The sequence below is a fragment of the Methanosarcina sp. genome (assembly GCF_049706645.1).
Lineage (GTDB): Archaea > Halobacteriota > Methanosarcinia > Methanosarcinales > Methanosarcinaceae > Methanosarcina.
In genome coordinates this window covers 1-55,188 of sequence record NZ_JBNAKP010000057.1, presented here as the reverse complement: position 1 = coordinate 55,188, position 55,188 = coordinate 1, and the positions used below count along the sequence as shown (strand labels likewise).

Sequence of the window (55,188 nt, the reverse complement as noted above, 5' to 3'; positions counted from 1 at the left end):
AGTAGTGCTTTTATTTTAGTAGTGCTTTTATTTTAGTAATGCTTTTATTTTAGTAGTGCTTTTATTTTAGTAGTGCTTTTATTTTAGTAGTGCTTTTATTTTAGTAGTGCTTTTATTTTTTAAAGCGAATATCATTAACGTTTTTATTTAAATTTACGGATCAAAACCGGGGTTCGGCTGAAGAATGGGAGAGAGCTTATAAATTTTACAAATAGTTTGTTAACATGCCAGTTATCTAGATCTTCTAAACAAACTTTGAACTCTATAATTTACTAAAGATAATTAAAAAAGTTTAATATAGCAGGTCTCGTATATATTTTTCTACACAATTGGGATAGATCTGCCTTAACAAGAAAACTTGCGCTGGTTATATTTGTTAACCCTGGGTAACTTTTCATCTGAGATTCTTTGACTCATAGCATTGATTTATTCATAGCATTGATTTATGAAGAATACGCAGGCAAGAGGCGAGATTCGGCACAGATAGGAGTAAGGTGTCGGAACATTCCAAAAGATAGGAGTGTGAATATTATCCGATATTGTCGCTTGTTCAAGAACAAAAGAAGGGAAATGCATGGCCAGAGTTATGATCGTGGACGATGCCGAATTTATGCGAATGATAATTAGAGATATTCTTCTGATGCACGGACATGAAGTGGTTGCTGAGGTCGGTGACGGAGAAGAAGCAATTCAGACGTATCTCGAAGTAAAGCCCGATATCGTGTTAATGGATATAATTATGCCGGATATGGATGGAAAAGAGGCATTACAAAAACTTCTTATTATGGACCCGGAGGCAAAGATAGTAATGTGCTCCTCCCTTGGGCAGCAGGCGCTCATAACCGAATCAATGAAAATAGGCGCCATGGGTTTTATAGTAAAGCCTTTTGAACCTAATGGAATGCTGGATGTAATAAGAAAAATTGCTGAGCCAAACTAGACAACAGGTTTAAACTACAATTAAATCAGGCTACTATTAAATCAAACTGTGTTAAGTGAAGCTACATAAATCAAATTACGTCAAATCCTATTACTGTTAAAATTCTATTACTGTTAAATAAATTTTTATTAGATCAGGTTATTAAGAATTAAACTCTACATTTAACGAAAAAGTGCTTGAGATGACTATCCGCGCACTCATAGTAGATGATTCCGCTTTAATTCGCAAGCTCCTTTCCGATATTCTCAGTGAAGACCCAAACCTCAGGGTCGTAGGAACGGCGGTCAATGGAAAGGACGGCCTTGAAAAGGTTGGTAAACTGAGGCCTGATGTCGTTCTTCTAGACAATGTTATGCCCGTCCTTGACGGCCTCAATACTCTTGCTCGGATTATGAGGGAGTGTCCGACTCCTGTAGTCATGGTTTCAGCCCTTGGGGAAAAAGCTGAAGAGATTACGCTTACAGCCTTTGAATATGGCGCAGTAGATGTGATCCAGAAACCAGAAGGAATTCTCAGTCAGAGCATGCCAGAAATGGCAGAGGAAATATGCAGAAAAATCCGGGAAGCTGCAAAAGCCAATCTTGAAAATCTGGAGTGCATGCGAAATCAAGAATCGGAAAAGCCGGAAATAAATGAAAAGAAAGGAAAAATAGAAGAGGGCAGATCCCGAAAACAAATGGCTTCCGTGAGAAATGTGCTTGCAATAGGCGCATCCACTGGAGGCCCAAGAGCCCTGGAGAAACTCATAAGTTCATTTCCTGGTGACATTCCTGCCGCAATCCTGGTAGTACAGCATATGCCTGCAGGTTTTACTTCATCTCTTTCTAAAAGGCTTAATTCTAAAACAGCTCTCAAGGTAAAAGAAGCACAGGAAGGGGACACGGTAGAGGAAGGGACTGTACTTGTAGCTCCCGGAAACTATCACATGGAAATTGTACAGAAGACCGTAAACGGTCGTAAAAAAGAGATTGTCCACCTCTCGTGCGGCCCGAAAGAACTGGGCTCAAGACCGTCAGTAAATGCTCTTTTCAGGTCTATTGCCCCAGTTTACGGCTCCAGAGTGATTTCCCTGGTCCTTACCGGAATGAACTGCGATGGAGCAGACGGAGCTGAAGAAGTAAAGAAAATGGGAGGAAAAGTAATTGCTGAGGCTCAGAGTTCATGTGTAATTTACGGGATGCCAAAAGAAATTGTGAGGCGAAAACTGGCGGATTTTGTGCTCCCTCTGGATATAATGGCTGAAGAAATTATAAAAATAATAAGCTAACTCTCTATAAAAATAAAAGCCTAACTTTTGGAACTAAAAACGGCGTAATCATTAAGATAAAGATTAATTCTTCGTACTGGATCTGCTTATTGACGCAGAAATTGAATTCCGAATTGAAGTGAAAATTAAATTCAAGATCGAATCTGAGATTGAATCCAGAATTGAATCTGAGATTGAGTTTAAGATTGAATTAGATTGAATTTAAGATTGAATTAGACTGAATTTAAGATTGAGTCAGACTGAGTCGGATTGGTTGTATCTATCTTAAAAACTATTAGAAAAAAGAAATCTGAGCTTCTAAAAAGGCAGGGAAAATTATGGATATGTCAAAATATATGGGCATTTTCAGGGCAGAATCTGAAAAATACATTAAGGAACTGAGCGATTCCCTGCTTGCGCTTGAGAAAAACCCTGAAAATCCGGAACAGATGAATACGTTATTTCGTGCAGCTCATACATTCAAAGGCATGGCTGCAACGATGGGCTTCAAACAAATTGTCGAGCTAACACATGAAATGGAAAGTCTGATCGACAGGCTGCGCACACGGCAACTTATACTTGACTCTTCTTTGATTGACGTTCTCTTTGTATGTGTGGATGCCCTTGAGGGGCTTGTGGAAGATGTCTATGAGGGTAAGGGAGACGGGCCCGGAAAAAGAAAAAAAGACACGGTTAGCACATACGAATCCTGTCCTGATATCGGCGAGGTGCTGAGAACTTTAAGAGATGTAAATCAGCCTCCCAAAAAAGCTTCCCTTCAAAGAGCTGACGATAAATCCATGTCCGTAAAGATAACAGGCAGTGGAACAAAAGAAGGCGAAGAAAAAGGCAGTGAAAGAGAAGATAACGAAATAGAAGATAACGAAACCGAAAAGAAGGAAACAAAAAAAGGTAAAGATGCAGAAGGCGAAAAAGAGAGCGATAAAGGTAGGATTGGTGAGAGAGAAAGCGGTGAAGATACAAATGTTGAAAGAAAGAACAGTAAAGACCGGGATAATGAAAGAGAAGATAAAGAAAAAGATGGACAGGGCAGTGAGATAAAAAATAGTGCAGAAAAATACAGTGAAACCGAAGGTAGTAGAGAAAAAGTCAGCGAGATAAAAGGTAGTGGAAGAGAAAACCGTACAGAAAAAAAGGTTTCAGAGATTGAAGTAGATAGCCAAGTTGAAGAAGATAGCCAAAATGAAGAAAATAGCCAAATTGAAGAAGCTAGTCAAATTGAAGAGGCTGGCCAGATTAAAGAAGCTAGCCAGATAAAAAAGATTACAAAGGATATTTATCAGGCCGATATAGAAGGAAAGAAACCTGTTTCTCCAAACTCGGATCTTAAAGCAAAAACTATCCAGAGCTCGAGAATCAGCACCGAACAGCTCGATAAGTTGATGAATCTTGTGGGGGAGCTTGTAATCAACCGGAGCAGGATAAACGAGCTTACAGGCAACCTGAGATCCAAGGAGCTTGAGGTTGCACTTTCAGATTTTTATAAACTGACGAGAGAACTGCAAGATGAAGTGATCGAGGCAAGAATGGTACCTCTGGACCATATAACCTATATCTATCCCAGAATGGTAAGAGATCTTGCACGAGTGCAAAACAAGAAAATTGATTTTATAATCAAAGGGAAAGAAATCAAACTCGATAGAACTATTCTTGAAGAAATCGGAGATTCCCTGGTGCATCTGTTAAGAAATGCAGTTGATCATGGAATTGAAGTTCCGGAAAGGCGTGCAGAACTTGGGAAAAAAGAGACTGGCACGATACTTATTACAGCTTCAAGGCAGGAGAATTTTGCCCTTATCAAAATCGAAGACGATGGACGTGGAATAGATACCGATGAAATCCTGAGAGCTGCATTCAAGAAAGGAATTATCTCAAGAGAAAACGCAGAACAGCTTCAGGAAAGAGAAGCAATGCAGCTGATCTTTACTCCGGGCCTCAGTACCTCTGGCAGCGTTACCGATATCTCCGGAAGGGGAATTGGAATGGATGTTGTGAAAAACAGAATTGAGTGTCTTGGAGGATCTGTGAAGGTTGAGTCGAAGCCTGGCTTTGGTTCCAGATTCGAATTGAAGTTACCTCTAACTATTGCGGTTTATCAGGCCATGCTTATAAGAGTCGGAAAGGAAAGATATGCAATTCCTTTCACAAACATACTAAAAAATGCCGAAGTTAGCTCGCAGGAAATCAAACATATTAAGGGACAGGAAGTCACTCTAATAGATAATAAAATTCTTCCACTTCTGAGATTGAGAAGGCTATTTCAGCTGCCTGTTGAGGACGAGAGCAATCTTCTGGACGAGAAAAATATTTTCGTAGTTCTGGTCGAGAAACACGGGCAAAATATCGGAATAATTGTGGATGAACTGCTTGGAAAACAGGAAGTAATAGTAAAAAGCTTTAAGAGCAAGCTTCTTGAGAATACGAGAGGATTTGCAGGAGCAACAATCCTGGGCGACGGAAATGTTGTTTTAATAGTTGATGTTAACTCCCTGATTTGAAATCCGTAAAATGAATGAAAGCTCTTAAAGTGTGCAAACTGCCGTACACAAATGCCCGAAAAAAGTGCTGCCGGTGAAGAAATGGCTAACGATCCAGTTAGAAAAGCAAGTGATAATAAAACAAACAAAGAGATAGCTAAAGGGATGAGCAGAGGGATAGATAAAGAGATAAAGACAGGTAGAAACCTGGAGGAAGATCCTGGCTTTGAGTTGTTAAAGAAAATTATTACCGGAAACACTGGCTTTAACTGTGAACACTATAAGGAAGCTCATTTCAGGCGTAGAATTAATGTACGCATTCGAGCCACCAATTCCGAGAGTTACGGAGCTTACCTGAAAATTTTGAAGAAAGATCCACAAGAGTATGAATTTCTTGTTGACACCCTTACTGTAAATGTCAGTGAATTTTTTCGAAATCCCGAAACCTTCAGAATAATTGAAAAGGAGGTTATTCCTTCTATTGTTAAATACAGATCAGGGTCACTGATCCGATCGATCCGCATCTGGAGTGCTGGCTGTTCGGCGGGAGAAGAGGCCTATTCCCTCGCTATCCTGCTGCACAGAGTCCTGAAAACCGATTTTAATAAGTATAGAATAAGAATTATAGGTACGGATATTGATGCTCAAAGTCTGGAAAAGGCCAGGAAGGGCGTTTACAGCGAAAACTCATTCAAAAATCTTGATCCAAACACAAAAGAACGCTATTTCTTAAAACAGGGAGATGCATATCAGGTAATAGACGAATTGAAGAATATAACACAATTTAAACGTCACGACCTGATTTCAGGTCCCAGAATCGACCGCTTTGATATTATTGTCTGCCGAAATGTAATGATATATTTCAAAAAGGAGATTCAGGAACAATTGCAGCTTAATTTCTACAACGCTCTCGAAAAAGGAGGTTTTTTTATAATAGGAAAGTCCGAAACCCTGCTTGGGACCGCATCCAGTTTTTTTAAACCTTACAATACAAGAGAGCGCCTGTACATAAAAGAAACCTGAGGGAATAATTATGGAAGAGATCAAGAACCTAAGGAATTTAAGTGAATACGAATATGGGGCTCTGAAAGAGCTCGGAAATATCGGGATAGGAAATTCAGCAACCTCCCTCTATAAGCTGACAAATAGCCTCGTTCAGACAAGGGTTCTGGGCGCAAAATTTGAGCTAATTGAAAATATACCGAAAATAACAGGTGTTTCGGAATTTCCGGTTCTGGGATCATTCATGCATATTAAAAAAGATCTGAACGGATATATTTTGATCTTTTTCCCTGAAAAAAGTGTAAAAAGCCTTTCTCTGATTCTCTCGGGTGAGGAAAAAGGAATCGATCTGGTTGATACCACTAACAGATCTTTAATAGAAGAAGTTAGCCATATACTGGCAGGAACTTATGTAACTGCACTTTCAAAGTTTCTGGACCTCAATATTCTGATCTCTACACCTTATACGGTGTATGATATGTTCGGCTCTATCCTGAATTCCGTGCTCACGGAAATGAGTTGTAAGACGGACTTTGCCCTCCTGCTCGATGCAGAGCTTCTGATAAAAGAAGAGAAAATTTACGGAAATGTCTTAACTTTATTCGATTCTGCTTCCCTGGATTACCTGCTAAAAAGAACTAACGAAATGCTTCACCGGAAGCCTGGTTAAGGAAGACCTGACTAGTAATAAACACTTATAAAAACGAATTTCTTAAATAAATGATTCTGGAGAATCTGGCTTTTGTGCCCGATTCTGATAGAACCAAACAGGCTATGGATAAACTTAAGATAATTTCTAAAATAGTAGATTTCTAAAATAAGAAATTTCAAACCAGAGAGGTTTCTGAAACAGGAGATTTCTAAACAGGAGATTTCTAAACAGGAGGTTTTTTCAAGGTGACCGACTCAGGCATAATTATAGTGGGAATAGGAGCTTGTGCATTAGCCAGAAGTCCGGTGAAAATTAAAACCTTCGGATTGGGCTCTTGTGTAGGTATAACATTGTATGATAAGCGGGAGAGAATAGGAGGGCTCGTCCATGCAATGCTTCCGAGTATAAATCATGCACGAATAAAGGATAACCCTCTGAAATATACGGATTCCGGGATAGAGTATCTCGCAGATGAGATAGTAAAAAAAGGCTCATACAAAAAAAGCCTTGAGGCGAAACTTGTCGGAGGGGCGCATATGTTTGAACACCGGAACATGAACATAGGTGAAAGAAATATAGAATGGGCCAGAAACACTCTGGAAAGGCTTGAAATTCCAATTGTAGCTGAGGATACCGGGAAAAATTACGGACGCACGGTGACCTTTGATACCTCTACTGGCAATCTCCTCATAAGAACTATTTTAAAAGGAGATAAGATAATCTGAAAGATTAACCTGCTTTTACATTTAATCTGTCTTTATGTTTAATCTGTTCTCATTTTTTAGTCAGTTTTTACCTTTAATCAGTTCTTACCTTTAATCAGTTTTTATCTATTGGATTATCACTGAAATTCTATATAGAGATATTTTGAACTTATCACAAGTCATTTTTGTTTCTTCACCTTTTCTTTGAAAAATTATATATTTGATATAAATATTATAATTGACAATATTAGCCCTATTAGTGAAGCAAAAGACAATAGAAGTCGCTAAGAAGAGTCATAAGAGTAACATAAAAGTTTAAACGTATATTAATGCTAAGCCTGAGATTAAGTAGCGCTTCGAATAATACTCTGGGTACAATTTAAGTATACTTCGAGTAATGCTTTGAGTATATACTTTGAGTAATGCCTTGAGTACACTTTAAATATATTTAAAATACCATTTCAGTAACGCTCTGAGTAACGCACTAAAATTGTTTGAGTAAGGCTATGAGTAAATGCTATATTCTATGTTATTCTGTAAGGTATCTGGAAAGTTTTTAAAGCTTATAAAAGACTGAGAAAGCAGGGAAAACAAAACCTGACTATTCGTAAACTGACTTAAAGATGGCAATAATAAGCAAATGAGGGATTATTATAGAAATCAATGGAATAGAAATTGAAGATACATATGCAGAAGCGTTTCCGATCAAAATTGCACGGGTACTCATAACAGCTGCTACGAAGCGCTGGGCCCTTGTGGCAGCTACTGAAGCTACAGGCTTTGCAACATCCGTTATAATGTGTCCCGCAGAAGCAGGAATTGAAAGGTTAGCAAGCCCCAGCGAGACCCCGGATGGCAGGCCTGGAGTTTATATCCAGATCTGCACTTTCAAATATGAAGCTCTGGAAGAGCAGTTGCTTGAAAGGATTGGGCAGTGTGTACTTACAGCCCCTACGACTGCAGTGTTCAACGGGCTTCCTGAAGCTGAAAAACAATTTAATGTAGGCTTTAAACTCAAGTTCTTCGCAGACGGTATGGAATCCGAAACCCAGATTGCAGGCCGCAAGGTGTATAAAATTCCAATTATGGAAGGAGATTTCCTGACCGAAGACAATATAGGGGCTGTAGCTGGAATCGCAGGTGGGAACTTCTTTATCTTCGGGGATTCCCAGATGAGCGCCCTGACCGCAGCCGAAGTTGCTGTTGATGCAATTACAGAGCTTGAAGGCACAATTACCCCCTTCCCTGGCGGCGTTGTAGCCAGCGGATCCAAATCCGGAGCAAACAAATACAAGTTCCTGAAAGCTACTGCTAATGAAAAATTCTGCCCTTCCATAAAGGACAAGGTTGAGAACACTGAAATTCCGGCAGATGTCAATGCTGTTTATGAAATTGTCATCAACGGGCTTGATGAAGAAAGCATAAAAGCTGCCATGAAAGCAGGAATCAAAGCCGCTGTAACTGTTCCAGGCATTAAGAAAATCTCCGCAGGAAACTACGGTGGAAAGCTTGGAAAATATCAGTTTAAGCTTCACGAGCTCTTCTGAGCTCAATAATTCTTTTTTTATTTATTGTTGTATTTTTCTCCACTTATCCTCTTCACTCTCAGACAACCTATCCTTCACTCTCAGCCAACCTATCCTTTTTACATCCCAATTGATATATCCTTTAACATTAAGGCGTATCTTATTCATATTCCAGCAGTTAACTATTCTTTTCGCATAACTTTTTATTTCCCGGAATAAATTACTTTTTAAAAAAACAATTTGTTTTCAAGAGAAATTCTAATTAAAGAAAAATTCTAGTTCAAGAAAAATTCTAGTTCAAGAAAACAAGTTTAAGAAAGCAAGTGGTGGAAAACAGATTTATTTAAATTTGTATCCACAGGATTTTATTTTTTATATGATACAGAAACAAAATGGGAGTGAAAATCTGAACAGAACAGAAACCAATTATTTAATAGATCTGATTCTGACAACCCTTTTTTTGTAGTTGCAGGCACAGGGCTATTCATGTATTTTTTTATACCTTCAGGAATTCCAGGAGGGAGATATGTTGTATATATGGGATTAACGAAAGCTACCTGGCTCTGGATGCATAATAAAGCCGGAATCTTCATAATAATTCTTGTAGCTGCTCATCTTATCATCCACTGGCAGTGGATTGTACACACCACCAGGAGCTTTTTTAGAAAAAAAAAGAAAAATTCCATTTGTAATGAAAAAAGCGGTAACCTGGGAAGCCCGATAAAGAAAATATGAAGGAAAAAGCAATAAAGGGAAAAAAGTAAAGAGATGAGTGATAAAAAGAATTCCCCGATGAGAGGGGTTCTCAAAAACAAACGTTAATCAAAACCGTTCATCTTATAAAACCTTTAAATTCATATAAAACTTTAGAGTCTTAAAACTTTAGAGTCTTACTAAACCTTCAAAGTCCAATTGCATTGAAGCCGGCAAGGAGAATATCTCTCGGGTCAAGGCCAGTTACCTGCATCATTACATAAGCTCCAAGGACAGTCCCTGTCATACTTCCTATATTTGCAAAACTTGCGACGAGGAGGACCCGCATGAACCTGTTTTTGAACATTTCCCTGAAGGTTTCTATCCCTGCCAGGGCTTTTATATCTGCGGTGGTAGGATTTCGTTGTCTTGCTTCTACAAGGCCAGCAAACCAGCCTGCGGCAATTAGAGGGTGCAGAGTAGTTAGCCAGGCAACCGAAAAGGCAGTGAGGACTGAGTAAGGGTGCCCGCCTGCGAGTAGAGTGCCGGCTGCACTCAGAGTTCCGGTAATAATGAACCACCACCCGAAAGCTATCAAAAGAAGCTCCAGCTTAACGCCGGAAAGCAGCAGCAGCAAAAAGAATCCAGCTATAAGGCCGACAAAAGCAAAGCCTACAACTTTACCCAGACTTATGCGTTTCTTCGGAATTTCCATAAGAGCATTCAGGGAAGGGACGGTTTTCGGATTCCTAAGGTACTCAAGTACCCCGGGTTTATGTCCGGCTCCAATTACCACAACAACAGTTTTGTTTCCACCTGCCGCAACCCTGAGGATGCTTCCTGCAAGATATGCGTCCCTTTCATCAATGAGAACCTCAGCTGCAGTCGGGGCAAAACCCCTGAGTTCGTTTACAAGGGCAGTCACAACATCGTTTTCTGTGATTTGATCGATATCAATCTCGGTTCCTTTTCCTATTCCTATCAGGCCGCCTAGCAGGGAACCGATCATCTTGATTTTTTCCAGGAATTTCATTTTTCCCCAGAAGCGTTGAAGGGTTACCTGGATATCCCGGTCAATTAAGGCAACTTTAGCCCCGACAGATTCGGCTTCCTCGATCGCGGAAATCATTTCGGCTCCGGGTTTTACACCCATATCGTCACCGATCTTTTTCTGCACGTAGGCAAGCAGCCAGTGGATAATGTAATAATAGATCTTGCCTTCAGTAAGAATTTCCTTGATAGGGACCTGTCTTTCCTGAACATTACCCTTCAGGGCATCATAACGTCCCCTGCATAGTTCGACAGCTACGATATCCGGTTTCAGATTCCTGATAGCAGCCTTGACTTCGGCTACACTCTTTTCCGAAACGTGGGCTGTTCCTATAAGCACAATTTTTGATGGCTGATATTCGGCCTGGGCCCCATCCAATGACTGGGAAGGTGAAGGAATTGAAACTTCAGAAGCCGAATAGGAAACGGGTTCTGCAATAAGTTCAGAACTTATGTCGAGCTTTGTTTCAAGTTCGCCGGATTCTATTTCGGATGCCGGCGCAGAAATTTTGTCTTCCTGTGGCACATTAATTGAAGAACCAGAAAGTTTAGACTTTCCGACAGAAATGGAATTTTCTGCGGATTGGGTCACACGTTTGTCCATAGAATATATTGACTCCTGAGATGAACTATGAAAACTGTAGTCAGGGTCCTTGTCCTGAGAATCTGTAATTTCAGGTTTGTTCATTGTTAATCTCTCTGCTGCGACAAGTTAAAGCGATACGTGAGAATAATCACTTGAAAGATTGTATTTAATCACATGAATAATTAAGCTCTTCACATAAAATAACCAAGCTATAAATTTTCACATAAAATAACCGAGCTATAAATTTTCACATAAAATAGCCAAGTTATAAAACAACCTAGCTATAAGCAGATAATTAACTGGTGGTAATTATCTGTCAGGGATTTATATTTTGCTGCCTTCAGGTTTTTATCCCTATTTTCTATAATCCTCATTTTATATAATTCTTCATAAGCCTATCTAATATATTTTTATATTTCCGGAAAAGTTTGTTTAGGAAGAACTTAAGAAAGTAGTATCTTTTGATAAAAATATCTTTTGATGAAAACCTGTTTTGATAACTTTTGTTTTCTGTTGATAAATTTCGCTTGAGAATCTCTTTTAATTTAGATATTTGGGATATTACTCGGACCGTAGCCTCAGGATCCGTACAAGGTCCGTTCTTGAGAGAATTCCTACAACAGCTCCGTTATCAATAACCATAACTCTACCGATGTTTTTAGACGAGACCAATCTCAGAACATCGCTGGCCTGCGCATCTGGAGGTACCGAGATAACATCTCTGGTCATGATGTCCGAGACCTGGGCCACAGGGCGTTCAATATATGGAATACGCTGGATATCGGTAAACGTCACAATTCCTTTCAGGCTGTCTCCTTCCATTACAGGGTAACCCATGTGTCTTTTCTCAAACATGAATTTGATCAGATCTTCAACGCTCAGGGAAGGACTGACTGAAACCACATTCCTGGTCATAATATCCTTTACCAGAATATTTTCGAGCGTTACCTCGGCCCGAGTAGAACGTTCCTCTTCAGATGCACCGACATAAATAAAGAGCGCGATCAAAGGAAACCAGAGGTTGCCGACAAGAATTCCGAAAATTGCCATAAGAATGGCAAAAAACTTCCCTACGGCTGCTGCACTCTGGGTAGCTTTTACATAAGACATTCTTCTTGCGTAGAAAGATCGAAGTACTCTGCCTCCATCCATTGGAAAAGCGGGTAGCAAATTGAAGATCCCGAGTACAAGGTTCATAGCTCCAAGAATCCAGATCGTGAGGTATGCCGGGTTTTGAGAAAGCGCAGGGTTAGGGGATATGACATTTCCGTATATAAGCAGGCAGGCAAAGCCTATTACAAGGCTTGTAAGAGGCCCGGCAGAAGCCATTTTTGCTTCCTGCCCGGGTTTCCTGGGCATTTCTTCCATAGCTGATACTCCCCCAAAAAGGAAGAGAGTGATGCTCTCAATTTTAACCCCGTAACGCATTGCCATATATGAATGTGCAAGTTCATGTAGAAGAATTGAAGCAAAAAGCAGGATGGCGGTCAGGACTGAAAGGGAATACCTTGTAATAGGCGGCTCAACTCCCTCAAAACCAAACGGCTGCGGGTTGATCGCAAACACGTAAGCAAATATGGGCAGTATGAGAAGAAAAGTTATGTGCAGCCTGATAGGTATACCCATCACACTTCCGATTTTCACTGACGATTTCATGAAATAAATACCCCCATTCTCATTTTTATAATATTGATCAGATGATTAAATGCTAGATGAACTTCAAGAGCTCCTGGCTTATTATATCTTTATTAAGTTATGAATTTTTAAAATATAAAATCTTAACCTCAAATTTGAACTTAAAATACCAGGCTCAGAGTGCCGCAAGTGACATAACTAATCGGGAATTGGAATTTGTCAATAGTTCTGCTCATAAATTTTCCTGACTCTGCTCACAAATTTCCCTGATTCTGCTCATAAATTCGCTTGATTCTGCTCATAAGTTCCCAGATAAACTTTTTTTTGTAGAGTATCAGAGTCTTCTGATAAAGTTTCCTTGTAATCTTTCCCTATAAAGATAGCTGGCCCCATTTATTATTTGGCGATAATATCCTAGTTATTATTTGGCGATAATATTATACATATCTGCTTGTGCACGGTTATAAAATAATAGGCTAAAAAAAGACGCTACGAGAAGCAGATGTAAGGGGAAAGTAAGGACAAAGTAAGGACAAAGTAAGGACAAAGTGAGGACAAAGTAAGGAAAATAAATGAGAAGTTAGTAAAGCAGAAAGAAGTAAAAGGAAAGTAGAAACAAAAAGGGAAGGAAAAAGGTAGAGAAAGAAATTAGAACGAAGTAAAAGGGAAATAGAAGGTAATAAATAATTAACTAATAAAACAATTAACAGTTTAAGATCATTAACAGTTTAAGATAATTAGCAGTTTTAAAGTTCTGTTGTTACTTTTTTGAGGTCTTGCAGAAAATCTTCAATATCCTGGGCTGTGTTGTGAGGCATCAGGACCAGACGGAGAGATCTTGGGGTACGGGTGATTGAGACATTCCAGCCGAAATTTTTCAGGAGTTGCTCTCGCACAAGGTCAGGGTTTGGAACTCTCAGGGCAACTACATTCATTACAGGTTCGATCAAAGGTTCGAAACCGAGTTTTCGAGCTTCTTCAACCAGCTTTGCTGTAAGTTGCATGCAATACTGTACGTTTTTTCTGTATCCTTCACGGCCCAGATGCTTCATGACAGCATATGTGGCCGCGGCTGAGGCTCCGCTCCGGGTGCCTGTAAGAGTAAACTGCGCCTTTGTTGTAAGATATGGAGTATTTACCTTGAGGGAATCCAGGAAAGAAGGAGATCTGAATAACAGGGCACCTGATGGAATTGTGGAAAGCCCCATCTTATGAGGATCTATTGCAATGGAAGTAACGCCTGGAACTTTAAAATCGAAAGAGTGTGGATTTTCAAGGAACGGGATCACAAATCCTCCGAAAGCTGCATCAATGTGAAGGAAAAGCTCATTCTCAAGAGCAAGCTTTGCAAGTTCCTCGATAGGATCTACCTGGCCGAATTCCGTAGTTCCTGCTATCCCTACAAGTCCGATGGTGTTTGCATCTATCAGGCTTTCCACAGATGCGGTATCCACCTTGAACTCAGAGTCCAGAAGAGCTCTCTTAACCTCTATGCCCATCATATTGGCAACCTTATCAAATGAGAAATGAGCTGATTGGGGAATAACTATATTGGGAATTTCTCCTGACTCCTTCTTGCCCGCAGTTACAAGATTTTTCATGCCCCTGACAGCCTGGATATTGGATTCCGTACCTCCTGTTGTGAGATAGCCGCAAACCGAACTCTCACAGGACTCTCCGGAAGGAACTTCAACAGACTGGGAACTAACAGACCCGGCATGAAGAAGTTCTCCTAGCATGCTGATTACTTCTCTTTCCAGCCTGTGAGCGCCTGCAAAGAGTCCCAGATCACCCAGGTTAGCCTCAATAAACAGCCTGTGAGCTTCAACCGCAATTTGGTGGGGGTGAGTGCACATTGAACTTAAAACCCTATAATAATCCGTATCTTCTGACTTTACATTTTCTAGATAGGAAAATATCTCCTTCTCAGAAAGACCCTGCTCATTCATATGGATAAAGTAAAACCAATTTTATTTAAAAGACTTATGGAATATAACTGCTAAATTACCGAAAAACCCCCTTAATGACACTTCGAAGAGTCCAACATTGCCTGAATGATTAAACAGTGGAGAAAAAGCCCCACAAAAAAGATATGTAAGCACTAACAGGAAGAGAAAGTATCAGGAGAGTTAACACTAAAAATACGGTCACGCACTGAAAGCAGGGTTAAACATTAAAACATTAAAACGTTAAAACATTAAAACATTAAAACATTAAAAAAATTAAAAAAGTTAAGTACTGAATTAAATAATGAATTAAATAATGAGTTAAGTAATGAATTAAACAATGAATTAAACAATGAATTAAGCAATGAATTAAGCAATGAATTAAGTGATAGAAATAATTACAGAAAAGGAAAAAGATAGACAAAGAAGAAAGAAAATGATGGAAGACTTAAATTTAAAAGAAAAATAGAAGAAATATATGAAGGAATGTATGCGAAAGAAAGAAAAGATATCATATTTACTTAATGCAAATTTTAGAAAAAGAAGCAGCAGTAGGATATATTAATCATAGAAATGTTTTCTTTGAAGGGGGACCCCTATATTTCTACTGGAATTATTTCCTTGGTTTTAGAAGAAGCAAATTTTACAGGAAAAGTAAATAATTTTACGATTACTAAAAAGAATTTATTTGTCCACTAAAAAGACAAAGAATAGCAAAAATTTCACTATCTTTCATTAAATGATTTTATTAAATGATTAAACTTTTCTTTTAAAAGTAAAATCTCTAAATCCATCTTTAAACATTTCCTTTAATAATAAACTATATATACTATTAATTTTATAACAAAACAACATTATTTTGCTTCTTAACTAAATAAAACGTTGTTTTATTTTGCCACTTCGAACCCTAAGTCTCTTTAATGGAAACCATGGGGTCCGGGGGTTATATAAACTTTCCAGTGGAAACAAAGGGGTCTTCCCTCTATTTTTTCTGTTTTTTCCATATTCTTTAGTTTTTTCGTTTCCTCGTTTCCTTAATTTTGTCTGTTTCCTTGATTTCCTCGATTTCCTTAATTTCCTTAATTTCCTTAATTTCCTTTAGTCCCTTTAATTCGTACTTTTCCATCCTCTTATTTTCATTAATGCCCTTTGTTTGCATAAATCTGTAGAGTTCATGGAAACTCATTAACTTCAATTTTTAAAAACTTCAGTTAAGAAAAGCTCTATAGAAGCTCTATAAAAATAGATCAAATAGAGAAGAATATCTCTCAGAGTAGAGAGAAAAATAGATCAAAAATGAAAAGGTGGAGAATATCCAGGGAGATTTTTGGTACAAAATATTTAGGATATGTAAAATACTTTAAAGTTATCTACTTTATTGAAGTTATCTACTTTATTGAAGTTATCTAAACTTTATTGAAGTTATCTTAACTCTGTTAAACTCTCTATTCCCAAGCAGTTCAATTTGTACATAAGTCCTATTTTATCTTAAATTTTTTATTCTTTAAACTTAAGTAAAAGAGTCAAAAGTTTTCATAATTTCTTCCATACGAAAAGAGGGATTTAAATTTAACCTCCATTGGCTCTGGAATCCGGAATCTTTTGTTTCAGGCAGATTGCGCCTTATGATGTTGGTTTTCTTGGTGGATATTTAAGGCAAAAACAACCTCCAGTGGAAACAAACGGGTCTTTACCATAACAATTAATACCGTGTACTTCCATTGCATCTACTGCAGATATAGCTTAATATTACTTGTTTATATACCAGTTTCACCTAAAATTTTGACTAAAGATGATCCGGAATATAGATTTTCATCGGGCTTGAGAGCTGTCTTAGCAAGTAAGACTTGCCCGCCATTTTAGAAGCAATTAGAAGAAAACGAAAATTTCAGGCATTAACTATAAGAAACATGTATCTTCTATCCCTTTCTCCTCATGATCAGGATTAATAGGGTTTTACATAAAAAGACAAATAATGATGAAGTAGAAATCCACGAATCGTAAAGTAAACTTTGGTTCCAGATTTGGGATTAAGAGAGTTTAGATTAAGAGTTTAGATTAAGAGTTTAGATTAAGAGTTTAGATTAAGAGTTTAGATTAAGAGTTTAGAATTAAGAGTTTAGAATTAAGAGTTTAGAATTAAGAGTTTGTCCCTTTCCAAATGTCCCCCATTAAGAAACGCCATTCACAATGCTCTAAACTTCCTTGATAACCATAACAATAATTATCTGAAAATCACTCAATGGTTATTATAATACTAATATAAAATCTGTCCAACAGTTGCGGTTATAATTATCTAAAATATTTGAGCATGAAAATCTAAAAGAGTAGCTCTAAGCTAAGGAGATAGCTCTAAGAAGAAGCTCTAAGGAGATAACTCTAAAAATACAAATGTTCAATATTTGTTGATTCGGAGGATTAAAACCCGGCTGCAGTCCGTAAGAATTTTTCCTGATTTCAGGCAGCAGTAAAATATTTAAAAGCAGTAAAACGTTAAAAGGCTAAAACACTAAAACCGTTTAAAAACTACAACCGTTTAAAGACTCTTAGAGACTTTGTAGGCTCTTAAAAATTTTAAACATCTTGAAGCCTTAAAAACTTTAAAATCCTTAAAATCTTTAAGAACTTTAAACTTTAAAAAGACCTTAAAAAGCTAAGCTCGGTTATTAAATCTACCGGCTTGTCCTGCAGCTGAAAATTTCAAATAACACACAACACAACCCCCAAACGTTCTCTGTAACAAAGTTCCAGTTACTCTAGCTTACTATAGCTTAAAAATAAAAACGAAATTAATGCGAAGAAGAGATAGTATATTGTTTATCCACTCTATTAATTAATTGTATATATTTATTGTATATATTTATATTACTGTATTAATTTATTGGATATATTAATTATCTGCGTTAAAAGTATATCTACTGTCTTAACCCCTAACACGCTTGATATTACCAATTTTTATAGAGGGTCATTCATGATAAAAGCTCAATCATTAGACGGCTTATTCGAAAAATTACTTGACGGAAAATCAATTTTCAAAAACAAGGAAGTACTTCGGCCTTCTTACACGCCTGACCTTTTGCTGCACAGGAACGAGCAAATTAATAGTCTTGCGACAATCCTGGTTTCCGCACTCCGGGGAGAAACTCCTTCCAATGTACTAATTTATGGAAAAACAGGGACAGGAAAAACTGCGGTTACCCGCTACGTTGGAAAAGAACTTGAGAGGGTAAGTGAAGACAAATCACTTTACTGCTCGGTAGTTTATATCAACTGTGAAGTGATCGATACACAGTACCGGCTCCTTGCAAATCTTGCCAGGCATTTCGAAGAAGAAGTTCCTATGACCGGGTGGCCTACCGATCAGGTTTTCATGAAATTTAAGGAGGCAATCGATTCCAGAGAGCAGGTCATTATAATAATTCTGGATGAAATTGATAAGCTGATCAAAAAAGGCGACGATGTTCTTTATAATCTTTCGAGAATCAACACAGATCTGCGGAGAGCCAAAGTCAGTATGATAGGAGTTTCAAACGACCTGAAATTCACGGAATTTCTGGACCCCAGAGTCAAAAGTTCTCTGGGCGAAGAAGAACTCATTTTCCCTCCTTATGATGCTGAGCAGATCAGCGATATCCTGAAACAAAGGGCAAAAATGGCTTATACCGACGGCGTTCTAGGTGAAATGGTAATCCCCTTATGTGCCGCTTTTGCAGCCCAGGAACACGGTGATGCCAGGCGTGCACTCGATCTTCTCCGGGTATCAGGAGAAATTGCAGAAAGGGAAAACCAGCCTCAGGTTCTTGAAGAACATGTAAGACGCGCTCAGGAAAAAATTGAAATTGACCGCGTGGTCGAAGTGGTAAGGACCCTTCCCACCCAATCCAAACTCGTACTTTATAGCATTATTCTCCTGCGGAACCGGGGTAGAGAAGGTAAGAATGTCACAACAGGCGAGATGTACAACGTCTACCGCCAGCTCTGCCATCACATTGATGTGGATATCCTTACGCAGCGCAGGGTTACCGACCTGATGTCCGAGCTTGATATGCTGGGCATAGTCAATGCAGTGGTTGTAAGCAAAGGTCGTTACGGCCGGACTAAAGAAATTTCCCTGAGCGTTCCAGTAGAAAACACTCGTAAAGTACTTCTTGAGGATTACAGGCTCAAGCCGCTGGTGGATTTTAAAACGTCAATCTTCAACAAGATGTTTTCGTGAGGATCAAAACCCTCAAATTCTACTATTTCCTCTACCTTATTGGCTTTTTCCTGGCCCACCTGCTGACTCCTCGCTTTTCCAGGATTTCCCTGAGCCTCTCTTAACCGTCCTCACTTCAGGTTTTTATCCTCTCTAACCTTCCTTACTTTAGCCTTTTCTTAATCTTTCCTAACCTTTCCTGACCCTTCCTGACCTTTCCTGACCTTTCCTTACTTTAGATTTTTCTTGGCCCTTTCCTGATGCCTCTCTACTTTAGCTTTTTCCTTGACCATGTCTAGCCTTCCTTACTTTTGATATTCCTCAGTTTTCCCTGCTCTGGCTTATTTTCCCATTATCCAGGTGTCAGTTTTCAGGAAATAATATATATGATCCTGCGGTTTGACTAGAATCATATAATATACACGGTTAACGTAAGGATCCCATATTCAAGTTATTATTTTAGTTATAATTTAAACTCTACTCACTCTGCAGTTAAGGTTTGGTGACAATCAGGTTTCTATCCAAACCTACTGATTCAATAACTCATACTATAATTCGATAACTTAAACTAATGATTCAATAACTCAAATTAATGATTCAATAATTCCAACCTAATGATTTAACAGCTTAAGTTAATAATTCAGATCTAGCTCAAGTTAATGATTCAGGTCTAATAATTCAAGTTTAAAGGGTAATTTTTGATGAAAATAATAGCATTCGTAGGCATGCCAGCATCTGGAAAATCGGAAGCTGCCAGAATTGCTGCTGAAATGGGTATTCCCGTTATTAATATGGGTGACGTGATCCGGAAGGAAGTTTTGAGGCGCGGGCTTGAGCCCAATGACTCCAATACCGGAATGGTTGCAACACAGCTTCGCAAATGCGAGGGCATGGATGCAGTCGCCATACGCTGCATTTCCCAAATAAGGGAAGCTGGCTCCGACCTTGTTGTTGTGGACGGGGTACGCGGGATTGCTGAAGTGGAATGCTTCAGGCAAGAATTCGGAGAAGGTTTTATCCTGATTTCCATTTACGCTCCTATTGAAATTCGCTTTTCCAGAGTCCAGAAACGAGGCCGAAGTGATGATATGAACAATATAGAAGGGCTCCGCCAGCGGGACGAACGAGAGCTCAGCTGGGGCATGGGAGAAGCTATAGAGGCATCCAGTGTTGAAATTGAAAATAACTTCACTCTTGAAACTTTCAAAAAGGATGTTATTGACGTTTTGAGCAATTACTTAGGAAAAAACCCACAGAACAAATCTTAAAATTTCTTGAATAGTCCATTTAAAATTACTGGAGTACATTTATGATACGCGTTAAGGTTTCAGCAGCCATATATCCTACAGAAGACCCGGAAAAGGTTATCAAAGCAATTTTATCCCTTTTTACTGACATTGAACTCAAAAAAGAGGCTACTGGAGCTGCCGGACCTGAAACAGGAGTTTCTCCCTCTTTTTTCCTTTCAGGAGAAGGAGGAATTGACATTCTGCAAACCCTGCATGGGTTAATTCGCAGAGAAAAAATTATTGACAGTATCCGCAACAAAGCTTTCAGCAAAGGCTTATCCAGTGACGGGCTTTCGGTCCGCTTTTCGCTCAACAAGCAGGCTGCTTTTGTCGGAATTCCCAGTGTTCCTGCGCAGGAAGAATCTCTCGGATCTATCGAAGTTATTATCAGGGCTGACTCTCAGGAAGAAATGGAAAGACTCTTCGAATGGCTCTTGCCCCTTACTGAAGAAGGAAAACCTGTTATTGAAGTAGATATGGACTATGTGCAGAGGAATTGAGGGAATCTAAGAGTTTAACGCTCTATATACCTTATAAACCTTATAAGCCTTGAAAACCTTAATGGCTTTGCAAATTTTTTAATATATCTTTCTTCAATATATCTTTCTTCAATACACCTTTCATATTATGTAAATCTTTAATATATTTTTAACATTCTTTTATACATCTTTAAAACGCCTCTAATGTCTCTAATAAGTCTTAACACACTCTTACGTCTTTATAAGCTTTTAATATATTTTTATTACATGGTAAAAACTGAGATATTAGCTGATTCAGTTAAATAATCCAGTTAATAGTTCAGTTAAATATATCTCAATTCACATCCACAGATGTATATGATAAATGAAAAGGAATGAATTTTCGTCATGCAATTGCAGAGAATCAGCTATTCGTCGCGTGCAGTCGTTGAAGATCCTTTCAAATGGGCTTACACGCTTGAGGATCACGGGTATACCGGTTGGGAGATCGTACAGGAAGGATCTCAGTGCCTGAACAGCAAAAATATCCAGAACTTAAAAAATATAAGTGAAACCACAGGCCTTGAGCTAACTCTGCACCTGCCTTTCTCGGATATGAATCTGGCAGGTCTGAATGATTCAATCAGGGCAGAAGTTCTCAGGCAGATGAAACACTACCTGACTCTTGCCTCTAACTATGTCAACCTTGCTGTAGTACACCCTGGCTATCTTTCCCCTCATGGCGTGCAGGTCCCGCAGGAAGCTTATTTTACCAATCTTGCCTCTCTTCGGGAAATTTGTGACTTTGCAGCTGATTTCGGAATTCTGGTTGCTGTTGAAAATATGCCCGACCTGCCGAAGATCTTTGGGAAATATCCCGAAGAGATGCTTGAAATGCTTGAATCCATCGGAAGCCATAACGTTGGTTTCACTTTTGATGTCGGGCACGCAAACACAGTTGGACTTATTGATGATTTCCTTGAGCTTCTCACAGAAAAAATCTCTCATGTGCATATCCATGACAACCTGGGCAAAAAAGATGAACATCTTCCCCTGGGAAAAGGTACAATAGACTGGAAACGAGTTATGCAAAAACTTTCGGATTATAAAGGAATTTTTGTTACCGAAATGAGTTCGGTAGAAGAAGGAGTTCAGAGCCTTGAGTTTTTAAGGAATCTGTGACTTAGGGAATCTGTGACTTTAGGGAATCTATAATTTTTTAAATGAATCTGTGATTTTTAAGACATCAACGGGTTTTAGACCTCGGTTTTCTATATATGTATTTCTTACTTTTCTTTATTTTTTTCAGCATTTTCGCTCAGGTAATTCTCTTTTTTGTAGCTCTCTTTCTTTCAGGTATTTGGCCCAGTCGCCATGCTCGATCCTTTCCGATTCAGGTTTCTCATCATAAACATAAATAAAGCCTCTGAGCTTTTGCTCACCAATTTCAAGATCCACATATTCCCTGTGGTATCCTCCGAAGAGCTCCATATAATCAATTGATTTGGCGACTTCAAGCTGCTGTCTTCCTGAAAACCTGCGCACTTCAGCTATAACACAAGAACCTTCCAAAGGATATACGCCGGGATAAGGACCCAGAGAGTAAAGGGCATATCCTCTTACTTTTGTTGTGCCCAGAAATTCTGACCTGTTTTGCAGATCGAAACGCTGGCTGTTGTAAAGACCGTTTCTGAGGCTGCCGTACAGTGCCATAATAAGTTCATCACCTTCCGGCCTCTGGTAAGAACGCTGCCAGCAGACATTTCTATGAAAGACGCTCCCGTAAAGGGTTCTATCTCTCAAAGTATTTTCTCTGTTTTCACATGCGGCTTCGTTTTTTCCTGAATCGTTTTCCATACTATTCCCTTAGAAAATTATTTTTAAAGAAGCTTATTTCGAAAAGCCATAGCCTGCAAAACGCTGTGGCAGGTCAAGGTTTGCCAGCAGGAAACGATCCTCCTTGCTGTAAGCTACTTTTTTGTTACCTGAGAATTCCATCACGCAGGTACTGCCAGGCTTTACTTCTTTAACTTCCTGCCCATCAACCAGAATCTTCTCCACACGCACAGGTTCGGACTGCAGGCCAACGAAGAGATGAAGTACACCTGAGATTTCTACTGCCCGTGTGAATTTCGAGATGGTACATTCAAGGGTATAATCAGTACTTACAATTTCCTTATCGGAAATAATAAATCCCCTTTCTATATCTTTGGCCTGCACGTTTTTAAGGCGCATCCCTACTCTGGTGCCTGTGGGCGCGCTGTCAATATCCACATCATGGCTCTGAATAGACCGGATTTCGATATCCCTGTCCAGCGGGAAAATTTTAGTTTTGTCCTTATCTTTTGAAATCCCCTGTTTGACAATCCCGAGAACAACGCAGCCTTTTCCAGTAACATTGAAGGCATGGTCTATAAACACCCTTGCAGGCAGGTTGTTTAACTCAGCCTGTTCCGCTTCAATCTTTTCCGAAATTTCGTTAATTCTGGCTTTGAGATCTTCCACACCCTCAAAAGGATTTTTTGCACCTTTGTTGGTATTCAGGGAAAGGCATTCCCAGTCCTGAAGAGAAGTGCCCGCAGTCATTAATTTTATTTTCTTCTTCAGTTCGTCGATTGCATGCATATGGGTACTGTCGGATTTTGTCAGGGCAATTATTCCATGCTTAAAACCGAGCAGGTCCAGGGCAACAATGCATTCTCCGGTATGAACACTTACAGGGTTGTCCCTGTTCAGGCCATCAGGAGGGATGCAGAGGATTGCCATATCCGAAATATTCAGTGCCGTAACCAGGGGCTTTATGGCTTTGGGATAGCCGTGAGGATCCACAAAAACCATTTTTCGGCTCTCTTTATCATTATTATACAGGGTTATGTCGGAGGATGTCCCTTTTTTCCCGAGATTTGCGGCAAGGGAGGTCCTTCCACTCTTTTCCGTCCCGATAATTGCAAAATTTGTCATACTGGATCCCTTCCAATTCCTTCTAATTAGTATATTTAAAGATTGTTTAAACTCGGATTATTCATAAAATTCACTTTTGTAATGCTTCCGGACTCTGGACATTTTCCGGAGGATACTTCCCGGATTTGATGCTTTCTGAATTTAGATACCTACCGTACCCTAAAAGTTATAACTGGTATTAATAACTTTGAAACCTGCATGGTCTGATAACTCTGAAATCTACGGTATTATAATTTTCAAATCTGCATCTGGTATAATTATTACTGTAATATATTTCTTTTCGAAACGTTCTGAAAACATTCTTATAAATTTAAAACCCGAGAAAAGTTCTTGCAGGGAAAATTACCAGGTTTCGCCCTGCAAGATCGCCTGAGTCTTATCGTTGGTGCTTTTATTGATTTTTCTTATAATTATCAGATACTCTTCCCCGATCGGTTGAGGCTCCTCAAAAATTGCATCAATTCCAAGTCTTTTAAGGTAATCTTCGAACTCGGCTGCAGTTTTTAAATCTCTTACCCTTATCCTTGCCTCCTCATACAGCCTCTGACCGTTTTTTACACTTCTTATTGATTCCCGAAGAGGGCCCAGTATGCTTTCTCCCAGCTGCATACAGCGTTTTTCATAATCAGTTTCGTCTTCGTCCCATTCAACTGTCTGGAAGCCTTCTCTAACGATTCGGGAAAGCATATAGTCTCTGCCGGTTTCATTGTAAAACTTAAAGGCATGCCTGAGGTCCGAGCAATTACTCTGGGAAGAGGTATATTTTAATGGGGAAAGAACCATCTCAGGGTCTTTTATTACGACACCTTCATGCTCTTTTTCTCCCAATTCCCGAATGATTTTTCCAATTTCTTCAGCTGCAGTTTCCAGGGGAATTTCATTGAAAAACCTTACATGGAAAAAACCGTATTTTTTCAGGATTTCCTGCTTCCTGTTTATTGGGAGAGGTTCGCCGCTGTTTTTCTCCCGAATGTCGAAGATATAAAATTCTACCGATTCGACATCATAGATCGCTTTTGAGACATAAGGGTTGTCAGGGCCGATCATTTCTCCATAGAGTACAAGTTCAGGGAAATCGCCAAAGAATTTAAGGTTCAATTTCTCTTTTGCCTTTTGAGTCGTATAAGGGCATATATACCCGCTTCGTGTAATTGCAAGTATTTCGTCCTTTGCAATCGCTATGCGGACATTGTATCCATTCATTTTTTCTTCCACGGCTACTTTTTCAAGGCCGCTAAAGTGCTTTTTAATCGTGGGATTCAGCACCATGGCTCTTCGGATTTTCGGAAAACCCATAATGATTTCGAAAGAATCGTCTTTCTCATAAAGTACTGTTCCCCTTTCGATATGGGAGATTTCCTTATCGAAACGGAACAAATATTCATATTTTCCCCAGTTTCGGGCAAGATAATTTTTCTCAAAGAGGTGCTGAACCCTTTCCTTATTGAACCCCAGGTAACTGGCAAGCCGATCTACAAATTCAGGATCTATTTCCTCATTCCCCTCTCTACTCATGTTTATTTATCTGTTTTCAGCCCTGAAATAAGTTATCATTCTCAGGCACGCCTTCAGAGTATCAGGCATATTTCACAAGAACATGTTCTTCAGGAAATAAATTAAGAAAATGATTCTGCCATTAAAAATCTTTTTAAGTATGCGGCTTCTAATCTGTCTCTAATCTTTTTATATCTAAGCTTGCAAAAAAGACTGGAGATTGTAAAATGGCAGATGAAATCGACTACAAGATTATGGGCGACGATATGCAGATCGTTGAAATCGAGCTTGATCAGGATGAAGCCGTTCAGGCAGAGGCTGGGGCTATGGCATACATGGGACCCGGGATTCTAATGCAAACCAGCACGGGTAATGAAGGAGGTGGACTTTTCGGAAGCCTGAAAAAAGGACTTAAACGGGTAATTACAGGAGAAAGTTTCTTCATTACGAGCTTTATCCACAAGGGTTCCGGAAAAGGGCACGTAGCTTTTGCGGCTCCGTATCCGGGCAAGATTATTCCCCTTGACCTCACCAAGTTCGGAGGCAGTCTCCTCTGCCAGAAAGATTCATTTCTCTGTGCTGCTCGCGGAGTAGAAGTGGAAGTAGCTTTCACCCGCAAGCTCGGAGCAGGATTCTTTGGCGGCGAAGGCTTTATCCTGCAGAGGCTGAAAGGTGACGGCCTGGCCTTCCTTCATATCGGAGGCACAGTGATAAGAAAGGAGCTGGCAGCTGGCGAGACTTACCGTGTCGACACAGGCTGCGTGGCAGCTTTCACCGAAAACGTGACCTATGACATAACCTGGTCAAGGAACTTTAAAAATGCCCTCTTTGGCGGTGAAGGAGTTGTCCTTGCAACCCTTACAGGCCCGGGTACAGTGTACATACAGAGCCTGCCTTTCTCCCGCCTTGCTGACAGGATCTTTGCAGCGTCTGCCTACGGCCGTAACCGGGACGAACAGAGCGGCATTGCCGGGAGTGGTATCCTGGGAGGCCTTATTGGCGGAGATAAATCATTTTAAAGACGAGAATTCATTGTAAACAGGAAAACAACTCTAAAACCGGAAACTGCTCTAAAATAAATTCATTCTAAAAAGGAATTCGTTGCAGGTAAGATAGAATTCGTTCTAAACAGAAACCCTTCTAAAAGCGAAAAATCAATCGAAAATTTCGAAATTCAAAAAGGCCTGTCTTGAAAGAGCAGGCCTTCTTTTATTACTTGCTTTCAGTATTTCAATCAAGTTTTTTCTGGCTCTTTTTCTCTGGATTTGAGCTTATTCCTCAATTGTATTTATTACATTTCTGCGGGCCAGGAAACCAACAAGTTCCTCCTCCAGGTTAAGGACCGGAACACCTCCGACATCGTGTTCCATCATGGTCTGAACAGCTTCTGCAAGAGGGGTATTGGTATAGACGCTAACCACACTGCGGGTCATGATATCCCCAACCAGCAGGTTCCTGATCCTTGAATCCTGCTGATTGTCGGCTACCAGATCCCTGAAAGAGCGCATGGCAAAGGCAATGTCGTCTTCAGCAATAATACCTACAAGCTTTCCGTTTTCAATTACTGGCAGCCTTCCCACATTTTTATCAAGGATAAGCCGCCTGGCGTGGCTCACCCTATCAGACGGGCTGACAATAATAGGGCTTTTTTCCATTACTTCTCCGGTAAAGCCTGTGAAATGATTTATTTTCATGAATTCCTGGGGTGTAACCCAGCCCAGGGCGTTTCCATTATCAGTGACAATAATTACGCCACCTTTCTTTTTCATCAGGGTAAGGACATCCCTGGTATCGGTATCAGGCAGAACCTTTACAAAGTTGTCGGATACGGCTGTTGCAACATGCAGAGAGGATGCAGGTTTGCTCAGTTTCTTTCGAGTTCCGAGCTGTTCTGTCAGACTTCTCATTGTAAGTACACCGAGTACCTGATCGCCATGGACTACCAGCAGGCGTTTAGTATCTTTCTTTTCCATAAGGTCCAGGGCGTGAGATATGGTGTCTGACTTGTCAATCCTGTATGGTTGTACCATTATGTCTTTAACTTGCATGCAATTCACCTCATGCGTATCCAGAATTTTGAATTATACATTTCGCAATTTTTTGCGTGTCTTCTTCATCCGTTTTCCTGTGCTTTAATTTCGCATCCTTCTCTTACTTTTGGCTGCTTTATTGCTATATATTGCTATTTTTGCAGTATATACCTCCGCATTGCAATGTTTCAGAGAATGGCTTTCATGATATCGGTTCTGCTCAATATGCCCACTATATCTTCTCCGTCACTGACAGGCAGTGCAGTCACTCCTTCTTCAATCATTTTTTTTGCGGCTGCATTGACGTTTTCGTTCATGTCAATGGAAGTTATCGGAGAAACCATGATGTCCTCTGCGGTTAAAGGCACCTCTTTTACGTATCTGTAGGTTTTTTGGCCTCCAGGGGAAGATTTACGGGTTATCTTGATGCTTTTTGTGGAAAGTTCGCCTTGAAAGTCAGTTAAGAGGTTTAAAGCAAGGCTTTTGCTGGAAATAATCCCTACAGGCTTTCCGGCATCGTCTTTAACGATCACTCTTTCGATCTCATTTCTGTTCATCTCGTCAATTACATGGTTGATAGTATGATGCCTGTGAACAGAAATAATATCCTCAGTCATTAATTTGGGGATTTTTGTTTTCATTTCCTCGCTATTTTCCGCAACATAACGCACAAGATCTGTCCTGGTGATAATACCTACAATATCGTTCTTTACCACCGGAATGTTATGCACTCCGTTCTCAAGCATTAAGGCAGCCGCCTGGGAAATAGAGGCTTCAGGATAGATGGTAATAACCGATTCAGTCATCAATAACTTTATAGGGATCTGGTCTATCGGCCTTCTCCTCCAGAGGGGTTCGGCCTGAGCCAGACGGTTAGTGATGTCTGATTTTGTGACGATTCCCACCATCTTGCCCTCGTTGAGGACAAGCAACGTACTGATTCTATATCTTAACATCAGCTTTCTTGCATGTGACACGGGTTCATCTGCGTTTAGGACATATACAGGTGAACTCATGATGTCCGCCACATTCATGAAGTACCTCCTTCACTTTTACAATATATAAGTATCAATAATTATAGTTTTTGAATCGGTTGCGAACTTTACAATTTTTAGCTATAAACGCTAAAGTTTTAGAGAAGTAACATGTAATTTTTGCTGAAGTGAGGGCTATCTTGAAAAGTTAAGTTCAAAATAAGCTGCACTTCAAAATTCTGAATATCCAGAGAACCCTGAATATTCAGAGTACAGGTTATTTCTCGATCTATCCAGCTAGAGAACTTTCCTCTTCTCCAAAACTCCTGAAAACTTAAACTCCCGAAAACTCAAGCCCGAAGGTTTTTCGGGCTCATTTCAACTTCAATTTCCACTAAATTTAGTTAAGCTCCGGGGCAGTTTGAGCCAGTTTAATCCAGCTCGAACCGGGCTGGACCAGTTTAATTCAATCGTTTTCCGGATTCATTCAAGAGATTTCAGGAAATCGCTTTCCGTAATTATGCCACGGAGCAACCCATCCTCCAGCACGGGGAGTGACCCTATCTTTTTCTCAAGCATTATTTCCATTGCTTTTCCCAGGTCTGTGCCCGGACCGGTCCAGATCAGTTCTTTTGAGACAATAGAGCCTACAGGCTGGTCAAGCGCCTCATGAATGTTTCCTGTTGTCAGCTTACTGAAAGCGTCTCCCCTACCAAGGAAATGGACAATATCAGAGGCAGTGATAATTCCCGCAAAGATTCCATCCTTGACTACAGGAAGTCTTCGGAGCCTGTTACTTACCATTACTTTTGCTGCCTGCCCAATGGGCGTATCAGTTGATACCATCTTGACGTTCTCGGTCATATATTCATCAACAGTTCGGTTTGTTACGAGCCCGCCCATCAATTCCAGTGCATTCCTTTCGGTAAAGATTGCAACGACCTGCATGTCATTGTTAACGATTGGCAGGCCGCCTGTCCTTCTTTCAAGCATCACTGAAACTGCATCTTTAAAATCGGCCTGATCATGAAGGTAGGCAATATCCGTTTCCATGATTTGCCGTACTTCTTCATTGATTGCAGCCAGAAGGTTACCTTTGAAACGATTTTCAACGAGCAGATTTTTTCTGCCGCCTCCTAGAAAATCGATAATATCCACGGAGGTAACTACCCCTTCCAGCCTCCTTGTTCCGGCATTTGTAATAGGAATGCGCCTGAACCTCCTTTCAGTCATAATCCTGATTGCTTCCATAATTGTTGCAGTAGGAGGGAGAGTTACTACATTCCTTGTTGCCAGGGCCAGGATCTTTCCTTCATGTTCTGAAATGCGAGATTTAAATTCAGGACCCATTCGCATAGTGCCCATACTGCTAATCGTATGCGGGTCTTTGTGTTGCGCTTTCTTGGATTTGCTCACGCCTGGCTGAACCTTCATCTTATCGACGGGCGAAAATGTCGTATCTTTGTTCAATAGGATCACCGAATTCGAGTTGCAGTTAATTGCTTTTTTCGTATTCCGTTTCTTTTTCCTGCCATCTTGCAGAAATTTCCCTGGGACCTGCAGTTCATTTCTCAGCAGGCCCAGATTTGCTCCTGGAAAAAATAAAACCTGAAAGCAATTTTTTCCGAATCTTTCCGAAAGGTTTCCTTTACCTGTAGATTTATAATTATTATTAATGATGATCTTTAATGTTATAATCTTTTTGTGTGAAAACTTGCTGCGGTTTTTTTCGCATAAGTTCTCTATTAGAGTTCTCTATCAGTTGTTATCCTTTTACTGGAAATTTCACCACAAAGTTTTCTTTCAAAAGCGATTTTCGAAGGGTTTATCAGGCCATATATCGACAATAGACTCCAGAAGATCCTGTCTATCGACGATCCCGGATACCCTGTCCTTTTCATTTACGATGGTAACTCTTCCAATATCATAACGGATAATCATCTCAATTGCACTTTTAACGGAATCGGTTTCAGAAAGTGTATATGTAGGAGTTGACATTATCTTCTCAACTTTTGGGCTGTCATTAGGCCTCGTGCGCCTTTCGTCTTCCACTTCGATTCGCACAGCACCTGATTTGATTATATCCCTTCTGGTTATCATTCCAATGGGTTCGCCTTTCTTTGAAACTACAGGAATGCCCGTATAATCTGTCTCGAGCATATGCCCCCAGACCGTGCCGACTTTATCCTCTGGCGAGCAGGTTTTGACCTTTTTTGTCATTACGGCTTCCAGTGATTTGGGAACATTTTTTGGGACTTCCACGTTTTTGAGAACATCCACATTACTCAGGACACCGACAACCGTATGGTCAGCAGTTGATACGATAACCGGAACTCTATTCTGTTTCGATTGCACCATTAATTTTGTAGCCTTCACGATATCCATATCCGGAGTGACTGTCGGGGACTGCCTTGCATATCCGCTCACCGTGACATTTGACTTGGTAGACGTAACTCTCAGGATGTCCTGGTCACTCAGCATTCCTACAAGCCTGTTCTCTTCGTCAACAACAACAAGGCTTCGAAGAAGGTGGTCGCGTATTAGCTGACGGGCGTGAGTTACAAAGTCACCTTCTTTGATGCTAATAGGTCCTTCTGACATAATCTCGCTAACGTTCATTGTTTGCCTTCCTATGCTCTCTTTAAGACAGAAGATTTAAAGTCAAGATCTCAAGATTTCAATTCATTCGTAATTTTCCCCTTCTTCTTGCCGACAATTTCCGCATAAGTACCTTCCATCCACAAACCTAAGGTCATATGATAAAAGATCGCAGGATTCACATATGCCCGTTTGGAATTCCTCTGCCTCTGAAATCTCTTCGACTGAGGGGATGGAGAGGAGAGCCTCCCTGTTCATGTCAATAAGATCTTTGAGAATAGTATTAAGTCCGGGTGTTACCATCAGGATATCAGTATTCGAAATCACTCCTATTACCATACCGTTTTCCAGGACTGGCAGCCTTTTAACATTCGCCTTCAACATGATTTTGGAAGCTTCTACTATATTTGTTTCAGGCTCTACGGTTATCAGTGGGGTTGAGAGGATTTCACTTGCCTTTACCTCACCTGGTTTTCTATCCTCCGTAATGATACCTCTCACAAGGCCCCTTTCAGTTATGATTCCCATAGCTTTGCCATTCTCGGTAATGATGACGCTTCCTGCATCACGACTGACCATTTCCCTTGCAATAGCGGGAATATCCGAGTTGATATCCATTACTATGACTGCTTTATTCATGACTTCAGCAACCGAGACTTCTCTCTCAATTTCTCTGCTGTGAATACCAACACCTATCTCCCTCTCAGCATCGGTATCCCTTCCAGATCCATCTGCCATCTACTGCCGTTCCCCCTTTAGTTCCGTACTTCGGCAATTCACAATATAAAATTCACGATATAAAAGCTCTCCAGGTTTTCAGTTTCCTGTGGAAAAACGTTTCAGATTGCTTTAGTTTTCTCTCTAACTCCGGCCCTGCAATCATCAACTTTTTAAAGACGATACTCCGGTGAGGCTGTAGTTTCCGGATTTATTTTTTTGTCCGATCCCTCTAAGATATCTTCCCCACACTTTCCGGACGTTTTTATAACACTTATATATACGAGTCAATGGTACATAACGATAACGGCATTTGCTTTTTTTGTAGAGAACAGAAGTTTGCATGGAGTCGGAAATGCATCCTTTTTAGGGCCACTCTCGTTTTTCGTGAAGAAAAGTTTACAGGAGTTTCGCAGGAAATTTTTCAGAACCCCTTTGTTTCCACTGGAGGTTTTTGCTGAGAATGAAAAACTCCCAGTCATCTGGAGAAATTATCAGGAAGAAGTGCAGAAGAGAAGTATATTTTAGAAAGCAGGCTTATACAGGTTAGAAACAACTTAAATTATATTTGTAATGCTTTCTATTTTTCTCACAGGAAATTTTTCAGACCCCTTTATTTCCACTGGAACGCACTTTATAAGCTTTTTGAAAAACACAGATTTAAGGAGTAAAAATAAAATAGAAGCTGAAAAAGGAGAAAGATTAAAGCATGATCACTCTGCTTCGATTCCCGATACTCAACTCGATCTCCTCATTCAGACCAAATTTCGCATATGCATTAATTATCTGGATTTCGGAATCAATATCGAGATCCTCGATTACATATGCCTGTTCTCCCCAGAGTGTTAGCTTGATGCTGCCGGTTTCGTCTTTAAGTCGAAGGTTTGCAACCACATTCTCGGTTCCGTCTTCCCTTTCGAACTCTCGGAGTTCTCCTACTTCGGAAACTTTCCCCTGGACTGAATAGCTCTCCCCCGGGACAATATTAGCAATATCCGTAAACCTTTCCCTGTACTCAATCTCCTTTTCACTCTTCTGGATTATCCCTCTGCCTCCCAGATTCAGTTCCACCTGCTGGTTGAAGGCATTTTCCCGAGAATAAGCATGGAGTACCTCTATAGTCTCGTCAAAATCAATTTCATCCAGAAAGCTGGTTTTTTCATCCCAGAGAGTCAGCCTGATTTTGCCTGTGGAGTCGCCAAGAAGGAGATTTCCCACTCTTCCGGTGGATCCATCTTTTTTCTCAAAGGTGCGAATTTCCCCGATATCAAGTATCCTTCCGGAAACGTTAATATCATTCATATCAGCCGTTATATCCGCAACCGGGGTAAATTTCTCTTCATACTCGATTTTTTTCTCACTTTTCCGGATTATACTTCGGTTTCCGATCTGCAGTTCAATTTTCTGAGTAAAGGCGTTCTCCCGGGCATAAGCATTGACAAGTTCCACGGTATCTCCGTATTCAATCTGGTTCAAGAACTCGGTCTTGTCATCCCAGAGGGTCACCCTGAGTGTGCCTGTTGCGTCCCCGAGAAGCAAGTTTCCAACCTTTCCAGGGTTGCCGTCTTTTCGCTGGAAGGTCCTTATTTCTGAGATTTCCAGGACTTTTCCTGTCAAATTCAGGTCCCCCATGCCGTCCTTTACATCCTTTATCTTCTGGCTGCTCGCAGTCACATCGATTTCTTCTTCACTTTCGGCAAGGACTCCATTGTTTCCTACATTGACTTCCACTCCTGAGTACCCCTGCTTAGCGTAGCCACTGATCTGGAGGGTTTGCCCTGCTTCGATTTTTCCAGCCTTTATGAGGTCTGCCATATTGTCCCAGAGCGTAACCTTTATTTTTCCGGTCTCATCTCCAACAATTATATTTCCGACCCTACCTATCGTCCCGTCGTTTCGGGTAAATTCTTTGGGATCGAAAACCGACACAACTCTTGCAACAAAGTTAACTGGTCCGCTCTCAGCTGTAATATTTTCAATCTTCACACTGTCCCGACCTATATCCGAAAATCCAAGTTCGTTGGCAACCAGCATGGCAGCCATAGGTTCATCGCAAAGCCCTCCCATGTTTTCGACCTTTTCCTGGACACGCTGCAGGAAGTCTTCTTTACTGATGACATGGCTGAGCTTTTTATAGATCGATTCAATATCTGTCATATTATCCCCTTAATGTATGATTCTTATCTTCAGTGTTTGCTATTTGCCTTAGTTCCTGTGGCTGGCAATAATATTAGCCACGCTTGCTGCTTTAAATCCGGCTCCGACGTTATGGTATAAAATTCAAAAACTGTTTTATGAGAGTAGTCGATTAGCAAATCTTAATCTTGTCTAAAAGTTCAAATCGCTTCAGTTAAGTTTAAGTTAAGTTTCAGGCGAATTTCAGGTAAGATTTCAGAGTAAATTTCAGAGTAAATTTCAGAGTATTTCAGAGTAATACACTTCAAAACTTATACCTTTTAGTAAACATACGATAAGAAAGGTCACAGTTAATTATCTTCTAAAGTTCCTTTTATTCTTTTTGATTTTAAGTTTCCGCGGTTTTAAATTTTATTTTTCTAAGTTTTATTTTTCTAAATTTTACTCCTCTGAATCTATAGTCCAAATCTTATTGTCTAAGTTATATTTTATGTTCCTTTTGTCTGGCCGCAGCAATCACTTGACAGGCAATTCAGCAGGCTCTGTCCCTATAAGGTTTTTGGATTGAGTCCTGACAATGTGGTTGAAATCAAGTCCACGAATCGCGCCCGAAGAAACTGTTGACCCGAATCTCAACCCGGAATTGAAAGTTCAAATCGACCTTCCAGATAGGTTTTAAATTGTGCTTGAATACGGCGGTCGGTAAGAATACTTTAGATTTCGCGCTAGGGTATGCAAGCCGTTCTACTAAAGATTACCGTGTGCCCGATGAAAGTATTTCTCAACAAAGCGGAAACAATATTAATAAACTGCACCCATGCTTTTCTGGTGCTGATTGGCTTGATACAGGTAAATAAGATCCAGTTCCTCTCAAATATGGCAAACGTGCTCTCCATACTTTTCATTCCTGTATTTGCGAGGTCTCTGGGAGCTTCTTATTTCGAAGTAGGCCTCATTGTGAGTGTTTATTCAGCTGCGACCTTGCTTTCCTCATTTATTTTCGGAAGGCTTGCAGATTTTCACCGTCTGCGCACAATGCTCCTCGCCGGCCTCGGATTTTCAGTTGCAGCTTTTTTCCTTCAGGTTTTTGCCAGTGATCCGGCTACTCTCATGCTTGCAAGAGCTTTTACAGGTTTCACCGTGGGTGTCTGCCCTGGAGCCTTGATTGCGTATGTGCACTATCGGAAAGAGAGCCTGGGAAGATTCATTTCTCTTGGTTCTCTGGGCTGGATGGCGGGCTTCCTGCTAGCAGGGCTTATAGGGGAAAATATGGACACGCTTTTCCTGCTCTCTGCCACCTTTTATCTATTCTGTTTCCTGCAGGCTTTAAAGCTAAAAGATCTTCTAAAACCCCGACTTGATATTCCCTATCTTTCTCTGGATACCTTGTTAAAGAACTCAGGGGTTTATTTTTCCCTTTTTCTGCGGCACACCGGAGCCCTGGGAGTCTGGGCTTTTTATCCCCTGTATCTCAGGCAACTCGGAGCAAGTGATTTCTGGATTGGGTTTATCTACTCTATTAATCCAGCAGTCCAGTTTTTAATTATGCGTAGGCTTGATTCCTTTGAAAACAAAAAACTGATCCATGCAGGGTACCTTGTTTCAGTTATTGGTTTTGTAAGTTACGCACTTGCTCCATCTTACCTTTACATCATACCCAGCATGTTTCTCGTTGCCTCAGCCTGGGCTTTTTTATACGTGGGTTCTACCCGCCAGGTTGTCGAACTGAATCCGGATAAAGCGACTGCAGCAGGTCTTATCAACTCAATGATTGGGGCTGCAGGAGTTGCAGGCGCTCTCCTGGGAGGGATTTCTTCCCAGCTTTTCGGATTCAGAGAAACAGCACTAGGAGCTGCGATTCTGGCCATTTCAGGTCTACTGTTCTACAAATTATTTGGAGATAATTTTGAGGCCTGAATAGTTGAGATATAGAAAATTTTAACTAAACAGCTTTGTCAAAATAAAACATTAAAACAAAACCTTATTTATGGTAAAGTTTCATTATGTACGTGATACCATGATTCGAAAATGCACTGAGCACGGCTATTTTAGAGGAGGCAGCTGTCTGCAGTGTAAACGCCCTGGCAGATACCTGCTTGACGATAGCAAGGAGGAAAAGCTTGGCAGGTTTGTATCAGGCACTCTCCGGCATTTCCCAGCATCTGCGGGAGTTGAAATGGACAGTTTCGGCTGGGTGAATCTGAACGCTTTCTGCGACGTTATGAGGAAGCGGTATAACTGGATGAGGAAGGAATACCTTTATGCCCTTGTGGAATCCGATGAAAAAGGAAGGTATGAGATCAGTAACTCCAGGATCAGGGCACGTTATGGGCACTCTGTAAATATTGATCTGGACTACGAGGAAAGTGATTCTCCATACCTGTATTACGGGGCAAGCCCTGAAGAAGTCGATGTTCTGCTGGAGAACGGAATCTTTCCGATAAAACAGAGATACGTCCACCTCAGCACTACATATGAAAAAGCAGTAGAAGTAGCCCTTATTCATACTGAAAACCCTGTCATCCTTCAAATCGATGCATTTAAAGCCCAGGAAGACGGGATCTCTCTCAAACTTGCAACCGATGACATCGTACTTGCGGAAAAAATACCTCCTGAATACCTTTTTATCGTTGAAGACTGACTTTAAAAGTTTTTCTCTCCAATCCTTCCTGGTACTTTTTCCTCTCTTTTCTCTTCTCTATTCCTTTTTTCCTTCTCTATTCCTTTTTTTCTCCTCTCTTCTCTCCTTTCTTCTCTCTTCTCTTTTCCACTTTTCCTTCTCTATTCCTTTTTTTCTCCTCTCTTCTCTCCTTTCTTCTCTCTTCCTTCTCTTTTTCGCTCCCTACTCCTTTTCTCTTCTTTTCTTTTTTCTTTCAGCTAACCGATACTTCAAAAAGACCTTCCTTTTCCTCTATCCTGAATTTGACATCAAGAAATTGCTCAGTAACCCAGATATTTGTTGCAGCGTGAAGAGAAAGATCCCGTACAGTGTAAGAACTATTTCCTGCAAGAGCCATGTACGGTATTAGCTGGTCTGCCAGATGTGTGTCAACAGAGGCTCCTGTCCTGAGTTCAGGAATAATTTCGTCTGAAGCGCGTTTGCCTACTTTTTCTGCTGGAAGTCCTCTTTCCCCGAGGGCACTCCCACCTATATAGCCTGTCCAGAGGGTTATCCCGCTTCCAGTAGAAAAGGCTTCAAAAGATTGAGTTTCGATCCGGGAGGGATATCCGGCTTCCATTAATCCCGTACTGGCTGCTTCTGCCTGGCGTAAAGGTACATGAGCCGGAAGATTCGAAGCATGAGAAATCCCTCTTATTTCTTCCTCCTCTTTTAAAAAATGAAATCCTTGCAGTCTGCACGGTTTAAAAAAAGCTGAAACTTTTCCTCCTCCTTTAGGGTAGTAGCCGTGTTCCTTCAGGGTTACGCTGCCTGAGTAGCCCAGCCTCTCCAGAGCCCTGAAAGTCACGTGCTGCAGGTAGTCCATTGTCGGAGACCAGGCCACATCGGTTCCCCCTTTTACCTTGATTTCGACCTCCTCTTTCGCAAATGGCAGGGCAGGCATAATGCACTGGAGGAGCAGGGTTATGCTTCCTGCGGTCCCAATATCAATATCATACTTGCCCCCCTTTATTTCCACTGGAGCAAAAGAAAGTTCGGTAGAGCCTGGAAAAAGTCCCGAAACCTGAGCTTCACAGAGACTGGCTGCAGTTTCCAGAGCCTTTAAATGCTGCTGTTTAAGGCCCGGCTTTGGCCTGTTTTTCCTGATATTCGTAACCCTGATCTCTTTCCCCGTAACTGCGGAAAGAGCAACAGCCGTCCTGACCAACTGCCCGCCCCCTTCACCGTAAGAGCCGTCGATTTCTAACATTTCCTCCCCCACGTTTTCCTGATTTTATCTTACTTTACCCTGCTGCTTTCTTTTTCCTTTAAATTTCTGATTGCGGCTTTTACAGCTGGCCTGAGAGGATCCACAAGCATGGAGACCGGCGGTGCGTAGCAGGTTTCCAGGTCAAGGAGATCTCTGATTGTCGTTTTCTTTCGGACCGCAAGGGAGAGGGCATCGATTCTTTCTTTTACTCCCTCTCCTCCGGCAAGCTGTGCACCCACCAGAACCTCGCCTTTGAACAGAAGTTTAATATACAGATCTTTCCGACCCGGATAATAGGAGGCTCTTGTGCGGCCTCGGGAAAATCCTGTAATTACCTCTATTCCCCGGTTTTCAGCCTCTTTTGAGGTAATCCCAACTCCACCAAACTGCAAATCTCCTGCCACGGCTACCCAGGGGTCGGCAAGCGGCCCGAGAGTAGTATGTTTTCCTGTAATATTGTTGCCGATTATGTCGGCCATGTGCCGGGCTGTTGTACCCAGCTGGCTTAACCTGGCTTCTCCTGTTACAAAGTCCGTTACTTCCACACATTCCCCACCTGCATATACATAGGGAAGGAATTTCTCTCCTGCCTTAACCTGGAGCATTTCATTTACAATTATCCCTCCGGCTTCTCCGATTTCGATCCCTGCATCCAGGGCAAGGGAAATTTCAGGCCTAACCCCGCTTGCAAAAAGTACAAGCTCGGCAGGAAGCCGCCTATCCCCCACGTATAGTGTTTTTTCTTTCCAGAAACTTTCTGGAAAAACCACGGATTCCCCGGTGATAACTTCAATCCCGAGATTTTCCAGATGCTCTCGTATGATTTCAGAAATTTCAGGGTCCAGTTGCCTGGAAAGCAGGTTTTTGCTTCTGCTTATGAGGATGGCTTTAATTCCCCTTCTCGCAAGCGCAACTGCACATTCTATTCCTATTGTCCCTGCGCCTATTATGCAGACTTTCTCAACAGTTCCCAGGGCTTTTTCAAAAAGCATTCCATCAGCAAGACTTCTCAGGGTAAAGAGACCATAAGGGAGGATATTTGAGCTTCCTGTTCGAGGTATAAAGGGCAGGCTGCCTGTAGTAATTACGAGTTTGTCAAATGAATAAATTCCTTCCCCTGTCCGGACAATTTTTAAATCCAGGTCTATTGAGCTGGCGCACTCGCTTAGTCTGACATCGATCTGGTTTTTTCTGAAAAAATCCTGGGGCTTTACTATCAATTTTTCAAAACTCTCAATCTCTCGGCCCAGAACAAAAGGGATTCCACAGTGGCTGTAAGCAGTATGGGAATCTCTCGAAAGTACGGTAATCTTAAAATCACTCTGTCTCCGAAGTTTGGTAGCGACTGCCATGCCGCAGGCTCCGCCACCTATAATAACCACTCTTGCAGGACCTTTTTTTTCAGGATTCTGTGCGGACACCGGTTCCTGAAATTCTCCCTTTTTTCCCTCAACTGCAGCTGCTTTCTGGATCTCATTATCTACAGCTTTTTGTGTACCAAACTCGCTTCCCATACTCTTAGTAGTTGTGTTTCACGCCTATTATAGGTTTTTAAATGACCTAAAAGCTTCCAGGCTATTGAATATGGAATTTGTCAAAGAGGTTTAATCAGGCTTTTCTGAATATAAATTACTTTGAAAATCTGATCATGTACGTGGAAAAAGGTCTATAGTGTCTCTGGTATTATTTGCAAAAGCGGGAAATGCACTCTTAATATTTCAGGGGGTCTGAACGAGCGAGTTTGGGAGTGGGGGGTTAGTACATAAAAAAGTTTCTATGTCTCGCCCGTTCAATTTTTTACAAGTCTTTAGTTTTATATATACTTTTCTAAATTTTTCCATTTTATTATTTTTAACAATTTCTAAATCTCTTCCGGAATTTTCCGAAATAACTCTTCCGGAGCTGTTTTGAAAGTACAGTATTTTCAAAAATAACGGGTACGAAAAAACTATCCGGGTTTGGTAGAACTTTTTAAATAACCACAAAGTTCTTAAAGCCTGCGGGCATTAAATACATGAATTTAAAACATGTGACGCACAGAGTTCCTCATTTGCCGAGCTTTCTTTAAAGGCGGGCGAGAGCTGTTCTGTCAGGTCATATCACTGATTAACAACTTCATCTATTCATCATTGCTAAATTCGTAAAGATAATCCAATGTAACTAATCACATGCAAATATAATAAAAACTTCAGATTTACTGCATTATCACTCAGGGTTAAAATGACCATTCAATGTAAAACTAGAATTCGTACATCATCACCCATGAAGTAAAAGTCAAAAAGTGCTCTCAATAAACCTGATATGCATTCACTTACCGCTTACCAATTATCACTATGCAGCCCCTAATTTAAGGGATAGGGCCTCTGGCACATTTTGGCTGCACATGCCCGGATTACCCGCTTTTCAGGGGTATTTCTTGAAAACTTGAGTTATCAGGCTCATTGAAAAATGAACACATGTTTTGGCTACAGGCTCTGAAGTTACCTCAGCGCCATAATAAAAACTTATGTTAGGGCAAAGGCTTTCGGGCAGGTATGGAAAGCCTCAGGAACAACGAAGGTATTATTGTCTGCCCAACTTGAAAGTCAGAAGCTTCTCTATCTGAGAGAATCTTAAGCCAGGCTAATACAGGCCTGAAATTTTACCAGATTCTCGTAAGGCAAGAGCTTCTACCAGATCGCGTAATTTCTGGCATTCTGCCGGATCAGGTCTCCTGGCATAAGTATAATGGGAACTCCAGGCAGGTCCGGAACTCTCTTTCCGGCGATGGTTGTCATTAATTCTTAGATCTGCCTCTTCAAGGGCGTTTTATCCCTGACCCGGTATGAAATCTGATTTTTTACTATTTTTGCATTGTCCAGACTTTACGAGTTTTCGGAGTATAGAGAATAGTTTGTATTATCAGGAAACTCGATGGATTGTGGCCCAGGAAAGCAATCAGTCACAATTGTTAGGAATAAAATTCCTAAGGAAAGTAGTTTAAAAAAATTATCACGATAAACCATTTACAATATCTGAGGAGAATTCACATGCAAAATACAGATACTACAAAATACATCATTCATTCTAAAATTAACGCTGATGGGGTAATTGAACGTCCTGATATCGTAGGTGCGATCTTCGGGCAAACTGAGGGACTACTCGGGGCTGATCTTGATCTCCGTGACCTGCAAAAGACTGGCAGGATTGGCAGGATCGAGGTAATGGTTACGGCCAAGGGAGGAAAGACTAAAGGAAATATCTTTGTTCCTTCAAGCCTTGATAAGGTTGAAACCTCAATTCTTGCCGCGTCTCTTGAGACCATTGATAGAGTGGGACCCTGCAGCGCCAAAATTGAGGTTTTCCAGGTAGAAGACGTAAGGGCTGTAAAGCGCAAGAAGATTATTGAAAGGGCAAAGCTCATTTTTACCAAAATGTTTGATGAGACCGTGCCCGAATCCCAGGAGCTGGCCGATGAAGTTCGGCAGTCCGTAAGAGTTGATGAACTTACTTACTACGGAAAGTCCAGAATTCCCTGTGGGCCGAATGTACTTAACTCCGATGCCATTATAATTGTCGAAGGGAGAGCTGATATTCTTAACCTGCTCCGTTACGGTATCAAGAATACCATCTGTGTAGGTGGGACGAATATCCCTCCTGAAGTTGCAGAGCTTACTAAAAAGAAAACGGTTACGGCTTTTACAGACGGGGATCGTGGAGGCGAACTCATAATACGTGAGCTCCTGCAGGTGGCCGATATCGACTATGTTTCCCGTGCCCCCGATGGAAAATGCGTAGAGGATCTTGTCCAGAAAGAAGTTATAAGAGCCCTGCGCCGGAAAGTTCCTGTAGAGCAGATCATTGAGAAATACGGAATCCAGGAAAGGGAAGGCGAAGAAAGTGCCTGCAGAGTGGAGAGGAGCTCCAAAAGAAAGGTAAGGACACCTGAAATCGTCCCCAGGATTGCTGAGAAGAAGCTGCACAAGCGTATTAAGGTTCACAGGGTCTCTCCAAAGCCAGATCTTTACGGTGAAGGACTCCCGGAAGAAGAAACGAAAGGAGCAGAACCTGAAAGAGCTTTTGAGAAGGTACCTGAAAAGGTTGCTGAAAAAGTCTCGGAACTATCTCCTGTGACCGCAGAAAAAGTCAAAACAAGACCTGTTATCACAAAACCCCAAATCTCGGCAAGGGCAGTTCCTGCTGCCGCCAGAGTTCCCAGAGAAAAGCCTGCCGAGAAGGTTTCGGCGGCCGTCAAAGTTCCCGGAGGTGAGGCGGTTAGGGTTTCTCCTGCCCCGGTAAAGACGGTTTCCGTCTCTCCCGAAGCCGCCAGGTTCAGGCCTCATGTCGAAGCTCTGAAAGGAACTCTAACGGCCAGAATTCTCGACTCTCAGGATAAGGTAGTAGAAGAGATTGCAGTCCGCGACCTTGCCAGCAGGCTAAAGACCTATAAAGACAATATCCAGAGTGTGGTTTTTGATGGCGTAATAACTCAGAGGCTCGTTGATATTGCTTCAAGCAACGCAATTAAAAACCTTATAGGTGTAAAGATAGGAAATATAGCCAAGGTACCTGCTGATATGGAAGTTTTGACCGCAAGTATGCTTTGAGAGACCTTTACTTCTCTCAATTTCCGATTTTTTTTACTTCCCCAATTCCCAATCTCTCTCCGAATCTGTCAATCTTCATTTTTTTCTGACTGGCCTCAATTTTCCAGCTTTCTTATTTCCCTCTTTTCCCATTTCTTTTACCCACTTTAATTTTCCATCTTTTTTTCCAGATTCTCTTTCGTTTTTTTGAAATTTTACTCTCTTTTTTGTTTCTTTTCTTGATTGCACTTTTCTTCGTTTTTCAAAACCTGGCTTTCTTCCAGGAGTCATTGACTCTTTCCCTATTGATTCTCCAAAATCGATTTTGGATGTTCTCTATTTTTTTCGTAAAGTCAATTTTCTCTGAGCTATCATCTTATGTGTAATATTTATGTATGAGGCCTGTGTGTTCACCATGTTTTGGCATTATTTCACACTATGATGCTAAACTTCACACTTTCTGCCATAATCCTTCATTATTTATCATATAGATTATATAGAAAACTTTATAATCTACGACTCGGAAGTGATTTTCCTCGGATAATTCTTTTATCCGATTCAAGATAATATTAAATTGATCTTGTAAAATTGTAGGTCTGTTCGCTATGCACAAGGAAGAGCTTATACAACTGCACACATATATGGCCCAAATGAAGAGGTACTTCGAAAGGCACGGGGTAACGCACGAATTCGATGATTACAAGGCTTTATCCATAAGCCCTGTACATATTCACCGGAGTAAGGCGGACCACAAGCGCGCAATTTTTATTTTAGGAGGCGAGCTTGCTACTCTGATGTCCCGGGACGACCCTATCTTTGAGGAAACATCAACCCAGATGAGGGAATCGCTGAATTCTGTCATCAAGCTCATGGGTAATAACTGATAGGTCTCTTGAAAGTGACAAAAAATTCGTTATCTGAAAGTATAGGTTCCAGATATTTTTGTTTTGAGATCAGGAGACGGTAAGGATGAAGATGCATCTTCATTACCATCCCGTCCTCTCCATCTGAATAATATTTTTTCTCGGTCCAGCAAGGTACGAATCCTATGGACCTGTATAACTTTTGTGCTCCTATGTTACTATTTCTTACTTCGAGCCTTGCGTATCGAAGCCCGTTTGCAACAAAAGTATCACAGATAGCATGGATCAGTCCTGTACCTATTCCTCTTCCCCGATATTCTTCTTTGACACCAACAGAAAAAATGTGCCCTTCGTTTTCTGCGGAACGGTAGCCTACCACATACCCCACGACTTTTCCGTCCTGCTCCGCGACAAGGAAACCGTCCCCTACAGTTTCGTAAAAGCTCATATACAAGAGGGAGTTGTGCTCCGAAAAGGCCTCACTTTCAATTTCAACTACTTCCTCGAAGTCCTCAGGTGCAAAACGCCTTATCATAATATCTAATATATTCCTGCCATTTTATTATTTCTTCTAGAGAAAATATTCTTTATACAGTCCTCCCGTCAAGATTTCATAAACTTATTTTAGTAGAATTTATCTTAGAAATCAGCATGCAAACTCAGAGTTTCTTGACATGCCTGACATCCACTGCAACTCCTCTACTGGATTTTACCATTTCTTCTCCGCTCATTACAGCCCGCCCTACACAGATTGCTTTTTTCCCAAGCACAATTACCTCATCATTAGGTCGTATTCCCGGATCAGCCTGAATAACACCTGGGGCAAGAATGGAACCGCGCGGGAGAAAATCATCAATTGTTACCAGGTATTTTTCATTTTTTAGCATCAGCTCAGCCCCCTCAAGGGAAAGAGCAAGCATTCCGTATTGCGGTACAAGGGTTGCAAGTTGTTTTTTCCCGGCAAAGAGCTGGTATTTGGGGAACCGGCCTTTGACCGCAAGTTTTCCGATATCTTCAGAGAAAAGAAGTGCGGCATCTTCTCCGAACTGATATTCTGCAATTGCTCTCAGGAAATTTTTTTTCTCCTCTTCAGCATTCAGGCTTTTCTTGCTGAAATCTTCGGCTACGCAGATAGATTCAACGGTATTTTTAAGGTTTGAAAGAGCCTCTACAGATACGAGACTTCCTGTGCCGGTATAGATTATTTCAACACCGAGGTTATTTGCCGCCCGTTCACAAATTTCCCTGTATGCGCCTTCTACATGGGCGACCACGGCTTTATATCTGTGTCTTGAGAGATAAGCTTCAAGGCAGCCGGAAACCCAGGCTTTTTCTTCTTCGTCCCAGTGCCCTGTAACCGCAGTGTCATAATGGGACGCAGGGTATGTCAGTTCCAGTTCCCTGGGGACTATTCCAAGAGGTGAAGTCAGAATCACTTCATGGACAAACTTTCGGTATCTTCCAAGCGCCAGGATAAATCTCTGGTGGGACTGGGAAGTCGAATAGGGTTTTCTGGCCGAGCACGGGAAAAGCACCAGAACTTCAAGCTCAGGAGGCGTATATCTCTCCTGTATGCGCCGTGCAAATCTTGCCACCTCGATTCGGGACAGGGCTTCCGAGGTATCTGCAAGAAGCTGGTTTTGCCGAAAAGCAGGAACTCTTTCCTCAAGGTAGGAGAATTCGAAATCTCCAAGTCTTAACAGGGCTGTGAGCCAGGGCCTGACCCTGCACTGGCCTTCGATATATTCCCTCAGTGTCCCGGCCCTGATCCTTTCCCGCACAAGGGAAAGTTCGGCTTCGAGGGCATCCCTATTGTGAGCTGAAAGGAACTTTGCTCTCTCGATTTTCGGCAGTTTCCTGAGCTCTGCGGGCGTACTTGCGGCACATACCCCGCACCTGCAGGGAAACTCTGTCAGGGAGTCGAGATAAAAGCTTCCTGTTGCTGTCAGGTAGATGTCCGAATAGGCCGCAATTTCTGCCCTTGTATCGTCCAGAACATCAATTCCGAGGTAGACCAGCATAGCTATATTTTCAGGAAGTGCCAGGTTCGGAGTGTAAAGAGCCGTATCAGGAGGGATATGGTTTTTAAGCTCTATTACGGTCTCAAGAAATCTTCGCGCATTGTTTTCAAGGGTGCCTGCTCCTTCCATCACATAGAGATCGGTTTTCTCAGGCTTCCGTCCTATCCTCAGGAGAGAACCTGTTGGGCCTTCAATGTTTTCACCATTAGTGGCAGTAAATCTTTCGACTTTCCCGAGGGATTCAGCTGGAATGGCAGGCGGATAAGCTTGGTGCGGCAGGATTATGAGAGTTCCGTTTCCTGCATTTTCCCGGATTTGCCTTACGCGTGTCTCAAGCTCTGCATCGGATTTTACACCCCAGAAACTCCCTGCATCAACAACAGGGCCGGGGCTTTCAAGCTTTCCAAGTTCTATCGTACTTAATATGCAGGGCGTACGAAGCTCGGGAGACAGCAGAAGTTTTCCAATCCTTGCTGCTCCGTCTCTCTGTTCTATCTCAAAGTACTGTGTCATATTCGTCCTCTTACGTCTATCAGGATGTAAAGGTTTGTCCTGCATTTTTTCCTGAAAGTTTCTTTTACTGCCTGCTTTCCTGAAGCTGAAGAGTGCTCAGGTTTACGTTTTATTTCGTAGTAGCTCTTCAGGAGGAAAAAGGATGGTATATTCTTATATATTATTAATCTTGATTATCTGCTGCAACTCATCTTTCATTTGTCTGTCTCCAGCCGTGACAGATTCTATTTTTCACATCTGAATTCCAATTTGAGGTCTAGAATGGATATAACTGCAGAACTTCGAAAGATCGTTGGCGTGCGACTCTCGGTCTCGCCTTCGGAACTTTACTGTTATTCTTCTGACGCATCCCAGGTTAAGGGAATGCCTGATTACGTGGTACGCCCGAAAAGCACAGACGAAGTAAGCCGGATTGTCAGGCTTGCCTATGAGAATGATATTCCTGTAACTGCCAGGGGAGCAGGTACCGGACTTGCAGGCGGGGCAGTTCCTGTTGGAGGGGGTATTGTGCTGGATATGTCGGGCATGAACCGGATTCTTGAAATCGATATTGATAATATCCAGGTGGTCGTAGAGCCCGGGATTATTCAGGATGCTTTAAATGACGCACTAAAACCGTATGGCTTTTTCTTTCCTCCAAATCCTGGAAGTTCGGCCATGTGCACTATCGGGGGCATGATAGCTTATAACGCAAGCGGAATGCGCTGTGTTAAGTACGGTACTACCAGAAACTATGTCCGCGATCTGGAAGTGGTTCTTGCGGATGGGACAGTTATCCATACCGGTTCAAAGATGCTGAAATCCGCTGCAGGATATGATTTAACCCAGCTTATTATAGGTTCGGAAGGCACACTCGGCATTGTCACGAAAGCCAGCCTGAAGCTTGCCCCTCTCCCGAAAACCCGAAAACTGGTTATCGCTTCCTTTGAAAATGCGGAAATTGCAGGGCAGGCAGTTGTAAATACTTTCTCAAACGGGGTCATTCCCTCAGCTTGCGAAATCCTGGATAGGGTTTCCCTGCAGGTTCTCAAACGTTACGACCCGAATCTTGTGCTCCCTTCAGAGGGGGATGTGCTTCTCTTTGAGGTCGACGGCACTGAAGGTTCGGCATGTGAAGCAGCAGAACAGATAATAAAAGTCTGCTCTCCACTAGCTCTTTCCATAAGGCTTGCGGAAAGCGAAAAGGAAATGGCAGATATCTGGGCAGCCAGAAAACTCGTAGGGGCTGCAGTCTCTCGCCTGGACCCGACAAAGACCCGCATTTATGTCGGAGAAGATGTGGGAGTTCCCATAAAGCAGATCCCTGAACTGCTAAAGCGCGCACAGGAAATTTCTGAGAAATTCAACCTGCCTGCTATGAAGTACGGGCACATAGGAGACGGAAACCTGCACCTTGCCCTCTTCATTGATGTTCTGAATAAGGATGAATGGGACCGCCTGAACAGAGCTGCGGATTTGATCCACAGGACAGCGATTGAGCTTGGAGGCACGGTCAGTTCCGAGCATGGTGTAGGTGCGGCAAGGGCCGAGTATATGGAAGCCCAGTGGGGACCTGCCCTTGAGGTAATGCGTGCAATCAAGAAAGTTCTCGATCCGAAAGGTATACTGAATCCGGGGAAACTGGGGTTGTGAAAACTATGAAAAACGAAAGAAAAAAAGAAATTAAGCAGGAAAAGGAACCTGATAAAGACGAAATGACCGGGAAAGAGAGCGAAAAGCAAAAGCAATCCTTTGAAGTTGACCGCAGGTCGGTCTACAAATGCGTGCAGTGCGGAACCTGCCGCTCGGTTTGCCCTGTATTTGACGTGGTAGGATGGGAATCCGCCAATACACGCGGCAGAATGCTGATCATTAAAAGTTTGCTTGAAGGCAGATATCCTTCTGAAGATGTCCTTCCAAGCCTGGCTTCGTGCACGACCTGCGGAATCTGCGCTTCCAGGTGCCCTGCAGGAGCAAACCCACCTGAGGTTGTCGAAGCTGCCCGGGCTCAGCTTGTGAAATGTGGCATCACAACGGACGCCCAGGAAAAATTGAAATCGGCGGTCATGACATACGGAAACTCCTTCGGGGAAACGAAAGACCGTAAACACTGGCTTTCCGAAAAGGAACGTTCAAAACTCCCTAAAAAATCAGATTACGTCTATTTCGTGGGCTGCTTCGATTCCTACCGCTATCCGGAATTTGCCAAAAAAACGTTTAAAGTCCTGCAGCGCTTTGGAGTAACTCTCCTGCCTGATGAGCAATGCTGTGCTTCTCCCCTTCTGCGTACCGGATTTAAGGAGGACGCAGAAAAAGTTATGGAGCGCAACCTTGAGCAGATCAGGAAAGTCGGAGCTCATACAATTATTACAAGCTGTGCCGGCTGTTATACAACCCTTAAGAATAACTATCCCGAAGAACTCCGGGTTATCAGCCTCCCTGAATTCCTTGCCGAACACCTGGAAGAACTCAATTTGAAGAAACTTGACCTTACAGTCACCTACCATGATCCATGTCACCTGGGCAGGCATAATAAGATTTATGACGCTCCAAGGAAGGTTATCCAGGCTATCTCTACCCTCAAGGAGATGAAAAACATTAAAGAAGATGCACGCTGCTGCGGCGGCGGCGGCGGGGTAAGGATAGGGTATCCTGATATCTCACTTGAGCTTGCAAAAAACAGACTTCAGGATGTGCCGGAAGGTGTGGATTATATTGTTACCTCCTGCCCCCTCTGTGTAAGAAATCTCAGGGATGCAGGCGGAGATATTGAGGTCCTTGATATTGTAGAACTCGTGGCAATGGCGATGGAGTAGTCTGGCTATTTCTGAGTCTGCTATTTTAAGTTTAACTGCCTGCTTCTCAGTTGACTTTACTAAGGGCCGGCTTTATTCGGCTCTACCCATTCTTCTTCATGTTCCTGGACAATATTTATCTTTCAGCTTTATTTTTCCGGATCCTCACAACAGATTCCTTTATGTCTTTCCTGGTTACCCGTACGAATTTTCTGACCTCTATTAACGCATATGGCACCATATTTTTATCTTCGGAAAACTACTCTTGTTTATTGAGTTTTATTTATTGATTTATATAGCCTGATATTAGTTTTAGAGGTAGGTTCGGAGGACAGGGTAATGAGTTGTAGACCGATAAAACTTCGCAACGTTTCGCATGATACGTTTAATTGTATGAAGAAAAAGCTTCAGAACTCTGGCATCCACGTCCCGCCAGGAAACAGGGGGGAACTATCTGGCAAAGGGATTACTGCGGATTTTGAATGGGACGGACAGTCCAATCTTACCATTACAATCACTGAAAAGCCTTTCATCGTCAGCTGTGAAGTTGCAGCCATGAAAATAAAACAGTTTGTAAGAGAGTGCCATGGTTCGTAAAGAAAATCTGTAATATTCTGGGATAAAGTATGAGCGAAAGAAAGATTGACACTGAAGGCTGCCAGGGGATTAAATTCAAAGATGTGACTCCTGAAGTATTTTCCTGCATGAAGAAAAAGCTTCAGAGTTATGGGATCGAGGTTCCATCCGGAAATTCCGGGGTGCTCGAAGGAAATGGAATAGTTGCCCACATTAGCCTGGATAGTGAGGCAAACCTGATAATTGAGATCAAGGAAAGGCCCCTGAGCACTTACTGCGGGCAGGTTAGTGGAAAGCTCAGGGCCTTCTTTCGCGAGTGCCAGGGGATATAAAGGTGTACACGTTCGAGGACTCCGCAGTGTTTTAAACTGACTTAAGTAAAGAAGAATTAATCGATCCACTCTATTCTAATAAAAAGAGCTGTTACCTTTGCAGCTTCTCTTTTCTTCTTATCAAACAATTCCGGGCATTTCCCACAAGGTCAAGTCTTCCTGCTTTTTCCAGAGCTTGATACACAAGCTCGTAATTTGCAGGGCTCCTGTAGTGCATGAGGGCTCTCTGCATGGCTTTTTCTTTTTTGCCTCTTGCAACGTATACTTTCTTGCCTGTGAACGGGTCAAGGCCTGTATAGTACATGCATGTTGATACGGTCATAGGCGTTGGGGTGAAGTCCTGTACCTGCTCGGTATAGCCTCCATGTTCCCTCACATACTCTGCCATCTCTATCATATCCTCAATGGTACAGCCCGGATGCCCTGACATCAGGTAATTTACAATGTACTGTTCTTTGCCGCACTTCCGGTTAAGAGCTGTAAATTTTTGGGTAAATTTTTCGTAGACTTCTCTGCCTGGCTTACACATTGCATTTGTAACCTGCCTTGAAAAATGTTCGGGTGCAATCCGCAGTTGTCCGCTAATATGGTAAGCGCAAAGCTCTTGGAGATATTCTTCATCTTTAAGAGCCAGGTCATAGCGTACTCCATAACCTGTAAAGACCTGTTTGACTCCTGGAAGTTCGCGCAGGCGGCGTAAGAGTTCGAGCAGTTTTTTGTGGCTGGTATCCAGAGCAGGGCAAATGCGAGGATAAAGGCAGGATTTGTCAAGGCAGGCTCCTTTTTTTCCCCAGGTTCCGCATTCCATGCCGTACATATTTGCACTTGGGCCGCCGACTCCGTTTATAATGCCCTTGAAATCCGATTTTTCGGTGAGTTTCTTAGCTTCGCGCAGAACGGACTCGATACTGCGGCTTGCAATCATGCGTCCCTGATGCTCTGTAATTGCACAAAAAGCACAGCCTCCAAAGCAGCCCCTGTGCGTTGTCAGGGAGAATTTTACCATTTCCAGGGCAGGAATGGGTTCGGTGTAGGAAGGATGGGCTTCGCCAGTGAACGGCAATTCATATACATGGTCCATCTCAGCCTCTGTCAGGAGGAGCATTGGCCTGTTCTGCACAATTATGGTTTTCGGGTGAGGCTGGATAACCCCTTTTCCGGTAACAGGGTTCTGTTCCGCGAAATACATGCGAAAAGCCTTTGCAAAGGCTGTTTTATCCTGAGAGACCTCTGAAAAGGAGGGGATCTCTATATATTCCTTTAAAAGTTCGGCTGCATCCTCAGCTATTCTCCCGTTCTTTTGTTCAGGCTTGTCCTTTTCCTGTTTATCCGGTCTCTTATCTGGCTTTTCGACTCTTTCCTTGTTCTCTGGCTTTTCAATTCTTTCTTCTTTTTCTGACTTTTCAATTCTTTCTTTGAGTTCTTTCCAGGCTTTAACTTCCATCTTCCAGACTGTGCCCGGAATATTTCTGATGTTTCTGATATCTTCCCCAGCTTGCAGTCGTTTTGCAATTTCAACTATCTGAAGCTCCCCCATGCCGTAGACTACAAGATCAGCAGGCGCGTCAGCCAGGATGGACTGCCTGACTTTATCTGAAAGATAATCGTAATGAGCAAAACGCCGTAAAGAAGCTTCAATTCCTCCCAGGACTATAGGCACTTCAGGGAAGGCTTCTTTTATCCTGTTAGAGTAGATGATTACCGTGCGATTCGGGCGAAGCCCTGCTCTGCCTCCGGGAGAATAAGCATCCTTATTCCGCGGCTTCAGGCCTGGGGTCAGGTTGCTGACCATAGAGTCAGTATTTCCTGCGCTTACGGAAAAGAAGAGTCTGGGCTTTCCAAGCCTTTTAAAGTCTTCGGGGTTGTCCCAGCGCGGCTGGGCAATTACTCCTACTCTGAAACCGGCATCTTCAAGGACTCTTCCTATTATTGCCGTGCCGAAGCTGGAATGGTCCACATAGGCGTCCCCGGTAACCAGGATAATGTCAAGTTCTTTCCAGCCGCGAGCTTTCACCTCCTCAGGGCTCATCGGAAGGAATTTTGATGCAGGTATGCGGGAAGAGATGGATTTTTCTTTCTTTGCCCTCTTCTCGTATTTGGTTCCCGATCTCTTTTCAGGTTTTTTCCCTGCTTCTTTAGGGAACTTTACATCTATTTTTTTTCCTTCGGCTTTTTCGAGTTTTATTCCGGGCTTCGCGCCTGACTTAGTCTCTTCTTCTGTCTTTTGTCCCGCTTCAGCTTTTTTTGGGACAAAAAAACCGGTTTTTCTACCCGACCCCTCTTCATTCGGTTTTCCCGAGCTCAAGTTCTTATTCTTCTTTGGAACTGCTGTATCTCTGGTCATAATTTACTTTAAGGCTCCTTACTCTCTTTGATCCCGCTTAAACAGTTATCTGAACCGTTCTATATCCGGACTGTCCTCGTGGATTGTCTCGATGGGCTGCTTTTATTCGCCCATCATCATTTTTAGCATTCGGTACGAAGCCATAATCTGGTTGTTTCCATTCCTATCCGCAGGGGCTCCATGCCCAGAGTAAAGGGTTTTTACATCCAGCTTTGTGAGCTTTTCTATTGACCCAGCCATTTTTTCAGGTTCTGAGCCCTCAAAGTCCATTCTTCCAAAACCCCCGCCTGGAAAAACGGTATCCCCGGAAAAGAGACTTTTTGAGACCGGCTCATAGAGGCAGATACTCCCTTTTGAATGACCCGGGGTATGGATAACTTCCAAGTATTCTCCGTTTCCTATGTCAATTTTATCTCCTTCCTCATATGTAATTGTGGGCCTGACCGCAGGGGCCCGGTCTCCAAAAAGTACGGACACGCTGAGATATTCGTCATTTATGCCTTCCAGGTCAGCTTTATGTATTCCAACTATTGCACCGCTTTTTTCTGCAATAGCTGCTGCTGCCGCGGTATGATCATAATGGCAATGGGTCAGGATTATGAGTTCCAGGTCTGTAAGCTTTATATATTTCTCAAGTTGCTCGATTATCAGGTCGCTATTCATTCCCGCATCGATCAGGACTTTTCCGTTTACCAGATATACACTGGAATCGTAAGCAGTTGGGCAAATGTACCGTACTTCCATGGTTTTTCCTCTTGTTCTTTTTTCCTTATGCTTTCCCTGCATTTTTCGCATTATTTCCCAGCAGATTCCTTGCTTTTAATAAGGTCTCAGATTTAGATATTAAAAGCCCTGCGCGCATTTTCAGTAACCGACTTTGCAATCTCTGCCGGGTCCATGTTCTTAAGTTGCGCTACTACAGGAACCGAATCCACTATGAAAGCAGGTTCGTTTCTTCCTTTGCGCGAAGAAAGGAAGGGGCTGTCGGTTTCCAGAAGCAGGTTTTCAAGCGGCACGGCTTCTGCAAGAACCTGGTGATGTTCGGAAAAGCAGACAAGAGTTGCCAGGGAAATATAGTATCCCATATCCACGATTTCCCGCATGGTTTCTACAGGGCCGCTGTAGCAGTGATAAATAACCGTATCCACGTCTCTGACAAGCTTCAGCACTTCAGCTTCAGCCAGCCGGGCATGGACTACAAGTGGTTTGTCCAGGGCTTTTGCAAGCTCGATCACTTTTTTGAATACCCTGGTCTGTCTCTCCCGTTCCTCATTTGTTTTGCAGTCCTGAAAGTCCAGGCCTGCTTCCCCGATGCCCACTGCTTTTCCTGCATTGGCTTCAATCTGCGCAAGAATGGCATTAATTTCTTTATCCGTACCTTCCCTGCCAATATCAGGACTCAGGCCAAGCGTGGAATGAATATCTTCATGTTTTTCCGCAAGCTCAAGACTAATGCGGTTGCCCTTCAGGGAAATTCCGGAATTTATAATTCCGACAACTCCTGCTTCCCTGGCTCGGAGAATAGCCTCTTCCCTATCGCGGTTGAATTTAGGAAAATCAAGGTGACAGTGAGAATCAATAATTGGATAAGGCATGGGTCTGTATTCCATCTCATTTTATTTTACTTTTTATACATGATTTATGGAATACAGACCCGAAAAACGAATATTCGATTCTTATCCGATTTTTTTGTTTTTATTTATAATGTTCGGGCGCTTTCAGTCAGTTTTAGCCTGTCCCGGTCGATTTTAGCTCTTTTCCTCTTTCTTATACAGCAGGTTCATAGCATTTACAAGAGCTTCTACAGAGGCCATGACTATATCGGGGTTTGCAGATCTTGCAGTTACGATTCTGCCTTTCTCATTTTCAAGCCCTATATATACATCTGCAAGGGCATCTGCTCCGCCTGTAATTGCATCGATCCTGAATTCCTGGAGTTTGAAGTGGTTACTTTCTCCCAGGATATCCCTTACAGCATTGAGAGCGGCGTCCACAGGGCCAACCCCTGTCTTGGCTGAAATAATTTCCTTGCCTTCAATGTCTGCCTTGACCACTGCAGTCGGGGTCAGGATATTTCCGGTCATTACGGAGACTTCTTTGAGTTTTATCAGCTCTTCTTCCGAACTCGCTTTCCCGAGCACGGCAGAAGCAACCGCATAGAGGTCCGCATCCGTAATCTGTTTACCCTTATTTGCAATCTCCTTAATCCGGGATACGATTTCATCGAGCTGCTTGTCATTGCTTATTATACCTGCAGATTCGAGAGATTGCTTGACTGCATGTTTGCCTGTGTGTTTACCAAGTACAATGCGCCGTTTGTGCCCTACCATTTCCGGTGTCATTATGCCGGGTTCGAAAGTATCGGATTTTTCAAGTACTCCCTGGCTGTGGATTCCTGATTCATGGGAAAAGGCATTCTGGCCCACGACAGGTGTATTTGGAGGAAGCCTGACTCCAGTATAGTTTTCAATCAATTTCGAGGTTTCTACAAGGTATTCGGTCCGAATATTCGTTTTTGCCCCGTACATTGCAACCAGGCTCATGACTGTCTGGGAAAGATCGGCATTTCCTGCCCTTTCTCCTATCCCATTTATCGTAACCTGAACCTGGGACGCGCCTGCTTCGAGTGCCATGAGGCTGTTTGCTACAGCAAGCCCGAAATCGTTATGACAATGCACATCTATGGGAATTCTTATTTCGGCTGCGATGTCCTTTATCTGCCTGTACATTGCGGATGGGACCATAACGCCAACAGTATCTGGCACGTTAATGATGTCGCATCCTGCTTCCTGGACTGCTTTGAAAACCTCTATAAGATATTCGGGTTCGGTTCTCGTAGCATCCATTGCAGAGAACATGCATTTTCCCCCGTGATCTTTGATGTACTGGACAGCTTCTACGGCCAGTTGAATTACTTCTTCCTGGCTTTTTTTGATGGTATATGTCCGCTGTACTTCAGAAGTAGGGACGAAAGTGTGCACAAGTCCGACGTCGCTTTCAAAACAGGCATCGATATCTTTTTTCAGCACACGGGCAAGTCCGCAAATTTGAGCATCCAGCCCGGCATTAGAAATCGATTTTACGGATTCTTTATCTCCTTCTGATGAGATAGGAAATCCGGCTTCTATTATGTCCACCCCAAGTTTGTCAAGTTGATGGGCAATTTCCAGCTTCTGGGCAGAAGTCAGAGATACCCCAGGGGTTTGTTCTCCGTCACGCAGTGTTGTGTCAAAAACAGTTACCTTTTTATTCTGCATGGGTTCGATGTAAAAATCGATCCCTTCTTTCAGTTCTTACATTCATGGTAATCATCTACTTGAATGTAGATTTCTGGTATATAAATGACACGCGCATTTTTAGATGTTTAAATTTAGGGTTTGACTTTTGAGCTCCGGACGGAAAATTATTTATACTAAATGCACCCTACTAGGGTTGCTTCTCAAGGTGTCACACGACATCTAAGAGCATGAAAAACGAAACTTGAAAAACGGGACTTGAAAAACGAAACTTAAAGGTGCCAAAAACGGAATCTGAAAAACGGCAACAGAAGGCGCCTGGGGACGTTGTTTTCGAAACAATGGCTCATAAAAACGGACAAAGTTAAGGATTCAAAAGCACAACTCTTTTGAAATCTTTCAACTATTCATATTTCCCTCTTTCAAATTTGTTCAAGCTCCTTTGCAGGAGAAGATTTATATACAAGTAACGCCTTGTATATGTTCCTCACACAACTCAATTGTGTTGAGGAGAGCAATAAAAAGCTTTATATACGAGAAATGCCTTGTAAGTATCCCTTACACAAGCCAATGTGTCAAAGGGAATAACACAAAGCTTTATATACAAGAAATACCTTGTATATGACCCTGCGCAAACTGATTGCGTGGGTTAAATTACATATCTCTTTCATCTTTTAATGGAGTCAGGAGTTGTTTCCTGTCTGACGAGGATTTTTGTCGGTTCGGTTAATTCTGGGCGGTGAGAGTTTTTCATAAAACATCATC

43 protein-coding genes are annotated in these 55,188 nt (G+C 42.0%); 21 read left to right on the top strand and 22 right to left on the bottom strand.

Features of this window, described 5'->3' with window-relative positions; translation table 11 throughout:
- Positions 1 to 574 precede the first annotated feature (574 nt).
- From ACPK8D_RS15955 to ACPK8D_RS15920, 8 genes are all read left to right on the top strand, one after another.
- Entirely contained in the window at positions 575 to 940 is a 366-nt protein-coding gene (locus ACPK8D_RS15955) for a response regulator (RefSeq protein WP_424718838.1), read from the top strand.
- A 181-nt stretch (positions 941 to 1,121) separates the two neighbouring features.
- The gene (locus ACPK8D_RS15950) at positions 1,122 to 2,207 is read left to right on the top strand and encodes a protein-glutamate methylesterase/protein-glutamine glutaminase (RefSeq protein ID WP_424718837.1); all 1,086 of its coding nucleotides are present in this window, start codon (positions 1,122 to 1,124) and stop codon (positions 2,205 to 2,207) included.
- Positions 2,208 to 2,524: 317 nt separating this feature from the next.
- Complete coding sequence (locus tag ACPK8D_RS15945; protein WP_424718836.1) at positions 2,525 to 4,705, top strand: chemotaxis protein CheW; 2,181 nt, start codon at positions 2,525 to 2,527, stop codon at positions 4,703 to 4,705.
- A gap of 51 nt (positions 4,706 to 4,756) precedes the next feature.
- The gene (locus ACPK8D_RS15940; RefSeq protein ID WP_424718835.1) at positions 4,757 to 5,707 is read left to right on the top strand and encodes a CheR family methyltransferase; all 951 of its coding nucleotides are present in this window, start codon (positions 4,757 to 4,759) and stop codon (positions 5,705 to 5,707) included.
- A gap of 10 nt (positions 5,708 to 5,717) precedes the next feature.
- Positions 5,718 to 6,356: a chemotaxis protein CheC gene (locus ACPK8D_RS15935; protein ID WP_424718834.1), complete on the top strand. Its 639-nt coding sequence runs from the start codon at positions 5,718 to 5,720 to the stop codon at positions 6,354 to 6,356.
- Between the two features lie 227 nt (positions 6,357 to 6,583).
- The gene (locus ACPK8D_RS15930; protein WP_424718833.1) at positions 6,584 to 7,063 is read left to right on the top strand and encodes a chemotaxis protein CheD; all 480 of its coding nucleotides are present in this window, start codon (positions 6,584 to 6,586) and stop codon (positions 7,061 to 7,063) included.
- A 632-nt stretch (positions 7,064 to 7,695) separates the two neighbouring features.
- Positions 7,696 to 8,589, top strand: coding sequence for a formylmethanofuran--tetrahydromethanopterin N-formyltransferase (gene fhcD / locus ACPK8D_RS15925; protein ID WP_424718842.1), 894 nt, complete (start codon positions 7,696 to 7,698; stop codon positions 8,587 to 8,589).
- 465 nt (positions 8,590 to 9,054) lie between these two features.
- Positions 9,055 to 9,303, top strand: a complete 249-nt coding sequence (locus ACPK8D_RS15920) for a hypothetical protein (RefSeq protein ID WP_424718832.1) — start codon at positions 9,055 to 9,057, stop codon at positions 9,301 to 9,303.
- A gap of 166 nt (positions 9,304 to 9,469) precedes the next feature.
- Here the strand turns inward: ACPK8D_RS15920 and ACPK8D_RS15915 are convergent, their stop codons facing one another.
- From ACPK8D_RS15915 to ACPK8D_RS15900, 4 genes are all read right to left on the bottom strand, one after another.
- On the bottom strand, positions 9,470 to 10,999 hold the full coding sequence (locus tag ACPK8D_RS15915) for a TraB/GumN family protein (RefSeq protein ID WP_424718831.1): 1,530 nt from the start codon (positions 10,997 to 10,999) through the stop codon (positions 9,470 to 9,472).
- Between the two features lie 459 nt (positions 11,000 to 11,458).
- Positions 11,459 to 12,553: a CBS domain-containing protein gene (locus ACPK8D_RS15910; protein WP_424718830.1), complete on the bottom strand. Its 1,095-nt coding sequence runs from the start codon at positions 12,551 to 12,553 to the stop codon at positions 11,459 to 11,461.
- 725 nt (positions 12,554 to 13,278) lie between these two features.
- Complete coding sequence (gene mfnA / locus ACPK8D_RS15905; RefSeq protein ID WP_424718829.1) at positions 13,279 to 14,481, bottom strand: tyrosine decarboxylase MfnA; 1,203 nt, start codon at positions 14,479 to 14,481, stop codon at positions 13,279 to 13,281.
- A 1,006-nt stretch (positions 14,482 to 15,487) separates the two neighbouring features.
- A complete protein-coding gene (locus ACPK8D_RS15900; protein ID WP_424718828.1) occupies positions 15,488 to 15,673 on the bottom strand; it encodes a hypothetical protein in 186 nt (61 codons plus the stop codon).
- A 1,776-nt stretch (positions 15,674 to 17,449) separates the two neighbouring features.
- Here ACPK8D_RS15900 and ACPK8D_RS15895 point away from each other — a divergent pair.
- The 4 genes from ACPK8D_RS15895 to ACPK8D_RS15880 all read left to right on the top strand — a co-directional run bounded on the left by ACPK8D_RS15895 (position 17,450) and on the right by ACPK8D_RS15880 (position 21,602).
- Positions 17,450 to 18,694 carry an ORC1-type DNA replication protein gene (locus ACPK8D_RS15895; protein WP_424718827.1) on the top strand — a complete coding sequence of 415 codons (1,245 nt, stop codon included), beginning with the start codon at positions 17,450 to 17,452 and terminating at the stop codon, positions 18,692 to 18,694.
- A 680-nt stretch (positions 18,695 to 19,374) separates the two neighbouring features.
- Complete coding sequence (locus ACPK8D_RS15890) at positions 19,375 to 19,941, top strand: dephospho-CoA kinase (protein ID WP_424718826.1); 567 nt, start codon at positions 19,375 to 19,377, stop codon at positions 19,939 to 19,941.
- A 41-nt stretch (positions 19,942 to 19,982) separates the two neighbouring features.
- Positions 19,983 to 20,462: an RNA-binding domain-containing protein gene (locus ACPK8D_RS15885; RefSeq protein WP_424718825.1), complete on the top strand. Its 480-nt coding sequence runs from the start codon at positions 19,983 to 19,985 to the stop codon at positions 20,460 to 20,462.
- Positions 20,463 to 20,828: 366 nt separating this feature from the next.
- The gene (locus ACPK8D_RS15880) at positions 20,829 to 21,602 is read left to right on the top strand and encodes a sugar phosphate isomerase/epimerase family protein (protein WP_424718824.1); all 774 of its coding nucleotides are present in this window, start codon (positions 20,829 to 20,831) and stop codon (positions 21,600 to 21,602) included.
- Between the two features lie 123 nt (positions 21,603 to 21,725).
- Here the strand turns inward: ACPK8D_RS15880 and ACPK8D_RS15875 are convergent, their stop codons facing one another.
- From ACPK8D_RS15875 to ACPK8D_RS15865, 3 genes are all read right to left on the bottom strand, one after another.
- A complete protein-coding gene (locus ACPK8D_RS15875) occupies positions 21,726 to 22,277 on the bottom strand; it encodes a gamma-glutamylcyclotransferase family protein (protein ID WP_424718823.1) in 552 nt (183 codons plus the stop codon).
- 33 nt (positions 22,278 to 22,310) lie between these two features.
- Positions 22,311 to 23,381, bottom strand: a complete 1,071-nt coding sequence (locus tag ACPK8D_RS15870) for an elongation factor Tu (protein ID WP_424718822.1) — start codon at positions 23,379 to 23,381, stop codon at positions 22,311 to 22,313.
- 342 nt (positions 23,382 to 23,723) lie between these two features.
- Complete coding sequence (locus tag ACPK8D_RS15865) at positions 23,724 to 24,896, bottom strand: RNA ligase (RefSeq protein WP_424718821.1); 1,173 nt, start codon at positions 24,894 to 24,896, stop codon at positions 23,724 to 23,726.
- Between the two features lie 206 nt (positions 24,897 to 25,102).
- On the opposite strand from ACPK8D_RS15865, the gene ACPK8D_RS15860 reads away from it, so the two are divergent.
- The gene (locus ACPK8D_RS15860) at positions 25,103 to 25,894 is read left to right on the top strand and encodes a TIGR00266 family protein (RefSeq protein WP_424718820.1); all 792 of its coding nucleotides are present in this window, start codon (positions 25,103 to 25,105) and stop codon (positions 25,892 to 25,894) included.
- 252 nt (positions 25,895 to 26,146) lie between these two features.
- Here the strand turns inward: ACPK8D_RS15860 and ACPK8D_RS15855 are convergent, their stop codons facing one another.
- The 6 genes from ACPK8D_RS15855 to ACPK8D_RS15830 all read right to left on the bottom strand — a co-directional run bounded on the left by ACPK8D_RS15855 (position 26,147) and on the right by ACPK8D_RS15830 (position 33,351).
- The gene (locus ACPK8D_RS15855) at positions 26,147 to 26,923 is read right to left on the bottom strand and encodes a CBS domain-containing protein (protein ID WP_424718819.1); all 777 of its coding nucleotides are present in this window, start codon (positions 26,921 to 26,923) and stop codon (positions 26,147 to 26,149) included.
- Positions 26,924 to 27,093: 170 nt separating this feature from the next.
- Positions 27,094 to 27,939 (bottom strand): CBS domain-containing protein, encoded by an 846-nt coding sequence (locus tag ACPK8D_RS15850; RefSeq protein WP_424718818.1) that lies wholly within the window; start codon positions 27,937 to 27,939, stop codon positions 27,094 to 27,096.
- A 423-nt stretch (positions 27,940 to 28,362) separates the two neighbouring features.
- Positions 28,363 to 29,358 carry a CBS domain-containing protein gene (locus ACPK8D_RS15845; RefSeq protein ID WP_424718817.1) on the bottom strand — a complete coding sequence of 332 codons (996 nt, stop codon included), beginning with the start codon at positions 29,356 to 29,358 and terminating at the stop codon, positions 28,363 to 28,365.
- Positions 29,359 to 29,682: 324 nt separating this feature from the next.
- On the bottom strand, positions 29,683 to 30,498 hold the full coding sequence (locus tag ACPK8D_RS15840; RefSeq protein ID WP_424718816.1) for an HPP family protein: 816 nt from the start codon (positions 30,496 to 30,498) through the stop codon (positions 29,683 to 29,685).
- A 63-nt stretch (positions 30,499 to 30,561) separates the two neighbouring features.
- Entirely contained in the window at positions 30,562 to 31,215 is a 654-nt protein-coding gene (locus ACPK8D_RS15835; protein ID WP_424718815.1) for a cyclic nucleotide-binding/CBS domain-containing protein, read from the bottom strand.
- 681 nt (positions 31,216 to 31,896) lie between these two features.
- The gene (locus ACPK8D_RS15830) at positions 31,897 to 33,351 is read right to left on the bottom strand and encodes an OB-fold nucleic acid binding domain-containing protein (protein WP_424718814.1); all 1,455 of its coding nucleotides are present in this window, start codon (positions 33,349 to 33,351) and stop codon (positions 31,897 to 31,899) included.
- Between the two features lie 747 nt (positions 33,352 to 34,098).
- On the opposite strand from ACPK8D_RS15830, the gene ACPK8D_RS15825 reads away from it, so the two are divergent.
- Positions 34,099 to 35,247, top strand: a complete 1,149-nt coding sequence (locus ACPK8D_RS15825; RefSeq protein ID WP_424718813.1) for an MFS transporter — start codon at positions 34,099 to 34,101, stop codon at positions 35,245 to 35,247.
- Positions 35,248 to 35,347: 100 nt separating this feature from the next.
- Positions 35,348 to 35,971: an RNA 2'-phosphotransferase gene (locus tag ACPK8D_RS15820; RefSeq protein ID WP_424718841.1), complete on the top strand. Its 624-nt coding sequence runs from the start codon at positions 35,348 to 35,350 to the stop codon at positions 35,969 to 35,971.
- Between the two features lie 232 nt (positions 35,972 to 36,203).
- Here the strand turns inward: ACPK8D_RS15820 and rtcA are convergent, their stop codons facing one another.
- Together rtcA and ACPK8D_RS15810 are read right to left on the bottom strand one after the other, a co-directional pair.
- Positions 36,204 to 37,199: an RNA 3'-terminal phosphate cyclase gene (gene rtcA, locus ACPK8D_RS15815; RefSeq protein WP_424718812.1), complete on the bottom strand. Its 996-nt coding sequence runs from the start codon at positions 37,197 to 37,199 to the stop codon at positions 36,204 to 36,206.
- Positions 37,200 to 37,228: 29 nt separating this feature from the next.
- Positions 37,229 to 38,713, bottom strand: a complete 1,485-nt coding sequence (locus tag ACPK8D_RS15810; protein ID WP_424718811.1) for an NAD(P)/FAD-dependent oxidoreductase — start codon at positions 38,711 to 38,713, stop codon at positions 37,229 to 37,231.
- A 1,515-nt stretch (positions 38,714 to 40,228) separates the two neighbouring features.
- Here ACPK8D_RS15810 and dnaG point away from each other — a divergent pair.
- Positions 40,229 to 41,785, top strand: a complete 1,557-nt coding sequence (gene dnaG / locus ACPK8D_RS15805) for a DNA primase DnaG (protein ID WP_424718810.1) — start codon at positions 40,229 to 40,231, stop codon at positions 41,783 to 41,785.
- A 75-nt stretch (positions 41,786 to 41,860) separates the two neighbouring features.
- Here dnaG and ACPK8D_RS15800 read toward each other — a convergent pair whose 3' ends face one another.
- Entirely contained in the window at positions 41,861 to 42,055 is a 195-nt protein-coding gene (locus tag ACPK8D_RS15800; RefSeq protein WP_424718809.1) for a hypothetical protein, read from the bottom strand.
- A 314-nt stretch (positions 42,056 to 42,369) separates the two neighbouring features.
- Between ACPK8D_RS15800 and ACPK8D_RS15795 the strand changes: the two genes are divergently transcribed.
- Positions 42,370 to 42,648: a UPF0058 family protein gene (locus ACPK8D_RS15795; RefSeq protein ID WP_424718808.1), complete on the top strand. Its 279-nt coding sequence runs from the start codon at positions 42,370 to 42,372 to the stop codon at positions 42,646 to 42,648.
- Here ACPK8D_RS15795 and rimI read toward each other — a convergent pair.
- Together rimI and arcS are read right to left on the bottom strand one after the other, a co-directional pair.
- The gene (rimI, locus tag ACPK8D_RS15790; protein ID WP_424718807.1) at positions 42,632 to 43,162 is read right to left on the bottom strand and encodes a ribosomal protein S18-alanine N-acetyltransferase; all 531 of its coding nucleotides are present in this window, start codon (positions 43,160 to 43,162) and stop codon (positions 42,632 to 42,634) included. The genes ACPK8D_RS15795 and rimI overlap by 17 nt on opposite strands.
- Before the next feature lie 124 nt (positions 43,163 to 43,286).
- On the bottom strand, positions 43,287 to 45,161 hold the full coding sequence (gene arcS, locus ACPK8D_RS15785; protein WP_424718806.1) for an archaeosine synthase subunit alpha: 1,875 nt from the start codon (positions 45,159 to 45,161) through the stop codon (positions 43,287 to 43,289).
- A 261-nt stretch (positions 45,162 to 45,422) separates the two neighbouring features.
- Here arcS and ACPK8D_RS15780 point away from each other — a divergent pair, with 261 nt between their 5' ends.
- The 4 genes from ACPK8D_RS15780 (at position 45,423) to ACPK8D_RS15765 (ending at position 48,843) form a co-directional block, all read left to right on the top strand.
- Positions 45,423 to 46,793, top strand: a complete 1,371-nt coding sequence (locus tag ACPK8D_RS15780; protein WP_424718805.1) for an FAD-binding oxidoreductase — start codon at positions 45,423 to 45,425, stop codon at positions 46,791 to 46,793.
- A gap of 62 nt (positions 46,794 to 46,855) precedes the next feature.
- Positions 46,856 to 47,956 carry a (Fe-S)-binding protein gene (locus ACPK8D_RS15775; protein WP_424718840.1) on the top strand — a complete coding sequence of 367 codons (1,101 nt, stop codon included), beginning with the start codon at positions 46,856 to 46,858 and terminating at the stop codon, positions 47,954 to 47,956.
- Positions 47,957 to 48,274: 318 nt separating this feature from the next.
- Positions 48,275 to 48,532 (top strand): hypothetical protein, encoded by a 258-nt coding sequence (locus ACPK8D_RS15770; RefSeq protein ID WP_424718804.1) that lies wholly within the window; start codon positions 48,275 to 48,277, stop codon positions 48,530 to 48,532.
- A 29-nt stretch (positions 48,533 to 48,561) separates the two neighbouring features.
- Positions 48,562 to 48,843, top strand: coding sequence for a hypothetical protein (locus tag ACPK8D_RS15765; protein WP_424718803.1), 282 nt, complete (start codon positions 48,562 to 48,564; stop codon positions 48,841 to 48,843).
- A gap of 91 nt (positions 48,844 to 48,934) precedes the next feature.
- On the opposite strand, the gene ACPK8D_RS15760 is transcribed toward ACPK8D_RS15765, so the two are convergent.
- The 4 genes from ACPK8D_RS15760 to ACPK8D_RS15745 form a co-directional block, all read right to left on the bottom strand.
- Positions 48,935 to 50,872, bottom strand: coding sequence for a YgiQ family radical SAM protein (locus tag ACPK8D_RS15760; protein ID WP_424718839.1), 1,938 nt, complete (start codon positions 50,870 to 50,872; stop codon positions 48,935 to 48,937).
- 417 nt (positions 50,873 to 51,289) lie between these two features.
- A complete protein-coding gene (locus ACPK8D_RS15755; protein WP_424718802.1) occupies positions 51,290 to 51,931 on the bottom strand; it encodes an MBL fold metallo-hydrolase in 642 nt (213 codons plus the stop codon).
- Between the two features lie 92 nt (positions 51,932 to 52,023).
- Positions 52,024 to 52,782, bottom strand: coding sequence for a TatD family hydrolase (locus ACPK8D_RS15750; RefSeq protein ID WP_424718801.1), 759 nt, complete (start codon positions 52,780 to 52,782; stop codon positions 52,024 to 52,026).
- Between the two features lie 153 nt (positions 52,783 to 52,935).
- Positions 52,936 to 54,444 (bottom strand): 2-isopropylmalate synthase, encoded by a 1,509-nt coding sequence (locus tag ACPK8D_RS15745; protein WP_424718800.1) that lies wholly within the window; start codon positions 54,442 to 54,444, stop codon positions 52,936 to 52,938.
- Between the last annotated feature and the right edge of the window lie 744 nt (positions 54,445 to 55,188).

Excerpts from the sequence above, each read along its gene's own strand:
- arcS (WP_424718806.1), bottom strand. The coding sequence starts at position 45,161 with ATGACACAGTACTTTGAGATAGAACAGAGAGACGGAGCAGCAAGGATT.
- ACPK8D_RS15910 (WP_424718830.1), bottom strand. The coding sequence starts at position 12,553 with ATGAAATCGTCAGTGAAAATCGGAAGTGTGATGGGTATACCTATCAGG.
- ACPK8D_RS15955 (WP_424718838.1), top strand. The coding sequence starts at position 575 with ATGGCCAGAGTTATGATCGTGGACGATGCCGAATTTATGCGAATGATA.
- ACPK8D_RS15820 (WP_424718841.1), top strand. The coding sequence starts at position 35,348 with ATGATTCGAAAATGCACTGAGCACGGCTATTTTAGAGGAGGCAGCTGT.
- rtcA (WP_424718812.1), bottom strand. The coding sequence starts at position 37,199 with ATGTTAGAAATCGACGGCTCTTACGGTGAAGGGGGCGGGCAGTTGGTC.
- ACPK8D_RS15920 (WP_424718832.1), top strand. The coding sequence starts at position 9,055 with ATGTATTTTTTTATACCTTCAGGAATTCCAGGAGGGAGATATGTTGTA.
- ACPK8D_RS15865 (WP_424718821.1), bottom strand. The coding sequence starts at position 24,896 with ATGAGTAGAGAGGGGAATGAGGAAATAGATCCTGAATTTGTAGATCGG.
- ACPK8D_RS15800 (WP_424718809.1), bottom strand. The coding sequence starts at position 42,055 with ATGACTCCTGGAAGAAAGCCAGGTTTTGAAAAACGAAGAAAAGTGCAA.
- ACPK8D_RS15810 (WP_424718811.1), bottom strand. The coding sequence starts at position 38,713 with ATGGGAAGCGAGTTTGGTACACAAAAAGCTGTAGATAATGAGATCCAG.
- ACPK8D_RS15825 (WP_424718813.1), top strand. The coding sequence starts at position 34,099 with ATGAAAGTATTTCTCAACAAAGCGGAAACAATATTAATAAACTGCACC.
- ACPK8D_RS15760 (WP_424718839.1), bottom strand. The coding sequence starts at position 50,872 with ATGAGCCCTGAGGAGGTGAAAGCTCGCGGCTGGAAAGAACTTGACATT.
- ACPK8D_RS15945 (WP_424718836.1), top strand. The coding sequence starts at position 2,525 with ATGGATATGTCAAAATATATGGGCATTTTCAGGGCAGAATCTGAAAAA.
- ACPK8D_RS15915 (WP_424718831.1), bottom strand. The coding sequence starts at position 10,999 with ATGAACAAACCTGAAATTACAGATTCTCAGGACAAGGACCCTGACTAC.
- ACPK8D_RS15935 (WP_424718834.1), top strand. The coding sequence starts at position 5,718 with ATGGAAGAGATCAAGAACCTAAGGAATTTAAGTGAATACGAATATGGG.
- ACPK8D_RS15940 (WP_424718835.1), top strand. The coding sequence starts at position 4,757 with ATGCCCGAAAAAAGTGCTGCCGGTGAAGAAATGGCTAACGATCCAGTT.
- ACPK8D_RS15765 (WP_424718803.1), top strand. The coding sequence starts at position 48,562 with ATGAGCGAAAGAAAGATTGACACTGAAGGCTGCCAGGGGATTAAATTC.
- ACPK8D_RS15850 (WP_424718818.1), bottom strand. The coding sequence starts at position 27,939 with ATGAATGTGGCGGACATCATGAGTTCACCTGTATATGTCCTAAACGCA.
- ACPK8D_RS15755 (WP_424718802.1), bottom strand. The coding sequence starts at position 51,931 with ATGGAAGTACGGTACATTTGCCCAACTGCTTACGATTCCAGTGTATAT.
- ACPK8D_RS15870 (WP_424718822.1), bottom strand. The coding sequence starts at position 23,381 with ATGACAAATTTTGCAATTATCGGGACGGAAAAGAGTGGAAGGACCTCC.
- ACPK8D_RS15770 (WP_424718804.1), top strand. The coding sequence starts at position 48,275 with ATGAGTTGTAGACCGATAAAACTTCGCAACGTTTCGCATGATACGTTT.
- ACPK8D_RS15950 (WP_424718837.1), top strand. The coding sequence starts at position 1,122 with ATGACTATCCGCGCACTCATAGTAGATGATTCCGCTTTAATTCGCAAG.
- mfnA (WP_424718829.1), bottom strand. The coding sequence starts at position 14,481 with ATGAATGAGCAGGGTCTTTCTGAGAAGGAGATATTTTCCTATCTAGAA.
- ACPK8D_RS15880 (WP_424718824.1), top strand. The coding sequence starts at position 20,829 with ATGCAATTGCAGAGAATCAGCTATTCGTCGCGTGCAGTCGTTGAAGAT.
- ACPK8D_RS15890 (WP_424718826.1), top strand. The coding sequence starts at position 19,375 with ATGAAAATAATAGCATTCGTAGGCATGCCAGCATCTGGAAAATCGGAA.
- rimI (WP_424718807.1), bottom strand. The coding sequence starts at position 43,162 with ATGATAAGGCGTTTTGCACCTGAGGACTTCGAGGAAGTAGTTGAAATT.
- ACPK8D_RS15860 (WP_424718820.1), top strand. The coding sequence starts at position 25,103 with ATGGCAGATGAAATCGACTACAAGATTATGGGCGACGATATGCAGATC.
- dnaG (WP_424718810.1), top strand. The coding sequence starts at position 40,229 with ATGCAAAATACAGATACTACAAAATACATCATTCATTCTAAAATTAAC.
- ACPK8D_RS15745 (WP_424718800.1), bottom strand. The coding sequence starts at position 54,444 with ATGCAGAATAAAAAGGTAACTGTTTTTGACACAACACTGCGTGACGGA.
- ACPK8D_RS15855 (WP_424718819.1), bottom strand. The coding sequence starts at position 26,923 with ATGCAAGTTAAAGACATAATGGTACAACCATACAGGATTGACAAGTCA.
- ACPK8D_RS15780 (WP_424718805.1), top strand. The coding sequence starts at position 45,423 with ATGGATATAACTGCAGAACTTCGAAAGATCGTTGGCGTGCGACTCTCG.
- ACPK8D_RS15830 (WP_424718814.1), bottom strand. The coding sequence starts at position 33,351 with ATGACAGATATTGAATCGATCTATAAAAAGCTCAGCCATGTCATCAGT.
- ACPK8D_RS15750 (WP_424718801.1), bottom strand. The coding sequence starts at position 52,782 with ATGCCTTATCCAATTATTGATTCTCACTGTCACCTTGATTTTCCTAAA.
- ACPK8D_RS15875 (WP_424718823.1), bottom strand. The coding sequence starts at position 22,277 with ATGGAAAACGATTCAGGAAAAAACGAAGCCGCATGTGAAAACAGAGAA.
- ACPK8D_RS15895 (WP_424718827.1), top strand. The coding sequence starts at position 17,450 with ATGATAAAAGCTCAATCATTAGACGGCTTATTCGAAAAATTACTTGAC.
- ACPK8D_RS15840 (WP_424718816.1), bottom strand. The coding sequence starts at position 30,498 with ATGAACGTTAGCGAGATTATGTCAGAAGGACCTATTAGCATCAAAGAA.
- ACPK8D_RS15795 (WP_424718808.1), top strand. The coding sequence starts at position 42,370 with ATGCACAAGGAAGAGCTTATACAACTGCACACATATATGGCCCAAATG.
- ACPK8D_RS15775 (WP_424718840.1), top strand. The coding sequence starts at position 46,856 with ATGACCGGGAAAGAGAGCGAAAAGCAAAAGCAATCCTTTGAAGTTGAC.
- ACPK8D_RS15835 (WP_424718815.1), bottom strand. The coding sequence starts at position 31,215 with ATGGCAGATGGATCTGGAAGGGATACCGATGCTGAGAGGGAGATAGGT.
- ACPK8D_RS15885 (WP_424718825.1), top strand. The coding sequence starts at position 19,983 with ATGATACGCGTTAAGGTTTCAGCAGCCATATATCCTACAGAAGACCCG.